42 protein-coding genes (2 of these 42 cut by a window edge) are annotated in these 57,671 nt (G+C 41.5%); 22 read left to right on the top strand and 20 right to left on the bottom strand.

Annotation, left to right across the window (positions count from 1 at the left end; all coding sequences use genetic code 11):
* Nucleotides 1–104 carry the 3' portion of an XdhC family protein gene (locus CSQ79_RS06615; RefSeq protein ID WP_099700397.1) on the top strand. It extends 868 nt beyond the left edge of the window, so the window shows 104 of its 972 coding nt (coding positions 869–972); its start codon lies beyond the left edge, outside the window; its stop codon occupies nucleotides 102–104.
* Between the two features lie 215 nt (nucleotides 105–319).
* Here the strand turns inward: CSQ79_RS06615 and hisC are convergent, their stop codons facing one another.
* The 3 genes from hisC to CSQ79_RS06630 all read right to left on the bottom strand — a co-directional run bounded on the left by hisC (nucleotide 320) and on the right by CSQ79_RS06630 (nucleotide 3,646).
* Complete coding sequence (hisC, locus tag CSQ79_RS06620) at nucleotides 320–1,369, bottom strand: histidinol-phosphate transaminase (protein ID WP_099700398.1); 1,050 nt, start codon at nucleotides 1,367–1,369, stop codon at nucleotides 320–322.
* A gap of 93 nt (nucleotides 1,370–1,462) precedes the next feature.
* Complete coding sequence (locus tag CSQ79_RS06625; protein WP_099700399.1) at nucleotides 1,463–2,728, bottom strand: bifunctional sterol desaturase/short chain dehydrogenase; 1,266 nt, start codon at nucleotides 2,726–2,728, stop codon at nucleotides 1,463–1,465.
* A gap of 135 nt (nucleotides 2,729–2,863) precedes the next feature.
* Nucleotides 2,864–3,646, bottom strand: coding sequence for a Uma2 family endonuclease (locus CSQ79_RS06630; protein ID WP_099700400.1), 783 nt, complete (start codon nucleotides 3,644–3,646; stop codon nucleotides 2,864–2,866).
* A gap of 32 nt (nucleotides 3,647–3,678) precedes the next feature.
* Here CSQ79_RS06630 and CSQ79_RS06635 point away from each other — a divergent pair, with 32 nt between their 5' ends.
* Nucleotides 3,679–4,278: a nucleotidyltransferase family protein gene (locus tag CSQ79_RS06635; protein ID WP_099700401.1), complete on the top strand. Its 600-nt coding sequence runs from the start codon at nucleotides 3,679–3,681 to the stop codon at nucleotides 4,276–4,278.
* Here the strand turns inward: CSQ79_RS06635 and CSQ79_RS06640 are convergent.
* The gene (locus tag CSQ79_RS06640) at nucleotides 4,264–6,039 is read right to left on the bottom strand and encodes an ABC transporter ATP-binding protein (RefSeq protein WP_099700402.1); all 1,776 of its coding nucleotides are present in this window, start codon (nucleotides 6,037–6,039) and stop codon (nucleotides 4,264–4,266) included. The genes CSQ79_RS06635 and CSQ79_RS06640 overlap by 15 nt on opposite strands.
* A gap of 667 nt (nucleotides 6,040–6,706) precedes the next feature.
* Between CSQ79_RS06640 and CSQ79_RS06645 the strand changes: the two genes are divergently transcribed.
* Nucleotides 6,707–7,327, top strand: a complete 621-nt coding sequence (locus CSQ79_RS06645; RefSeq protein ID WP_099700403.1) for an SET domain-containing protein — start codon at nucleotides 6,707–6,709, stop codon at nucleotides 7,325–7,327.
* Nucleotides 7,328–7,332: 5 nt separating this feature from the next.
* On the opposite strand, the gene CSQ79_RS06650 is transcribed toward CSQ79_RS06645, so the two are convergent.
* Nucleotides 7,333–9,345 (bottom strand): ATP-binding protein, encoded by a 2,013-nt coding sequence (locus CSQ79_RS06650; RefSeq protein ID WP_099700404.1) that lies wholly within the window; start codon nucleotides 9,343–9,345, stop codon nucleotides 7,333–7,335.
* 154 nt (nucleotides 9,346–9,499) lie between these two features.
* Nucleotides 9,500–10,405 carry an Hsp33 family molecular chaperone HslO gene (gene hslO, locus CSQ79_RS06655; RefSeq protein WP_099700405.1) on the bottom strand — a complete coding sequence of 302 codons (906 nt, stop codon included), beginning with the start codon at nucleotides 10,403–10,405 and terminating at the stop codon, nucleotides 9,500–9,502.
* 269 nt (nucleotides 10,406–10,674) lie between these two features.
* On the opposite strand from hslO, the gene CSQ79_RS06660 reads away from it, so the two are divergent.
* From CSQ79_RS06660 to CSQ79_RS06680, 5 genes are all read left to right on the top strand, one after another.
* A complete protein-coding gene (locus CSQ79_RS06660) occupies nucleotides 10,675–11,061 on the top strand; it encodes a hypothetical protein (RefSeq protein WP_099700406.1) in 387 nt (128 codons plus the stop codon).
* Between the two features lie 1,295 nt (nucleotides 11,062–12,356).
* Entirely contained in the window at nucleotides 12,357–12,998 is a 642-nt protein-coding gene (locus tag CSQ79_RS06665) for a helix-turn-helix domain-containing protein (RefSeq protein ID WP_502693915.1), read from the top strand.
* A gap of 27 nt (nucleotides 12,999–13,025) precedes the next feature.
* The gene (locus tag CSQ79_RS06670) at nucleotides 13,026–16,055 is read left to right on the top strand and encodes a peptidase domain-containing ABC transporter (RefSeq protein ID WP_099700407.1); all 3,030 of its coding nucleotides are present in this window, start codon (nucleotides 13,026–13,028) and stop codon (nucleotides 16,053–16,055) included.
* 220 nt (nucleotides 16,056–16,275) lie between these two features.
* Complete coding sequence (locus CSQ79_RS06675; protein WP_099700408.1) at nucleotides 16,276–17,568, top strand: beta-barrel domain-containing protein; 1,293 nt, start codon at nucleotides 16,276–16,278, stop codon at nucleotides 17,566–17,568.
* A gap of 275 nt (nucleotides 17,569–17,843) precedes the next feature.
* Nucleotides 17,844–18,596: a peptidylprolyl isomerase gene (locus CSQ79_RS06680; RefSeq protein ID WP_099700409.1), complete on the top strand. Its 753-nt coding sequence runs from the start codon at nucleotides 17,844–17,846 to the stop codon at nucleotides 18,594–18,596.
* Between the two features lie 21 nt (nucleotides 18,597–18,617).
* Here CSQ79_RS06680 and CSQ79_RS06685 read toward each other — a convergent pair whose 3' ends face one another.
* The 8 genes from CSQ79_RS06685 to CSQ79_RS06720 form a co-directional block, all read right to left on the bottom strand.
* A complete protein-coding gene (locus tag CSQ79_RS06685) occupies nucleotides 18,618–18,908 on the bottom strand; it encodes a hypothetical protein (RefSeq protein ID WP_099700410.1) in 291 nt (96 codons plus the stop codon).
* Between the two features lie 165 nt (nucleotides 18,909–19,073).
* The gene (locus CSQ79_RS06690) at nucleotides 19,074–19,832 is read right to left on the bottom strand and encodes a peptidylprolyl isomerase (RefSeq protein ID WP_099700411.1); all 759 of its coding nucleotides are present in this window, start codon (nucleotides 19,830–19,832) and stop codon (nucleotides 19,074–19,076) included.
* Between the two features lie 18 nt (nucleotides 19,833–19,850).
* Nucleotides 19,851–20,864 carry an aldo/keto reductase gene (locus CSQ79_RS06695; protein ID WP_099700412.1) on the bottom strand — a complete coding sequence of 338 codons (1,014 nt, stop codon included), beginning with the start codon at nucleotides 20,862–20,864 and terminating at the stop codon, nucleotides 19,851–19,853.
* Nucleotides 20,861–21,937 carry a T3SS effector HopA1 family protein gene (locus CSQ79_RS06700; RefSeq protein WP_099700413.1) on the bottom strand — a complete coding sequence of 359 codons (1,077 nt, stop codon included), beginning with the start codon at nucleotides 21,935–21,937 and terminating at the stop codon, nucleotides 20,861–20,863. The genes CSQ79_RS06695 and CSQ79_RS06700 overlap by 4 nt, the downstream gene beginning before the upstream one ends.
* A 20-nt stretch (nucleotides 21,938–21,957) precedes the next feature.
* Nucleotides 21,958–23,103, bottom strand: a complete 1,146-nt coding sequence (locus tag CSQ79_RS06705; protein WP_099700677.1) for a phosphotransferase — start codon at nucleotides 23,101–23,103, stop codon at nucleotides 21,958–21,960.
* A gap of 75 nt (nucleotides 23,104–23,178) precedes the next feature.
* Complete coding sequence (locus tag CSQ79_RS06710; RefSeq protein WP_099700414.1) at nucleotides 23,179–23,418, bottom strand: hypothetical protein; 240 nt, start codon at nucleotides 23,416–23,418, stop codon at nucleotides 23,179–23,181.
* A gap of 434 nt (nucleotides 23,419–23,852) precedes the next feature.
* Nucleotides 23,853–24,095 carry a hypothetical protein gene (locus tag CSQ79_RS06715; protein ID WP_099700415.1) on the bottom strand — a complete coding sequence of 81 codons (243 nt, stop codon included), beginning with the start codon at nucleotides 24,093–24,095 and terminating at the stop codon, nucleotides 23,853–23,855.
* A gap of 849 nt (nucleotides 24,096–24,944) precedes the next feature.
* Nucleotides 24,945–25,175, bottom strand: a complete 231-nt coding sequence (locus CSQ79_RS06720; protein ID WP_099700416.1) for a hypothetical protein — start codon at nucleotides 25,173–25,175, stop codon at nucleotides 24,945–24,947.
* 495 nt (nucleotides 25,176–25,670) lie between these two features.
* Between CSQ79_RS06720 and CSQ79_RS06725 the strand changes: the two genes are divergently transcribed.
* Nucleotides 25,671–26,264: a calcium-binding protein gene (locus CSQ79_RS06725; protein ID WP_099700417.1), complete on the top strand. Its 594-nt coding sequence runs from the start codon at nucleotides 25,671–25,673 to the stop codon at nucleotides 26,262–26,264.
* 69 nt (nucleotides 26,265–26,333) lie between these two features.
* Here CSQ79_RS06725 and CSQ79_RS06730 read toward each other — a convergent pair whose 3' ends face one another.
* Both CSQ79_RS06730 and hisD read right to left on the bottom strand, forming a co-directional pair.
* Complete coding sequence (locus CSQ79_RS06730) at nucleotides 26,334–26,759, bottom strand: universal stress protein (protein WP_099700678.1); 426 nt, start codon at nucleotides 26,757–26,759, stop codon at nucleotides 26,334–26,336.
* A gap of 29 nt (nucleotides 26,760–26,788) precedes the next feature.
* Complete coding sequence (hisD, locus tag CSQ79_RS06735; RefSeq protein ID WP_099700418.1) at nucleotides 26,789–28,126, bottom strand: histidinol dehydrogenase; 1,338 nt, start codon at nucleotides 28,124–28,126, stop codon at nucleotides 26,789–26,791.
* Between the two features lie 210 nt (nucleotides 28,127–28,336).
* Between hisD and rpsT the strand changes: the two genes are divergently transcribed.
* The 5 genes from rpsT to CSQ79_RS06760 all read left to right on the top strand — a co-directional run bounded on the left by rpsT (nucleotide 28,337) and on the right by CSQ79_RS06760 (nucleotide 39,575).
* Nucleotides 28,337–28,642 carry a 30S ribosomal protein S20 gene (gene rpsT, locus CSQ79_RS06740; protein WP_099700419.1) on the top strand — a complete coding sequence of 102 codons (306 nt, stop codon included), beginning with the start codon at nucleotides 28,337–28,339 and terminating at the stop codon, nucleotides 28,640–28,642.
* A gap of 58 nt (nucleotides 28,643–28,700) precedes the next feature.
* Nucleotides 28,701–29,483: a TatD family hydrolase gene (locus CSQ79_RS06745; protein ID WP_099700420.1), complete on the top strand. Its 783-nt coding sequence runs from the start codon at nucleotides 28,701–28,703 to the stop codon at nucleotides 29,481–29,483.
* Between the two features lie 696 nt (nucleotides 29,484–30,179).
* Nucleotides 30,180–33,476 (top strand): DNA-directed RNA polymerase subunit beta, encoded by a 3,297-nt coding sequence (gene rpoB, locus CSQ79_RS06750; RefSeq protein ID WP_099700421.1) that lies wholly within the window; start codon nucleotides 30,180–30,182, stop codon nucleotides 33,474–33,476.
* Between the two features lie 92 nt (nucleotides 33,477–33,568).
* Nucleotides 33,569–35,443: a DNA-directed RNA polymerase subunit gamma gene (locus CSQ79_RS06755; RefSeq protein ID WP_099700422.1), complete on the top strand. Its 1,875-nt coding sequence runs from the start codon at nucleotides 33,569–33,571 to the stop codon at nucleotides 35,441–35,443.
* Nucleotides 35,444–35,519: 76 nt separating this feature from the next.
* The gene (locus tag CSQ79_RS06760) at nucleotides 35,520–39,575 is read left to right on the top strand and encodes a DNA-directed RNA polymerase subunit beta' (protein ID WP_099700423.1); all 4,056 of its coding nucleotides are present in this window, start codon (nucleotides 35,520–35,522) and stop codon (nucleotides 39,573–39,575) included.
* A 326-nt stretch (nucleotides 39,576–39,901) separates the two neighbouring features.
* Here the strand turns inward: CSQ79_RS06760 and CSQ79_RS28600 are convergent, their stop codons facing one another.
* Both CSQ79_RS28600 and CSQ79_RS06770 read right to left on the bottom strand, forming a co-directional pair.
* Entirely contained in the window at nucleotides 39,902–40,081 is a 180-nt protein-coding gene (locus tag CSQ79_RS28600; protein ID WP_099700424.1) for a cellulose binding domain-containing protein, read from the bottom strand.
* A gap of 107 nt (nucleotides 40,082–40,188) precedes the next feature.
* Nucleotides 40,189–41,331, bottom strand: a complete 1,143-nt coding sequence (locus CSQ79_RS06770) for a glycoside hydrolase family 5 protein (RefSeq protein ID WP_289500737.1) — start codon at nucleotides 41,329–41,331, stop codon at nucleotides 40,189–40,191.
* Between the two features lie 333 nt (nucleotides 41,332–41,664).
* Here CSQ79_RS06770 and CSQ79_RS27030 point away from each other — a divergent pair, with 333 nt between their 5' ends.
* Nucleotides 41,665–41,895 (top strand): hypothetical protein, encoded by a 231-nt coding sequence (locus CSQ79_RS27030; RefSeq protein ID WP_143755430.1) that lies wholly within the window; start codon nucleotides 41,665–41,667, stop codon nucleotides 41,893–41,895.
* Between the two features lie 135 nt (nucleotides 41,896–42,030).
* Nucleotides 42,031–42,801 carry a hypothetical protein gene (locus CSQ79_RS06775; protein WP_099700425.1) on the top strand — a complete coding sequence of 257 codons (771 nt, stop codon included), beginning with the start codon at nucleotides 42,031–42,033 and terminating at the stop codon, nucleotides 42,799–42,801.
* A 246-nt stretch (nucleotides 42,802–43,047) separates the two neighbouring features.
* Here the strand turns inward: CSQ79_RS06775 and CSQ79_RS06780 are convergent, their stop codons facing one another.
* Nucleotides 43,048–43,785: a hypothetical protein gene (locus CSQ79_RS06780; RefSeq protein ID WP_143755431.1), complete on the bottom strand. Its 738-nt coding sequence runs from the start codon at nucleotides 43,783–43,785 to the stop codon at nucleotides 43,048–43,050.
* Nucleotides 43,786–44,167: 382 nt separating this feature from the next.
* Between CSQ79_RS06780 and CSQ79_RS06785 the strand changes: the two genes are divergently transcribed.
* From CSQ79_RS06785 to CSQ79_RS06805, 5 genes are all read left to right on the top strand, one after another.
* On the top strand, nucleotides 44,168–46,327 hold the full coding sequence (locus CSQ79_RS06785; RefSeq protein WP_289500739.1) for a carbohydrate porin: 2,160 nt from the start codon (nucleotides 44,168–44,170) through the stop codon (nucleotides 46,325–46,327).
* Entirely contained in the window at nucleotides 46,324–48,654 is a 2,331-nt protein-coding gene (locus tag CSQ79_RS06790; protein ID WP_289500740.1) for a tetratricopeptide repeat protein, read from the top strand. The genes CSQ79_RS06785 and CSQ79_RS06790 overlap by 4 nt, the downstream gene beginning before the upstream one ends.
* Nucleotides 48,655–49,102: 448 nt before the next feature.
* Nucleotides 49,103–50,365, top strand: a complete 1,263-nt coding sequence (locus tag CSQ79_RS06795) for a family 8 glycosyl hydrolase (RefSeq protein WP_099700428.1) — start codon at nucleotides 49,103–49,105, stop codon at nucleotides 50,363–50,365.
* Nucleotides 50,366–50,389: 24 nt separating this feature from the next.
* Nucleotides 50,390–52,966, top strand: coding sequence for a cellulose biosynthesis cyclic di-GMP-binding regulatory protein BcsB (locus CSQ79_RS06800; protein ID WP_099700429.1), 2,577 nt, complete (start codon nucleotides 50,390–50,392; stop codon nucleotides 52,964–52,966).
* Nucleotides 52,967–52,969: 3 nt separating this feature from the next.
* Complete coding sequence (locus CSQ79_RS06805) at nucleotides 52,970–55,531, top strand: glycosyltransferase (protein ID WP_099700430.1); 2,562 nt, start codon at nucleotides 52,970–52,972, stop codon at nucleotides 55,529–55,531.
* Between the two features lie 103 nt (nucleotides 55,532–55,634).
* Here CSQ79_RS06805 and CSQ79_RS06810 read toward each other — a convergent pair whose 3' ends face one another.
* A complete protein-coding gene (locus tag CSQ79_RS06810) occupies nucleotides 55,635–56,816 on the bottom strand; it encodes an HhoA/HhoB/HtrA family serine endopeptidase (RefSeq protein ID WP_099700431.1) in 1,182 nt (393 codons plus the stop codon).
* A 506-nt stretch (nucleotides 56,817–57,322) separates the two neighbouring features.
* Between CSQ79_RS06810 and CSQ79_RS06815 the strand changes: the two genes are divergently transcribed.
* Nucleotides 57,323–57,671, top strand: the start of a protein-coding gene (locus tag CSQ79_RS06815; RefSeq protein WP_289500742.1) for a carbohydrate ABC transporter permease. The gene runs 491 nt beyond the window's last position; the window shows 349 of its 840 coding nt (coding positions 1–349); the start codon lies at nucleotides 57,323–57,325; its stop codon lies off the right edge, out of view.

Raw genomic sequence — 57,671 nt, forward strand, 5'->3', positions numbered from 1 at the left:
CAGAAGAAATTGCAGTAAGTATTTGTGCCGAATTAATCAAAGTGCGGCGTGGTGGTACAGGTAAATCTTTATCCAATGCAGTCAATACAAACGTTCTCACTTAATTCACGAAAATCTCTCTCCAACTCTTCTTCTGTGAACTCTGCGTACGCCAGTTTGACGCCACTTGCTACAACGGGGGACACCCCCGCAACGCAGTGGCTCACGCGGAGTTCTACAACGGAGGGAACCTCCGCAACGAATCCGCTCCTCAACGGAGGACACCTCCGCACAGGACTGGCTCCTCTGTGGTTCGTTCCCTCAAAAAATCTCAAAATTGCTACATCAAACTCACTAACGCCTCAATCAAAGTTTGATTTTGTTCATCTGTCCCAACAGTAATTCGCAACTTATTTTCTAATCCAACTTGCTTGAAATATCGTACTAAAATTCCCCGCGCCTTCAGTGCTAAATACAACTGTTCAGCATTTCCTTGCGGTGGAGTTACTAAAACAAAATTTGCCTGCGAATCAAAAACCTGGAAGCCTAAATTCTTAAGTTCTACTGCGAGTTTAGTGCGCGACTTTTTCACTTTTTCGGCACAAGCATTTTTGTAAACTTGATCGCGCATAGCCGCAGTACCAACAGCAGTTGCGATCGCATCAATGTTGTAACTATCTTTGATCTTAAATAATCCCGCAAGTAACTGCGGATTAGCAATCCCAAAACCCATCCGCAACCCTGCTAGCGAATACCCCTTCGATAGTGTCCTCAGAATAATGACATTTTCAAATTCTTGCACCAGCGGTAAAGCCGAGTACTCCGCAAAGTCAGTATAAGCCTCGTCAACGACTAATATACCTGCAAGTTGTTGTGCTAATACGCGCAAATCTGCCAAAGAAACCAAATGACCTGAAGGACTATTTGGTGATGCTATAAATGTCACTGCACCCCTAGCCTCTACAAGTTCATCAATTGGTAACTGAAAATCTGCGGGATAATCAATTTCGACAACCTTTGCAGGTTGCATCGCGGCTAACGTGCGATATAACACATACGTCGGCATCGGATAAACAACTTTGCGATCGCTTCCTTCAGCACTTGCCCGTATAATGACATTCAGTAACTCATCACTACCGTTACCGACAATCACCCAATCTGCAGGTACACTCAAAGCCTCACTCACAGCACAACAGAAATCTTTCGCAAATGGATCGGGGTAGCGACGCAACCATTCACTGTCAAGATTTCGCAACACCTCCATCGCTTGCGGTGACGGTGGGTAAGGGTTTTCATTGGTGTTGAGCTTAATAATCGGCGTTCCTGGTTTAGGCTGTTCTCCAGGAATGTAACCTGTCATTGCATCAACAGCAGCACGAAAGTAACTCATAAGTGATAGCAACTTCGGTTGAATAACCAGACTATCGCTGGTAATTGGTAACTGGTAATTGGTGACTGGTAATTGGAAGAAAACTATTACCCATTACCTATTACCAAGAAGATCATTCTGCGTTCCTACTTCTGTAATCCTAGTTTCTGCACGACTGAAGAATCTGAAATATATTGATGTGCAGAATTCTTTGATAGGGAATAAGAGATAAGTTAGTGGATTAACAGTAACAATGATATTGCGGACATCGCGCTTTGCTAAAGCAATAATTTGCCGCGCGACGCGATCGCCTGACATCACTCCAATCGGATTAAGATTACTCTTAAATGGTCCCAAAATCAGTTTTCTCACAACACACGGCGCATCTAAACGGCGTAATGTCACTAAATCGCCCAAAGCACGCTTAGAAAGTTCATACAATGGACTAAAAGCTGGACTCACCTCCGCTTCAGATGTATTTACCCATACTTCTTTCAACGCAGTGTCTTCATTTGTGCGGACGGTAGTAAAAAACAATTCCATCAACCGCAAACTCGAAAAGGTATTCACCTCGTAAGACTGGGAAATTGCCTCTGGAGTTCTTTCACCGTGGACATTAATGCCATGATTCAGCACAAGGATATCTATCTTCTTGAGTAATTCTGTAAGTTCAGCCTCTTGTCCTGTTTTCCAGGTAATTGTCTTGACGGCGAAAGATTCATCGTTGAGTGTCATAGTAATCGGTTCAGAATGCGAACTAAGAGCAAAAACCTTCGCACCTGCTTGATGCAAGTGAAGTAATAAAGCTTTCCCCAACGTTCCCGATGCACCAGTAACTGCAATTTTCTTTCCTTTAAGTGAGAGTGCTGTGCCCATCAACTTATCCACCAAAGTGAAAGTACCACAATAATAAGCTTGGTCATCATCAAAATGATGTCGCCAGTGATAAGGACGATTCACAAACCATGTTGCAGGAGGCGATAGAAAACGTCCTGGTTTATGCGTGACATCAGTAACTTCTCGCGCCCATTCACTTCCGCTACCACGGGCTACACAACTAATGAGAAATCCTAATGTGTAAATTGTCCCTGCCAAAGCTGCCCATTGGTAAGTAGGTGTCCATACGAAACACACCCACCACAATGCTAGGCTGAGTGTTAACATGACAAGGCATTCAGGAAAATCATTGCGCCACTGTGCTTGACGATATATTGTTGCACTTGCAAAGGTCAAATCTCGCCGAAAAACGCGATGATGCCATACGTGTTGTCGATACAATACTGGTACGCGATGTGATATTACATGATACAAATCTCGCACGATTTCTGCCCAGAGAATCGAACCTACTCCCCAACCAATTACTGTTATCCAATACACCATAAATTTATTGCGCTAACACTCAATAATCATCTCCGCCGCATCCTTGGGCAAAAGTAGCAACTATCATTATCTTAGAGTGCAGCTAACTTTAGCTATCCAAAATTTACGCGCCAAGTGCGATCGCTTGCTCGACATTCAGTTTAATGCGTCTGGATCAATACCTAATTCCCGCAGTTTAGCTGCCAAAAGTTCGGCACGCTGTCGTTCTTGTTCAGCACGCTGTCGTTCTTGTTCAGCACGCTGTCGTTCTTGTTCGGCGCGTTGTCGTTCTTGTTCGGCTTGTTCAGCACTCCACAACAGAAGATTACCTTCAACATCCCACCAGCGCAGCCAATTGGTCGTTTGGCGCAATCGCTCGCCGTACCAAATTCCTAAAAATAACTCTAACTGCGGAATCCAATAACGTCCGTTGGCATCAGGTCTGTGTAAAACGTACTTTTCTTCTTCTAGATATCGTACCTCTAGATTTCGTTCGTAAGGGTCATAAGTAACATAAGTAGGCACTTGCAAAATTTGTTCGTAGAAATAAAGCTTGCCATAGGGTGGAGTCGAGCGTATCGACAACTCACCGCCATCTTCTTGTGAGAGGAACTCCATGACTAAAGCTACCGAATCGCCTTCAAGATGTGGTGTATAGCTGCGACGAATGACTTCTGACGGTACAGGTTGAACGTGAGCCACATAAAACCAATCAGGTGCTTTCACGACAATCTTTTTATTTACCGTAGCAACTAAACCAAAGTTCGAGCCGATGAGCATATCCGGTTGAATACGTTCTGCGGCTCCTAATGCATCAGTAAGCGCAGCAGCAAGGGGCGGTTGTTGAATGTTCTCCACAGGATCGTCAGGTAATATGAAGTCATCTGGAAGATGTTCCCAGCTGATTGTCAGTTTTTTTGTTGGCTTTTGCAGAATCATACAATGACTGAATAATGATTAATTCGTAATTTATGCCACAACAAACCTTGAATTGCTTGGCATTAATCTTGGCAGCAGGTGCATCGCATCGGATGGGTACTTGTAAAGCTGGCTTACCTTGGCGAAACGATAAAAGTTTATTGTTTTATCAAGTCGAACAATTAGCTCTTGCCAAGATTGTACCTATTGTTGTGTTGGGATTGCATAATTTCAAACAACAGCAAGTTCCTGCAGGCACTACAGTAGTGATTAACCATAATCCCAGCGCTGGAAAGGTAAGTTCGATTCTGACGGGATTAAAGCACATACCGCAATTTGATTGTTTGCTGATTTCAGCAGTCGATCAACCTAGAAGTAGTTGGATCTATCAAAAATTACTTCAAGCACACATATCTTCTTCTAGCGTGCCCATTACGGCACCTCATTATCAAGGCAAGTTAGGTCATCCATTATTGTTTTCCTCATCAGTGCGATCTCATTTAGAAAATGTGAGTGAAGCAAATTTAGGTTTACGCCAAGTTGTCCAAACATTTTCTTCGCAAATTCAGCGCGTAAACTTTGACACTCCAGAAGTTTTGCTGGATCTCAATACTCCTGAAGCCTATCAAGCTGCAAGACTAAGCTGCACCTAATTGTAATGCGTAAAGATTTGCATAAACTCCGCCTTGAGCAATTAATTCTGTATGCGTACCACCTTCAATAATTTGACCTTGTTGAATTACCAATACTTGATCTGCTTTGGTAACAGTACTGAGGCGGTGGGCAATCACAAAGCTAGTCCGTTCAGTCAATAATCGATCAATCGCATCTTGAACTAAAGCTTCGGTGCGCGTGTCAATACTGCTAGTTGCTTCATCTAAAATCAGAATTCGCGGATTAACTAAAACAGCACGAGCAATACTCATCAGTTGTCGCTGTCCTTTACTGAGGTTTGCGCCTCTCGCACCTAATAGCGTCGCGTAGCCTTGCGGCAAACTAGTAATAAACTCATGAACATTGGCAACTTGAGCAGCTGCTTCAATTTCGGCTTGAGTAGCATTAGGACGACCAAAAGCAATATTTTCAGCAACTGTGCCACTGAATAAAATATTGTCTTGCAAAACTAATCCAATTTGTCTCCGTAAGCTTGCCTGCGTGACTTTACGGATATCAATACCATCAATTTTGACAGCTCCACTCGTAACATCATAGTACCGCAGAATCAAGTTAATAATTGTACTTTTGCCTGCTCCTGTAGGACCCACTAAAGCGATCGTTTGTCCTGGTTTCGCATGAAGGTTGACTTCTTTAAGCACAAGCTGATTTGGTTTGTAACCAAAGGAAACTTGCTCGAATGTCACCTCGCCCCGAATTAGTGGCATTGCGATCGCATCGGGTGCATCTTTGAGTTGAGCCGGTTCATCAAGTAGCATAAAAATGCGCTCGACTGCGGCTAACGCTGACTGGGCTTGCGTATAAAACTGACTCAAAATCTGAATTGGGCGGAAAAATTGCTGTACGTAAAGTAAAAATGCAGTTACGGTTCCTATTGTGGCGGCTCCTGTCACTGCCAAATAACCGCCATAAGCGAGAACTCCAGCAGTTGCTAGTGTGTTGAGAAAATCAATTGATGGTAGAAACGCGGCTGTAATTGCCACTGCATCAACATTAGCATCACGGTTTGCTGCGTTGAGGGCTTTGAACTCTGCAATATTCAATCGGACGCGATTAAAGGCTTGGGCTTCGCGTACACTGCTAATATCTTCCTCAATCTTGGTAGAAAGTTCCCCAATTGTTTGTCTCGTTACGCGAAATCGTTTTCTTGCCCAGCGCGAAAATAAGCTGGTGGTAACAAGCATCAATGGAACAACTAAGTTACTGACTAAACCTAGCCGCAGGTTGATCAAGAACATGGCAATGACAATTCCTGCTAAGCTGAATAAGTTGCCCAACATCTGAGCGATCGTTTGTCCAAATGCCTGATTCACAACACTGACATCGTTGAGCAAGCGGCTCATTAAGTCCCCAGATTCACTTTGATCGAAAAAGCTAATCGGTAAACTTTGAACTTTTATAAAAATATCTTGACGTAGTTGTGCTAACAAGCGTTGTACAATCCAGCCAACACGAATGATTTGGGCGCGGATAGCTGTAATGCCGCCTACATAGACACCTACTAGTAGTACGAGCATTAAAAGTAAACCTTGTAAGTTGCCCTGGGCAATCAGATTATCAATTGACCAACCAACTAAAAAAGGACCAAGTGACTGTGAAGCCGCACCAATTGCAACTAAGCTGAGGGCAACAGGGACTTCTTTGCGGTAGGGTTGCAGATATCCTAAAAAGCGTCGCAGTGTCGGTAACTGTTGACTAGCTTTTTGCTCTGATGCAACGAGTGGACTAGGGCTTCTCATGCAAGTTTGAATTGTGAAATTATGCCGTAGCCGGAGGGCAACTTTATGAATCTTAACCTGTTAGGAGGATTCTAGAGAGCATTACAACTTTTAATCAACATATTATATTTAATGTAATATAGTGCTTCTACATAGTTACCGAGCGCTACAATCTGTTAGCTAATCGCTAATCAAAGGTAGGCTAAGGGCAATAAACAATTAGCAATCATAACCAGATGCTCATCACTTAAATAGAAACACTATAGCAATGTGTCAAAAGACAAGCTGGTATTCTTTGAGAACCAGGTGACAATTTTATCTTGAACGACAAACGTTGTATTTCTCAAGTTATAAAATCTGCCGAATCCTGATTTAATTAAAAATATCTTTGCTGAGGTTAATTAAGTCAACTCAGTTAATTGTGAGATGGCTAGCTCGTCTCAGTATGAGTAAGTAAGATATATACTTTACGTTTGATATAGTATGGTTTACCTACTAAGTGGGTGAACACAACTGTTGAGCATTAATACAGCACTCATGTGTAAAGATAACTTAGCTAAAGTTACTATTAACTCAAAAGAGCAGATTTAATGAACTATTTAGCTAGTAACTTTACTCAATTTTTACCATAGTATTTATTAAACCGATTATAAAGGAGTTATACCACTTTAAAAAATCTTTAAAACGTATGATACATCCTGATACTCAACTTGGTTTTGTGAGTCCATCAATAGGTTATGGTGTATTTGCAACTAAATTCATTCCTCAAGGAACAATTACCTGGGTATTAGACAAACTAGATCAAGAGATTGACGAATCTTATATTTTGGCAATTGATGATATTTACCGAGACCAGTTGTTGAAATATTCTTTTCGTAATGCTCAAGGCAAATATATCTTATGCTGGGATATTGCGCGGTATATAAACCATAGCTTTGATGCTAACTGTATTCTTACACCGTATGATCTTGTGATAGCTGCTAGAGATATCCATCCAGGAGAAGAGCTGACTGAGGATTATGGATTATTAAATCTAGACGAACCGTTTGATTGCTTACCTGAAACTGGTAGCGATCGCGTACAGGTAACACCCCATGATATTTTGCATTTTTATCATGAATGGGATCAAAAGGCAGTTGATGCTATAAGACTTTTTAAAAAAGTTGACCAACCACTAGCAAAATTTATCAATAGTAAATTCTTGCCTAAAGTCAACGCAGTAGCAGCAGAACAAGACCAAATGGATTCAGTTGTTTCTTGTTACTATAAACGTTCTATTATTCCATCAAGTCAGGTCAATTACTCCTAATGCAATTACTGTTGGGGAGTAGACACTGGTGTTGGGGTTGGTAGTGTTGGTACTACAACAGGTTCGGGATTCAAAAACTTTTCCCAAGCAGTAATTTGCTGCTGGGCTGCTCGATAAGCATCTGTTCCAGGAGGAATTCTGCGGGCGATCGCAATGCCACCAGGAATATCATACTGACCTCGATTCAAAGCAAGATTAAATAGCTGTTGACTCCATTGAGCGATCGCAGGATTAATATCTGCACGTAGTGGACTAGTGCGTGGCACTCGGTTTGCTAGTCGAATTGCTTGTGCTAATGCTTCTGGTGTACCTTGTAGGGCTGTTTGACGTGCTTCTTGCCAATTTTGTCTAGCACGAATTTGTCCTTGCCAGTCGTTTACTGCGGCTTGGGCTTCTCCTGAAAGCGCTCTTCCTGGGGCTATTCTTTGTGCGGTTGCGATCGCTGCTGGAAGATTACCATTTCTGGCAAGAAATCTTGCCTCATCTAGAATTGGTTGATCTTGAGTTCGCTCAATTGTATTTGTCCAAGTCCTGATTCTACTGCGGGCTTCACGATACAAAGCACGTCCACTACTGATTTGACTCGCCTCATTAATTGCGGCTTGCAAGGAAGCTATATCTCCTCCTACCGCTAAATCTTCTGCACGGTTGAGTAGTGGTCTATCCTCAATAGTCTCAACTTGTCCTCGCCAGCGGTTGATTTCTGTTCGTACTTCCGAAGCACGGGGATTGCTATCAGAAATTAATTGTGCTTCGGTAATTGCCGCTGTCAAATCCCCAATAGTTCCACCTCGGGCAAGTTGTCGAGCACGATCTAGCCGCGCTACTGCTTCAATTTCTAGTTGCCACTGGGCAATTAACTCTTGTGCCCTACTATACAGTGGTCTATCTGTAGCAATTTTCTGTGCGGTAGCGATCGCTGTTTCAATATCTGGGATTTGTCCCATCCACGCGCTCTGCTGAGCAGATGCTAAAGTTGTAAAATCTTGAGCCTCCGCACGCAAGCCTGTACTTGCTGGAATACGATTAGCAATATTGATGGCTTCATCAGCATCTCGTCTTTCTAAAGCTGCTTGCGCGAGTTCCAGCATTTGCCGTCCCAAATCAGGAATGAGATTTCGCGCTTCTTGGTAAATATAGCTATTGACTCCAATTGATTGTGCAATCTTAATGGCTTCCAATAAGTTGTCTGCACCACCTCTTTTTGCCAAGCTTTCCGCTTTTGCCAACTTGCTGGCATCTTCGCGGGCAATTTCAATTTTTTGATTGAGTTCTGTGTACTTCGTCGTTGCCCAATATTCGTTACCAATACTGAGTAAGCGTACCGTTCCCATAAATGCTTGATGCCACTCACGCGCGCGTAAGCGATCTTCGACTTCGGCATATATTGCTTCTGCTTCTGACCAAATTGACTGCCAATTGGCAATCTTACTATCTACATTTTGGTAGGCAGGTACATTTCTGGAGATTTTTTGTGCCGTAGCGATCGCTTGTTCTAATCTTCCTGCTTGAAAATCTTGCTCAGCTAGAGCCAAAATATCAAGCGACCATTGTTCTAGTAAACGATTGATTTCTGGGCGGAGTGGGTGATCGTCTGGGAGTGCTTCAACGAGGGCGATCGCTTGCAGTAAGTCTTGCACTGTCTGCTTGTTTGCTGCTACTTGTGCGCAATGTAGTCGCACTGAAGCTGAAGCTAGAGGCCAAAAAATAGCTGGACAGTTGGGTGCTGCTGGTGACTTCAATAGCATTGCCAACGCGATCATACCAACTCCACTTGTCACCAAGCCTCCTAATCCCATCCAGAAAATCCAATTTTTCGACCAGAGGAGTACCTTGCGCTTTGGATTCAATCTTTTTGGGGATTTTGGCTGCGGTGCTGAGGTGTTACCGCTCTTTTTGGCTGCGTGTCCTACTTCAGTAGAGCCAATTCCTGCAACGGGAGTTAAAGATTGGCTAGCATCTTCTGGGCTAGAAGCCTTGACAACAGACCAATCTTCTGGAATACTTCTCTCTCTCATTGCTGACACCCAAATATCTTTACCTGGCTTTGATTCTGTTTATAAGCAGCCTTGTTTGTCAACCCACTTTATTATGTATAAAGACGTGTATTTTAGCACAAAAAAGTTGGCTATTAGCATTTTTTGACCTCTGGCTCCTGCCCTTTGCTCCCTATCACTTGGCTGAAGCTTCAGACTGCAAATCTACAATCAGCTGATTCAACTGGGCACTGCTTGCCTGATAAACTGTTCCACAAAAATGACAAGTTGCTTCAGCACCATCATCTTTTTCAATCATGTCTTGAAGTTCGGCTTCGCCGAGCATTTTTAATGCTCCCAACATCCGATTAAATGTACAACCACAATGGAAGCGTACCAACTGCGTTTCTGGTAGAATCTCTAAACCCATATCTCCAAGCAATTCCTCAAAGATTTCGGGTAAAGTTTTTCCAGCCTGCAGTAGAGGAGTAAACCCTGATAAGGCTGTGACCCGAGATTCTAATGTTTGAACAAGTGTTTCGTCTGTTGCAGCTTTTGGTAAGACTTGTATCAATATTCCTCCAGCAGCTTGTACTCCCTCGCTTCCTACAAATACACCTAGAACCAATGCTGATGGAGTCTGTTCAGAAGTCACTAAGTAGTGAGAAATATCATCTCCAATTTCACCTGAAACTAGCTCTACTGTACTGGTGTAAGGATATCCATAACCAACATCACGTACAACATACAAATAGCCGTCATTACCAACAGCACCACCGACATCTAATTTACCTCGAGAATTTGGCGGTAGCTCTACACTAGGATTATCCACATAACCGCGTACAGTGCCATCCAAGCCAGCATCGACAAGAATGCCATCTAATGGACCGTTTCCCTTAATCCGAATGTTGACTCGCGATTCGGCACGCTTCATACTGGATGCTAGAAGAAGTCCTGCTGACATGGTACGACCCAAAGCTGCTGTGGCGACATATGAAAGCTGATGCCGCTGCCTTGCTTCTTCTGTGAGGCGAGTGGTGATGACACCTACCGCACGAATTCCACCCTCAGCTGCCGTGGCACGAATTAACTGATCTGCCATAACCCTTACATTTCTTTACATACGCTTTCTTTTTTATTTTAAGGCGGAGATACAACTAACGGCTTGGGAAGTTGGATACTAGGGTAGTAGGGTAGGCGGGTAAGAGGGAAAACTATCATTTCGTCTCTCCTACTCTCCCACACTCCTACTCTCTTACTCTCCCACTCGCCAACTCTACAACGCTCCCACACTCCTACTCTCTCTCACCACTTGCTTTTAAGTTCAGTCATACTAAAAATAGTATTAATAGGGCGATCGCAACGATTATCATGCTGGGTACTTTTCAACAAAGCCAACTGAGAATAGAAGTAGAAGCGTCAGCAACTGCAATTCGCGACAGTTTATTGCATCCAGAACAGCTACGAAAATGGCTGTGGTTTCAACGCTTAACAGAGGGAATGCCTGAACAGCTACATTCAGGACTTTCTTTCACAAGTTGGGCAGGACCTATTGCCATCCGCAATCAAGTTGAAATAGCAACACCTGTTTGCTTACGCTTTTTACTCAGTCAAGGCATTGATGGCTACCACGAATGGTATTGGGGGGAAGGCTGGGTGCAATCATCTTTGGCAGGAGTTTCACTTTTGCCGCTAAACTTGGCACAAACAATGAGTTTGCTCAGTCTACGTCAGTTTTTAGCAACTAAATCAGCATAGATATTTACTCTAACTTTTAACGACGACTGCTTAAGTCTGAGCTAAGCAATATCAACTGCCTTAATAGGGAACTGTGTAAAAGCCTTAGTACAGACTTATTTCTAGATATATTGTCTATTGCAAAATTCACAATTACCAGAGTGCTTTGAAGTAATTTCTCAAAGTAGAGAAAATAAATTTATACATTTATATTGTTGAATAATACTGGTATAGACTAAACTCTAATTTGTAATGGTATGCAACTTAAATGCACGAAGCAGACTTTGAAATTCAAAGTTCTTTGGAACTGCAGGTAAAATGTGACTTTTTTCTGGAAATATTGTCTGTTTTCCTCAGAGCTTTGATAAGATGATGAGTGAAATTAATATTTAAGTTGCTTAGAGCTAAGCAATAGGCTGTAGGTTCTATACAATAAACTCTTTCAATAGAAATTACTTATGTACTTTTTGTTACTAGTAGAACTGCATCAGTATTGACGTACAAAGATAACTTATTCCTAGCGTTGAAATTTTTATATATCAATTTCTTATTTAAATAAACCTACTTCTTAATTATTTAAGGTATAAAAATATACTTAATCTTATTTAGCTGTGATAAAGTCTGCATTATTATCTTCAATAGATCATAATTCGCATAAGTACTTACTTAGATATTTAAGTATAAAAACATACTAATTAGTTACATTTGGTAACAAAATTTACACAAATTACTTAACTTAATTAGAGCTTGCATTGAGTAACAAAAATCTTGATAATCTAATTACATGAAATACATAAAAAATAATTTGAAATAATTTATTAAGCAATGATGCAACCTTGGCATAAACGTAGCTTAGTTCTAATACTAGATTGAGTTCTAGCGACTTTATTTACTATTAAAAATTCGGTTAAAAGGCTTAGATTTAATGAATCAAAAAAAACAATATTTTTTGAGGCACTTAATTTACTTTAATTAAAAAAATGCTTGATAAGAGAGGAAATTCATGAAAATAGTTGTGTGTTCAAAGGAAAGTTTAAAAAGTATTTTTTTGATTCAATATGGTAGATGAATTGCTATTTACCAATTAAATATCACTAAAAGTAAATGCTTTGATGAAAAAGCAGGTTAACTTATAAAAAATAATGTTGTTAAGTAACAACTATATCTTCTTCCATTTTTTAGAAAAAAATAATTTTACTGCTTAGAAAAGTACTACATCTGTAAATATTATTAATTCAATCATCACTAATTATGGTTTGAACACCTCTGTTAGGCATCTAATTTAAAATTTTCAAAAATACTGAGATAAAATTATGATGAGGACAGAATCTAATCTAAACACAACGAACTTGACTGATGGCGATCAAATTCAAAGTAGTAGTTTTTCAAAACTATATATAGAAGAAAGCCAGTTTTTAACAATTTTTCAACGAGAGTTTTTATTAAAAAGTAGGCAAAGTAATCTACGTCCCGAATATCATCGTCGGATTGAAATCATGCTGTTAGCAGACATGGGGTACTCACAAGCAGAAATTTGCACAGCATTAGGATGTTCCCAAGAGATGGCGCGGTATTGGATTGCAATGGCAAAAGCAGGTTTAGCGCATAAGTGGAACGATCGCCCAATTGGTCGCCCTAGAGTAATTGATGCACATCATATTGCTCGCTTGCAAGAACTAGTGAGTCATAGTCCACGAGAATATGGTTATTCATTTCGGTGTTGGACAGCAGAATGGTTGAGTAAACAACTAGCAAAAGAATTTGGTGTTGAAGTCAGCGATCGCCACATTAGCCGGATATTACAAAAATTGGGACTTTCCTTAAGGCAAATTCGCGTACAGACAGAAACCAAAAGTTTTTCTCAAACTAAAGCTTCAGGTATCAAGATTAGTAATTTGCAATCTTCTGCACAAGCAAATCCACTTTGGACTTTTAACGCAGTCAAGCCAAGTAAATAACTGATTTCAGCATCATATCTGCAAATCATGGGACAAAAATTATCAGAGTTTTCCTTAGCACAGCTAAGTCAACTCTTTACCCAAATAGGGCTAACGCTTTCTGAGGCGGAAATCTTTAGCTGTTATCAGCAAGCTGAAATTATCCAACCAAATGCAGGTAAGAAATTTTGGTGTACCGCAGATGCAGATCGCGGAATTTATTTAATTATTGCAGGCAAAGCTCGACTTCTCGATAGCAGCGATAATCTGATAACTTCTTTGGAGACAGGCTCAATATTTGGTGAAGTAACGCTATTTACTTCAGAACAATTTCAACCTTATGCTGTCAGAGCATCTGTGAATTTAAAGCTTTGCTATCTCAATGATGAATGCTTGCAAACCTTAATCGCAAGTCATCCAGAAATTCGCGATCGCCTATATCAGCAAGCAGTACTCCGAGACTTACTTTTGTTGTGTCAGCAAAGTAGCTTTTTTAACAATGGTTCTGTAGATGGGTTAATGCAGATATTACCGCTGCTAAAGCAACATATCTGTAGTCATTACGTTCCTGCTCGTGTAGCAGAATCACGGTTATGGTTAATACGGCGCGGAGAACTCCTACATTCTTCAGGAGACAAGCTGACTGCAGGTGATATATATGTCCCGAAATCGTCTAAAGATAAAAACTGGCAAGCAACTGCATCAACTGAGTTGTATGTTCTCCCCAATGCACATTGGCAAACTGCAATCCAGTACGTACCACAATTAGCGAGTACCGCAGATATACCACAAGTTACTGCTGCTGTAGAACCAGAAAGCCCCTCGTTTACAGAAGCAGTTGATCGCAAAAATCAGGTCAAAATCAACCAAGCTTACTTTCCTCGTCCTACCGTAAAAGTTGGTCAATGGTGGCAGCAATTTACACGACGTTATCCCTTTTTTGCGCAACAAAGTACTGCTGATTGTGCTGCAGCTTGTTTAGTGATGATTGGGCGTTATTGGGGGAAACGCTTTAGTGTAAATCGCTTACGTGATATTGCTAATGTTGACCGTAATGGTGCATCTTTACGGGGATTAGCAGCAGCAGCAGAAAGCATTGGATTCACGACTCGACCAGTAAAAGCTAGCCTCAATAAACTAGCCGAACAAACTTTACCTGCGATCGCACATTGGGAAGGAAGACACTATGTTGTTGTCTACGAAATTACTCCCAAGCGAGTTGTGATTGCTGATCCAGCCACAGGTCAAAAAACTCTAAGTCCGGCAGCATTTAAGGCAAGTTGGACAGGTTACACATTATTATTGCAGCCTACCGCACTCCTTAACAAGACAAAAGATACAACGCAAACGTGGTGGCAATTTATTGAGTTAATCAAACCACACACTTTAGTTTTGCTAGAGGTTCTGATTGCTTCACTCCTATTGCAGCTTTTTGGGCTAATTACGCCTCTTTTAACGCAACTACTACTCGACCGAGTGGTAGTGCAACGCAGTACTCTCACTTTAACTGCTGTAGGACTAGGTTTACTGATCTTTGGTTTATTTCGAGTGGCGATGATTGGTCTGCGGCAATATTTATTAGACCACACGGCTCACAGAATTGATTTAGCGTTAATTGTTGGTTTTATTAAACATACTTTTCGCTTACCACTCAGTTTTTTTGAGTCTCGCTATGTTGGCGATATCATCTCGCGCGTTCAAGAAAATTATAAAATTCAGCAATTTCTTACAGGCGAAGCACTTTCTATATTTCTCGATCTGCTCACAGTATTTGTTTATGCAGGATTAATGTTTTGGTACAGCTGGCAAATGGCACTCCTTGTCTTAGTTGTTGTACCACCATTTTTCTTATTAGCATTAATTGCTACACCTTTCTTTCGCCGTATTTCCAAAGAGATTTTTAACTCTCTTGCTGAGCAAAATAGTTACTTAATTGAAGCGCTCACAGGTATTCGGACAATTAAATCAATGGCAGTTGAGCAGACAGTGCGTTGGCATTGGGAAGAACTTTTAAATAAGTCTGTACGAACTTCTTTTTCTGGACAAGTTATTGATAATAGCTTCTTAGTTTTTAGTTCAACAATCGAAGCACTCGCCACTACAGCATTACTTTGGTTTGGAGCGTGGCAGGTAATTCAAAATCAACTGACTATTGGGCAATTAGTTGCTTTCAATATGCTGTTGAGTAATGTTATTAATCCTTTTCAACGTTTAACAGTTTTGTGGAATCAACTACAAGAAGTGATTATTGCGGTTGAGAGAATTAATGATGTCATTGAAACTCAACCAGAAGAAGATTTTCAAAATCAGCCACGGCAATTGTTACCACCATTACAAGGCTACATCCGCTTTGAGCAAGTGACATTTCGTTACCATCCCGAAAGCGAGGTCAACACCTTAGAAAATGTTAGTTTTGAGATAAAACCAGGAGAAACTGTTGCGCTGGTTGGTCGCAGTGGCTCTGGAAAAACGACAATCTCTAAGTTAGTTTTAGGGCTTTATCCACCTACAGAAGGCAAGATTTTGATCGATGGTTATGATATTACAACCATAGCTTTGCGATCGCTCCGTCAACAGATTGGTGTTGTCGATCAAGATACTTTTCTCTTTGGCGGGACTATTTGGGAAAATATTAGCCTTGGTCATCCTGAAGCGTCTTCAGATGACGTTCGCCAAGCAGCTAAACTTGCAGGTGCCGATCAGTTTATTCAACAACTACCGATGGGTTATGAAACCCAAATTGGTGAAGGTGGTGGCATGCTATCAGGAGGACAACGCCAAAGAATCGCGATCGCCCGTGCTTTTCTTGGTAATCCTCACTTACTTGTTCTTGATGAAGCAACTAGCCATCTTGATGCCGAATCTGAGCGAATTATTCAAAACAACCTGAGTACACTTCTACAAGGACGCACAACGCTGATTATTGCTCATCGTCTTTCTACTGTGCGCCAAGCCAACAAGATTTTAGTCTTAGATCGAGGAGTATTAGTTGAAAGTGGTACGCACGAAGAATTAATGGCAAAACGCGGTCAATATTTCTATCTCAACCAGCAACAAATTACAGGAATTCCTTCTTGATTTGAAATTGAATTTTTCTATAAAAATAACTTATTTGATATTGAATTCTATTTATTATTTACAACGTAGAAAGATCGTCGATTGAATAAAATGATTACCCATTACTGTTGTGTAAAGTAAGCAATTTTAAATGAAAAAAGATGAGAGATAAATAGAACTAACTCAAAACGTGCTAACGCACCGCTACGCTAACAAAAATTAAAACTATTAATCCTTACCAATGCCTACTCAAAGTGAAAATTGGTCTTATCCCACTCAAGAATTACTCGATACCCTACCAAGAGTTTGGACGCGAGGTTTACTTTATTTCTTGTTGGTTTTTGCTATTGTTCTTTTACCTTGGGCAATGCTAGCTAGAGTTGATGAAACTGGTAGTGCTAGAGGACGACTAGAACCTAAAGGAAAAATGGTAAGACTTGATGTCCCCGTTAGTGGTACAGTAGCAGCAATTAATGTTGAAGAAGGTCAAATAGTTAAAGCTGGGCAAAGTTTATTAGTCTTAGAATCTGAGGTAATTTTAACCGAACTCCAACAAACAAGAGCAAAATTAGAAGGGCAGCAAAATCGTTTACCGCAGTTGGAACTGATAAAAAATCAACTAGCCATTAGTATCCGTACACAACGATTACAAAATCAAGCGCAAGCCTCAGCACAACTTGCACAAACTCATCAAATTCGCCAACAGCAAAGCTTTAATCAAGTAGCTGCAGAAGCCGCACAACAACTGTTGAGTAAAGATCAAGACACAGTACAACGCTATCGGCGACTCCAAAAAGAAGGCATTGTTTCTGGGGTACAAGTAGATATGGCTGAACGTACCATGATTGAAAACGAGCAGCGTTTAAAAAAAGCAGAATCAGACATCCAACAAGCTAAAGCTGAACTTGAAAAGCAACAGAGTACTTACGAAAGTAATTTACGTGCTGGTGAATTAGCAATTTTAGATAGTGAGAGGCAAATTAAGGAAATCCAAACCCAAATTATCGATTTGCAAGCCGATATTGCCCAAACAAAAAATCAAATTTCATCTTTACTGTTACGACTACAACAACACATCTTACATGCACCGATTAATGGCATCATTTTTCAATTACCTATTCAACGGGCAGGTGCTGTAGTACAAACAGGTCAAACGATCGCTCAAATTGCACCTAGTGGTACTGCCCTTGTTCTTAAAGCTGAAATGTCTAGTCAACAAAGTGGTTTTCTTCGCCCTGGATTGCCTGTCAAAATTAAATTTGATGCTTATCCTTTTCAAGATTATGGGATAGTATATGGCTTTTTAAGTTGGGTATCACCTGATTCTCAAAGTAAAGAAACAATTCAAGGTCAGGTAGATACATATAAACTAGAAATTACAATATCTCAGCCTTATATTCAAACAGCGCATAAACGTATTCCTCTAATTCCAGGTCAGACAGCAACAGCTGAAGTCATAATTAGACAGCGCCGAATTATAGACTTTATTCTCGATCCTTTCAAGAAATTACAAGTAGGTGGTTTAGAACTATAAAATAAGCCGTTTTATGCAATCTAAAACGACACTATTATGTAATGCAATCTAAAACTTAAGTTATTAATATTAAATTGAGATTACTAAATATTAAATCTATTGCTAAAATCTCACATTTTACTCTGGCTAGGCAACATGCCTAACCCAAAAAAGCTGAATAAATCTAAATTTTTAGAGTGATTTTTCTCACCTATCCATGATTACAAGATATTCTATTTAACTAAAGTTTTTATTCGATTGCAATCAACCTTTTACTCACTTTCAAGGTCTTAACCATGTTAAACGTCATTAAGATTGCTCCTAGTAACATCATTCATGAAATCAATCTTACGTGTCAACTTCCTTCAATAATTGAAGGAATTTTGAATCGAAAAATTATTGCTATCATTGCGTCAGAAAAAGGACTTACAGCTACACAAGAAGAACTACAGCAAGGAGCAGATAACTTGCGGATTATAAATCACCTTCATCATGCAGAAGATACTTGGAAATGGCTAGAAAAACATCATTTATCTGTCGATGATTTTGAAGAAATAGTTTATGCAAATGTTATTTCTGCAAAACTAGCTCAACATTTATTTGCAGATAGTGTTGAACCTTTTTTTGTTGAACATCAACTTGATTATGCTGGTGTTGTATTCTATGAAGTTATATTAAACGATCAGGATTTAGCATTAGAACTGTTTTATGCAATTACTGAAAAAGAGATCAGTTTTAGTGAAGTTGCCAGCCAGTATATAGAAGAACCTGAACTACGGCGCTGCGGTGGATATCGCGGAATTCTACATAGGAAAGATCTCAAACCAGAAATTTCTGCTGCAGTATTTGCCGCAACTCCACCACAACTTCTCAAGCCAATTGTCACCTCAAAAGGGATTCATCTGCTCTTCGTTGAGGAAATCATTCAACCTCAGTTGGACAACGATCTACGTTATCAAATTCTTTCTGATTTATTTGCTGAGTGGCTCAAGCAACAGATTGCCAATGTAGAAGTTAAAATCCAGTTAGAAAGTGCTGTGTCTGTGTAGTCATAATTGTTTTGATGTGCTTCAGCGTCTAACACTAATGATAGTTTTGTGAGTATGCGAGACCCCATAATTTTTCACACCTTTCGTTTTTACCCAAACTGATCTAGTGACCACAGAAACAACTCGCGTTTTTACTACGGTTTCTACTACTAAGTTACTTGTGGTTGGCATGAAGTCATCTGTGAGAAAACTGAACCAGCCACCTGTAATATTTTCTATTTCGCGATCGCTTAATTCATTCATAAAACTTTCAGCGTCCTGGAATAGCTCTAAACCAGTAACAGATAAATCAGAGATGTTTAAACAAGACATTTGACGCACTCCTTGTCAATGATTCAGAACGAACATAAAGTCCGGCTAACGTTGGGATTATCTAAGCAAAGTGTATCTTCGTACACTAAGATAAGACTTTTGAGAGGGTAAGAGTTGCCTTACCCTGAGTCCACAGAAGTAGACTTTGTTTGCATAGCAGCAAATTCATTGATCAAGCATTTTTGCTTGACTATTTTCCTGTATCCAGAATTCAAATAAAGTATCTAAAATTTGCTCTCTTACGGTTTCGCTGAGTTCTGGAGGAAATCTTTTTTCAACTCGGAGAATGTGATAGCCGAGTTTTGTATGAATTGGTCCGATAATTTCGCCTTCTATGGCTGTAGCGATCGCCTGCGCAATTTCTGGTAGTAATTCACTCAAAAAGCGCACCCCAGTAAAACCACCGTTTTCTTGCGACTGTTTACCCTTCGAGTGTTCCAACGCCAAAGCGCAGAAAGAAGCTTGTTCCTCGCGTAGTGCTTTTGCTAGTTTCATCGCATCAGTAACATTGAGCACGAGAATTTGGGAAAGCGCAACTCGCTGATATTCTTCTCTATTTTGAAAGTAATAACTATCAACAGCTTCTCCAAAAAGCTCCGCTTTTAACTTCTTCCCTAAGAACCTAACTTTGATTCCCTCAGACCAATCTTCGACACTGATCCGTTGGCGTGTCAACCATGCATAAGTTTCTGCAACTCCAAGTATTTTGTGTTCAGTGCGAAAAGCATCACCAGCAGCTTGCCATTCTTCATCCGATACGGTAACTTCGTACTGTTCGCAAAGCTGTAAAATTAAAGCATCGCGTTCGGTCAAATCAGCAATTTCAGCAAATTTACATGAACGCCGGAGATAAGTCACAATCTCTGCATCGGTTGCAGGAGAAATTTTTGGTAAAACTGGTTGTTCGATTACTAAATCCGACATAGCACTTACCCAATAAATTTACAAAGCTGCTGCTAGTGGTTGATACCAGCGTTCAGCAGGAACATCTTGCACATTGACTCGTTGACGATGCAAATCTCCATATAGGGCGAGATAGTCGAGTTCTGCATCTGAAAGCTTACCTTGTTGCACACTGGCGATCGCCGCATCAACTTCTTCGCGCCGAGTTAACCCTGTCAAGCAAACATCAACACAGTTTTGACTCAGCGAATAGCGATACAAATCAGGAACTGTTGGTCGCCAGCATCCTTTCGGGAGATTGACAGGGGGATCTCCAAGAAAATTGTGCATTCCAGCCGACTTAAAAGTGACGATTCCTGAACGCTGCGAGTCTTGAGGATCTAGCTGGGCAAAAACCTCTTCTTGGGCGGTACGATGCGCGACATTATGCCGTACCATGACCACATCTAACAACGAATTATTTAACCATTGACGCGCTAGATGATGATCGTGGAAAGAAGCACCAATATAACGAACCGCACCCATTTTCTTGAGGCGCTCTGAGGTACTAAAGATTCTTTCCATCGTCCGCTGACATACAGTGTTGGGACCGCGAATGTCATTAGAAGCACTCAAGCAGTTTTGCAAATCACCCGCATTATCTGCACCAATCCAACCCCAGAAAAAGATATCAATATAATCAATCCCCAAATCGACAAACTGATCGTAAAGTGAAGAGAAAATAGCATCTGGGGTTTTCACAATGTAAGATACTGTTGCCAATACTACTTGCTCGCGCACTCTAGATTTGCGTCCGCACAGTTGACGTAGCGCCCCTGCCATCGAACTGTAAAGATAGTGGTGGAGATCGCTAGAGTAAAAAAAGAAATTGATTCCCTGGTCAAACGCATAAAGCGTATCTTCGCTCGAAATCTGTCCACCACCTCCTAATCCCAGACAACTGACACTTAAGTTTGTGCGACCAAGGGGGCGATAAAAAGGTAGATCAGAATGAGAATGCTTCCTGATAGGAATCGCTTCCTCTGTAGGTGAGGTGAGATCGGTAATCTTCATAACTGCAGCGGAATATAAATGTCTTCGGAATTCGCATTAAGATAAGAACGATTTAGATCAAGCTCTAACGAGGAAAACTGGTGCAAAATTGCTACCATCCGCTTTTGTGGAGACTCATCATTGTCTTCTCTTGCTTCTAGCAAGCCACTTGCAACAATTTGGCACCGATTCATGCCAAAACTTTCTTGTTCGGCAAATTTGAGATCGGGTTCTTCGGCGATCGCGAGTCCTGGTGCAAGAAACTTAGTAAACAGTGGCACTTGGGTGCGAAAATGTGCTTGATGTTCAGCATAGACCTGCTGTAACGCCTTTCGGATAGCTGCGTAGTGACTTTTGGCAAAATACAGCACTCCTGAGTCATAGCGCTTGTAGTACGCAGGATCGTAGAGAACCTTAAATAGAAAAGGTAGGGCAATTTTATTGAGTTGATGCGTCAAGCTACTCATGACAGCAACCGCACCTTCTGGGCTGAGATTGAAATAGATCCGTGTCAGTTGCTCTTCATCGCTAGGAGAACCTGCATCACCCACCGCCATGTAGAAACCGTTTTGTACTCGATTACGAGGTAAACGAATGGCAATTTCTTCACCAACTAAAGGCACAACTTCGGGTTGCAGATGGCGATCGCTGATCCACAAAGTTAATCCACCTTTGGCGACAACAAAGTTATCATCCTCTTGTCTGACTACCAACCAACCAGAATCAAAATAGCCTTCACCGTTGTTGCTATCGTGCAATCGCTCATAAAATGCGAGGTCTACACCAAGAAAAGTATTGTTTTCGTGGTGTTGTGGTGTTTTACTATCCTCTGTCGGTGCTAGTGCTGCTTGCAAAAAGCCATTGTAATAAATGCCATAGAGAAAATTTTGTAGCTGCAAATTGAGATATTTCACCTGCAGGCTATACGGTAATCGCTCAAACCTCTCTACTGCTTCAGTAGGAAGTTGTAAGGGTTTGTAGTTTGGGTGGCGAATACAAAAGTTAGATTCGATCTGAATATTGTTAACAATATCTTGTAAGGAAGTTTGTAATCGCTCGTCTACTAGTTGATGTAGCGAATCCAACAACAGCATAATGTGCCTACAATTAATAATTAAGCGGAACGAACAAGGCGAGTCAGTTCTAATTCTTCAATGCCAAAAATAGTCCGGATTGAGGCTTCAGGACGACACAGTAAAGACTTGGCTACCTGCAGTAAGCAAATTCCTGTATTACCAAAAGATTTCTGATACTGCAGCATCGATTGAATTGCTTTGATCAAATTCAAGCCAGTAAATTGCATCACGCGTGGGAGAAAGTCAGGGCGCAGTTCAAAAATTTCTGGAAAGCGCTCGCAGTAACTACGCATCAATGCAACAAGCGAAGGCTGTAAGTCTTCCAGGGGTGTCATCGCTAAACGCAAAGCTTCTTCGATGCCAATTGATTTACTCACAACCAAGCTTGTGAGCCATACTAAAAGATAACTTGCTATCAGCGACCCTAAATCAAATGCCGGATCGCCCCAGTCAGAACGTTCCCAATCAATCAGACGAATCTGAAGATGATTTTCCCAATCTAAAGGTAAAAGAATGTTATTGAGTTTAAGGTCATTGTGTGTTAAGCAGCAAGGTTTGTATGCATGACTGAGTTGGGCGATCGCTTGTCCTAAACTGTCATAGCGTTGGTAAAGTGCAAAGAACTTTAACCCATCATCAGGAACTTGACCAAAGATCTCTGGACCAATTTTGTCTAAGCCTTCAGTTAACTGCAGTTCTCGTTCCGTTTCGCTTGCTGTATCTTGAACAAAAAATTCTTGGTACTCTTGGCAATTTAGAGTTGCACCGTGAATTGTTGCTAACGCTGAGCCAATTGCACCTGCAATATCAGGTGCAAAGTTATTTTCTTGAGCGTAAAATTCAGCTAGGTCGCGATAATTCGTTAAATAGTTGATAACAATGAGAGAATTCTCTGCATCAAAATGAATTACCTCTGGCAACCATGCACTAATGTATCCTAATTCAGAAAATCTCTGAATAAACTCGTGAATTCGCCATTCTCGCAGAAACTCATTAGCCACTTCTTGTTGTCCAGTGAAAGGTTCCTGCTTGACTAAAAGTTTACGCCCTGCTGATAAGCTAACAAGTAAGTTGAAATTTTTCGCACTTTTTCGCTCAACTTTACTGTTTGCTTCTTCCTGAGTACACAGGTCTCTACTCACTAAATAGGCAAAAACATTTGCGTTACTTAAAATAAACTCCATATTTGCAGTTTCCAAAAAAATGTAGAAATACATACTGGAAATATGCTTAAAAACTCATCCTCAGGTTAAATACTATTAATATTTGATTTTTATCTTTATTTTCTTAACTTGCGTCACAACACTAAATGTTTGTAAGGAGATACCTATACTTTCAGTATAAACTGTCAATACAGATATATCTAAATCTCCTCCTTTCTTCTTACCACCTATAATAAATAGCGTTTCTTTTTCATTCAGTTCATCTAAATAACTTTCTTTGTCTTGAAATAGCTCGTTGCCTGCAGGTTGTAATTCAGAAATTTTTATGCAAGCCATTAGTTTTCTCCAATTTTTTAAGTCTTATCTAATCTCACATACTCTTTATAATTAGAGAGTGTATTTTATTAGTCAAGTTGTTTTAGTTCTTTTAAAAGACATAAGGACTATCTTTATGTCGTAAACTTAACATCAATTAACATTTTTCTAGATAAATCTAGATAGCTTTTTTATATTTTAAGAAGTAGCTTTCAATGCTTTTTATCCTACAGAACACTCTATTATTTATGATATACAAGAATTGTTAGTAGTACAAATGAGATATTTATGTCTTAAATTAGCAGCTTATTTAATTTAACTTCACTTTGAGTAGTAGTATTTTTATCAGATAAATAATAGGTCGAAGCTAATTTGGCTCCGACCCGTATAGAGTACTCGCAATAATTATAACTAGATGTAAAGCATCCGATATCGGTTAGTTTGGCATGTTTAGCCTACCTTCTATTTCTCTTACCAAAATAAATGTTACCTTTTACTTGAGACACTACAGAAACTGATTTGATTGAAATACCAACAGAAACAGTCACTTGACTAATATTGCTAATATTTAAATCGCTACCATTACCACCAGATATCATTAAAGATTCCTGATCATTTAACTCGTTGAGGAAGCTTTCAGTATCCTGAAATAGTTCAGCACCAGCAGGAGTTAATTCAAAAATTTTGATGCTAGCCATTTGATTTTCCTTGTGTTTAATAACTAGTTTTTTGTTGGTTCAGGCTTTTGTGTTGCCTGCTTTTAATCATTCAATACAAAACCTATTACGTCAATACTTTTGAGTTGATTGTCGAGACCCAAACTAAGCATTTATGTCTTACCAAAAAAACTAACATTATTTAATAAATAATAGCAGTTTAAATAGAAGCCTAGAGGTTTAAAATCATAGAGATAGTAGCAATCTCGGTTTTAAAAAAATATTGAAAATAGTAGTATAAAAAAAGCATTTTTCTTATTGTTTCTTTATGAAACAAGTTTGTGTTTTCTGTTTTTCAGACATTACTACACTATTTCTTTCCAAAAGATGAATCATCATATATTTTACTTATCTATCTTGATAATTAAATTTTAAACTATAAATTCTAAAGTTAATTTTATTCTACCGATCAGAGCCTTACGCAAGCTATATAATTAGCTACAAGGGTCAACTAGCAATTTATTGATGGAAATAAAGTTTTTGTTAGCGATAATGATTTTATATTTTTCTCTCAATAAAAAAGCTCTTGTGTAAATTGCATATATCATTCAACTAAGGTATAGCTATTCAAGTCGAGTGTAATCACCACAATCAGCAATAGTTTTATTGGTAATTTCACGAAGGTGCAAAAAATCTCTCCAGCAACGAATTAATTTACTAAGCATTTATACAGTAGGTTTACTAATATCATCTTTTGTTATGTTTAATAAATAATGGTCGTAGCTAAGATAGCTACGACCCCTATAGAGTAATCACAATAATTATGACTAGATGTAAAGCAGCCGATACCGGTTTGGCTAAAACATGACAAGCTAAATCAAAATATTCAGCTTATCTTCCTCTTCGATTATCAAACTTGACTTGAGACACAACAGAAAAAGTTTTAATTGAAATACCAACAGAAATAGTGACTTGACTAATATTGCTAATATTTACATTGCTACCGTCACCACCAGATATCATTAAAGATTCCTGGTCATTTAACTCATTAAGGAAGCTTTCAGTATCCTGAAATAGTTCAGTACCAGCAGGAGTTAATTCAAAAATTTTGATGCTAGCCATTTTGTTTTCCTGGTAATTAATAACTACTTGTTTGTTGAAATAGGCTTTTATGTTGCCTGCTTTTAAGCATTCAACATAAAAGTTGCTACGTCAATACTTTGAGAGCTGTTTATTGAGACGCAAAATAAGTATTTATGTCTCACAATTTAGGAAGCTAATAATGAGCCTCATATCAAGAAGGGATAAAAGTTTCATGAGTATGCAAGATAGATTATTTCAGGATTTACTTGAGCTGTCTGAAAAGAAGATTACAAATAAAGTTTTCAACCTTTTTATTTACTAGTTCAGTTTAAATATTGTTTGTTGGGTTTAGACATTACTATCGTATTTCTTTCCAATAAACTATGGAATAAGTTAATTAATATTATTTTAAGCTTGAATTTAAATAAACCTTTTTGGAATATATTTAAATTATGGATTAAAGTTTTGGATAAATTACATGTTTACTCTTTAGAGGATTAGTTCATAGAATTCGATTCAAGGTAGTAAATTATTATGGCAACAATTGTTGGTAGCAACGGCAGCGATATTCTCATAGGTACTGAATTTAATGACTTGATGTTGGGATTAGCTGGTGCAGATATCCTTATTGGTGATGCTGGTAACGACACAATCCGTGGTGGTGCGGGTGCAGATATTCTTTATGGTGATTTTGGTAAAGACTTATTGATTGGTGGAATAGGAAACGACATCTTGGCAGGAGGTTATGGTAGAGATACGCTAACTGGTGGGCCTGGTGCAGATCGCTTTGAATTTAGTGCTCCAAATGAAGGAATTGATGTCATTACTGACTTTGTTGTTGCTGATGATACGATAGTTGTCTCTCCACGCTATTTTGGGGGTGGGCTACAACCAGGCGCAGTTATCAGACCTCACCAGTTTCGTCGCGGTACAGCCGCTGGTGATGCGAGCGATCGCTTCATCTATGACAGAAATTCTGGAGCTTTATACTTTGATCGCGATGGTATAGGTCCCAGCAAGCAAGTCCAAATAGCAACACTGACCAATAAACCATTGCTTAGCCATGCAGACATTTTTGTCTCAAACCAATTTGGATTTATTGCTAATGAAGGCATTGTGCCAATGTAGAACAGGTTGAAGGAAATGGTTACGATTTATTACCTGACCTCTTAGCCACTACCTATTACCGAGTAAAGCCTACTGTGGCTTGACTACAAGCACCGAACAATGGGCACTCTCTACAACCTGACTACTCACCGATCCTTGAATAATTCGCTTAACACCTTGTAAACCGCGACTACCGATCGCAATCAAATCAGCATGGTAAATATTCGCAATCCGCACAATTTCTTCAGCCGGATCGCCACTAACAATTTCTACTTGACTTTCTCCTGGTAGCTGCTCTTGATAAGCTTCTATCTGTTTTTCAACGTTCCGATAAGGAACCTCTGCTGCATAGGCATGAGGTAAGTCAGCCACCATCTCTAGGTCAGATATTGGTGGCGGGATAACGTGACAAAGGATGAATTGGCTATCAGGTTGCAGTTGTAGTTCTTGTACAGTTTGAATTACATATTCTGAGAGGTCTGAACCATCAAGAGCTACCACAATTGTTTTTAACACAGGCTGATCTCCTTTGTGCTGCACTGAGGTTAAGATGGCTTATCCCCGTCTTCCATTCCCCATGTATCACCTTTAGGCTGCATTCTCAACCGTACTGATGCAGCATGAGAGGGTAATCCTTCAGCTTTGGCAAGAACTTCAATTGCACCGGCAACTTTTTGAAGGGCGATTGGAGAATACTGAATCAGGCTTGAGTGTTTTAGAAAAGTTTCTACACCCAAAGCAGACGCATAGCGAGCGGCTCCCGAAGTTGGTAGCGTATGGTTAGGTCCTGCTAAATAATCTCCCACAGCTTCCGGTGTTGAGGAACCTAAGAAAATTGCCCCTGCATGACGAATTTTCTCTACCAATTCCCAAGGTTCTGCGACCTCTAGCTCTAAGTGTTCTGGCGCAAACTCATTTGAGAGTTCAGCTGCTTGCTCTAGTGAATCTACAATCACAATTAAACCATAATGCGCGATCGCTTTTTCAGTTAAAGTTCGGCGGGGATGATTTTCTAATTGCTGCTCAACTTCAGCTTGTACTTTCTTTGCTAACTCCGCATCTGTTGTCAGCAAAATAGCTGCAGCCATAGGATCGTGCTCAGCTTGAGCTAACAAGTCAGCTGCTACATAAGTCGCATTAGCTGTTTCATCAGCAATCACCAAAACTTCTGAAGGACCTGCTAGCGAGTCAATACCTACAGTTCCATACACTAGTTTTTTTGCCAAGGTGACATATATATTACCTGGACCTGTAATGACATTAACTTTAGGAATTGTTTCTGTGCCGTATGCTAACGCAGCGATCGCCTGCGCTCCTCCTACACGATAAATTTCTTCTATACCAGCTTCTTGTGCGGCAACTAGCACTGCTGGGTGAATTGATTTTTCCCCCCCTGGTGGTGTTACCATGACTCGCCGTGGTACTCCAGCTACTTTAGCAGGCACCGCGTTCATTAACACAGTGCTTGGATATGCAGCTCTGCCACCAGGTACGTATAACCCTGCTCTGTCTACAGGCGTGTAGCGTTTGCCCAAGACAATTTCATCTTCACCAAAGTGAACCCACGATTTGGGCACTCGTTGACGGTGAAATGCTTCAATTTGACGACAAGCGAGCCTGATGGCGTCAAGCAGCTCTTTTGACACCTGCTGATAAGCCGCGTCTAGTTCTGAACCGCTAACACGTAACTCTTCTTGTTTCAGGTTTTGGTGGTCAAATTCTGCTGTATAGTGCAGTAAGGCTCGATCGCCTTGGCGCTTCACCGCTTGAAGCACCTCCCGCACCGTCGCTTCTTTATGAACCACTTGGTCATCGTGGGTGCGATCGCAGATGCGTTGTAGCTCTGCTCGTACCTCGGCTTGCTGAGTAATAATTCGCAGCATGAAGTTCGGACTTGTGGCTTTCTAAGAATTACCAAACCGAGCACAGGTTCTTTATATTGCTTTGCCCTAAAAGAGTGCAAAGTTGAGCCATACTCGTTTCTCTAGCTTAACCTGGATTTTCCGGATAATCGCAATATTGCTAAATTGAATGCTATATTAGTACATCTAGGATTTTGTCTTTATAATTTTATCGTTTTCCTGGGTTTAACTGTGGCGAATACAAAATCTGCTATCAAGCGTATCAAAATTGCAGAACGGAACCGACTGCGTAACAAAGCTTACAAATCGGCAGTCAAAACTTTAATGAAAAAATACTTGACTGCTGTAGATACTTATGCTGCTGATCCTACACCAGAAGCAAAGCAAGAAGTCCTTTCGCGGATGGCAGCAGCATACAGCAAAATTGACAAAGCTGTAAAACGCGGTGTCCTACACCCAAACAATGGAGCTAGAAAAAAATCACGTCTAGTCAAGCGACTCAAACAGCACGAGCAAGCAGAAGCAACCGGCAACTAAATCGTTAGGGATTATTAGGAAGTATGAATTTTCTTCTCTAACATCTAGCATCGTTAAAATGCAACTCATAGATTCCCACGTTCATCTCAACTTTGATGTGTTTGAACCGGACTTGCCAGCCGTACGATCGCGCTGGCAAGAAGCTGGCGTTGTTCGCTTGGTACACTCCTGCGTAGAACCAGCAGAATTTGCTAGTATTCAGTTACTAGCAACAAAAATCCCTGAACTGAGTTTTGCAGTCGGCTTACATCCGCTAGATGCAGACAAATGGTTAGCAAACACTGCTGAACAAATCGTTTCATTTGCTCGCTCAGACAATAAAGTAGTGGCAATAGGAGAGATTGGGCTGGATTTCTACAAAGCAGAGAACCAAACAAAGCAAAAAAATGTATTTGTTGCACAACTTAAGATCGCACGCGAACTTGACTTACCAGTGATTATCCATTGCCGAGACGCGGCTAACATCATGCGCGATGTCATTCATGATTTTCAGCAGCAGCACGGTCAAGTCAAAGGAGTCATGCATTGTTGGACAGGAAATGCAGAAGAAACAGAGTGGTTTCTTGATTTGGGGTTTTATGTAAGTTTCAGCGGTATAGTGACATTCAAAAATGCCAAGCAAATTCAAGAGTCGGCAAAAATGGTTTGGAGCGATCGCCTGTTAATTGAGACTGACTGCCCATTTTTATCTCCGGTTCCCAAAAGAAGTCAAAAACGCAATGAGCCTGCTTTTGTACGCTATGTAGCCGAAACACTAGCCACTCTCCGCGATGTGACTACAGAGGATATTGCCGCACTAACCACAACTAATGCATGCAAGCTCTTCGGGCTTTCAGTATAAAACTCAAGTTGAAGTCTGAACTTAGCATATCTCAGTTGTAGTTGGCGAAAGCTGTCAGAAAAACGCCATAATAATTAATGAAGCCAATATGAATTTATTTTTCAGGCAGTTGCAAATTTTTTACACTTCTCACTTAACTACCTTGGCGATCGCGAATCAAATACGAAATAAGTTAACCAAAGCAACAGACAATCTGCTACTAATGCTCTGAACCTTCAAGAGGCGAGGTCAAGTCATTATGCAAAATCAACCTCATCTACACATTAACCAATTTCTGGATTGAAAAACTATTTTTTGCTGTGGACAAAGAACCACGTCTTAATGAAAGGAGTGTCATGCGAGTAAAAGCAAAAAATGTACGCAAAACTTGATTTCTACAAATAAGCAGCAACTGTCAGGCTTAAAATATTTAAGCCTATTTATATTATCAGTGACCAGTCACTAAATGGAGATCTCAGTTGTCACAGCGATACCCACATCAGCTATTAGTCAGCAAGTTCCCTCAACTACCGTGAAGCACTGCTACCAGGCTTAAGCTTTAGACCTTTGTGTTTATTGTACAAACAAAGCAACCAAAAAGGCACAATTTCTTCTACCGCGCTTGTCCCTTAACTGTCAAATCTCACCATCAGTATATTGGCAGCGTTACCAACACTCGGCAAGTTTAACTATACAAAGTACGTACGTATAAGAAGCATGACAAACGAAACTTATATCGAACCCGCCTTCCTATTACCCGATCTAATTGAAATTCAGCGCTCCAGCTTCCGGTGGTTTTTAGAAGACGGTCTGATTGAAGAACTCAACAGTTTCTCTCCCATTACAGATTACACAGGCAAATTAGAGCTACACTTTGTTGGTCAAAACTACAAACTCAAAAGACCTAAATATGATGTAGACGAGGCAAAGCGTCGTGACAGCACCTATGCAGTACAAATGTACGTGCCTACACGATTGATCAACAAAGAAACTGGTGAAATTAAAGAGCAAGAAGTCTTTATCGGCGATCTACCTCTAATGACTGATCGCGGGACTTTCATTATCAACGGTGCAGAGCGAGTCATTGTTAATCAAATTGTTCGTTCGCCAGGAGTTTACTATAAGTCTGAAGTTGATAAAAACGGTCGTAGAACTTACTCAGCTAGCCTAATTCCTAACCGAGGAGCATGGCTTAAATTTGAAACTGATCGTAATGACTTGGTATGGGTACGCATTGACAAAACCCGCAAGCTATCTGCCCAAGTACTACTCAAGGCTCTAGGTCTATCTGATAATGAAATTTTTGATGCACTACGCCACCCAGAGTATTTTCAAAAGACAATCGAAAAAGAAGGGCAGTTCTCTGAAGAAGAAGCCTTAATGGAGTTGTACCGCAAGCTACGTCCTGGCGAACCGCCCACAGTGCTTGGCGGTCAGCAGCTGTTAGACTCGCGCTTCTTTGATCCCAAACGATATGACCTGGGGCGTGTAGGACGCTACAAACTCAACAAGAAACTTCGCTTGAGTATCCCTGAAACCACACGAGTCTTAACTTCTAACGATATCTTGGCAGCAGTTGACTATCTGATTAACTTAGAGTTTGATATCGGCAATACTGATGACATCGACCACTTAGGTAATCGCCGAGTACGCAGCGTTGGTGAATTGCTACAAAATCAGGTACGCGTTGGTTTAAATCGCTTAGAGCGGATTATTCGAGAGCGGATGACAGTATCCGATGCTGAAGCTTTAACTCCAGCATCCTTAGTAAACCCCAAACCATTAGTCGCAGCAATCAAAGAATTCTTTGGTTCTAGCCAATTGAGTCAGTTTATGGATCAGACAAATCCATTAGCAGAACTGACACACAAACGCCGCTTGAGTGCTTTAGGTCCTGGAGGATTAACCCGCGAACGTGCAGGCTTTGCTGTGCGAGATATTCATCCTTCACACTATGGGCGAATCTGCCCGATTGAAACACCAGAAGGACCAAACGCAGGTTTGATTGGTTCTTTGGCAACTCATGCTCGTGTTAATCAATATGGCTTTCTAGAAACGCCATTTCGAGCAGTAGAAAACGGGCGTGTCTTGTTTGACAAAGCTCCAGCTTACATGACAGCAGACGAAGAAGACGATTTGCGCGTCGCACCTGGAGATACTCCAATTGATGACAATGGTTATATCCTTGGTTCACAAGTCCCAGTGCGCTATCGTCAAGACTGGACAACAACAACACCAGAACAAGTAGACTACGTTGCAGTATCACCTGTACAAATCGTGTCAGTAGCAACAAGTATGATCCCTTTCCTAGAGCACGACGATGCTAACCGCGCGCTCATGGGATCAAACATGCAACGACAAGCAGTACCTTTGCTGAAACCAGAACGTCCTTTAGTAGGAACAGGGTTAGAAGCACAAGCGGCACGGGACTCTGGAATGGTCATTGTCAGCCGCACGGACGGTGAAATTTCGTATGTAGATGCTAATCGCATTCGCGTCCGTCCTGATGGCAGTAGTTCAGAAATTGAGTATCAAATCTCTAAGTATCAACGTTCTAACCAAGATACGTGTTTAAATCAAAGACCATTAGTGCAAAAAGGCGATCGCGTCGTTGCTGGTCAAGTTATTGCCGATGGTTCAGCCACCGAAGGTGGTGAGTTGGCACTTGGTCAAAATATCATGATCGCCTATATGCCGTGGGAAGGTTATAACTATGAAGACGCGATCTTAATCTCAGAACGACTCGTTCAAGAAGATATTTACACTTCAATTCACATTGAAAAGTATGAAATTGAAGCAAGACAAACAAAACTTGGACCTGAAGAAATTACCAGAGAAATTCCTAATGTCGGAGAAGACGCGCTACGACAGTTAGATGAACAAGGAATCATCCGCATGGGTGCCTGGGTAGAAGCAGGAGATATCCTTGTTGGTAAAGTGACTCCTAAAGGAGAGTCAGATCAACCTCCTGAAGAAAAGTTACTGCGCGCCATCTTCGGAGAAAAAGCGCGTGATGTCCGAGATAACTCTTTAAGAGTACCGAACGGCGAAAAGGGCCGCGTCGTTGATGTGCGTGTATTTACCCGCGAACAAGGTGATGAACTGCCACCAGGAGCAAACATGGTGGTACGCGTCTATGTAGCACAAAAACGCAAGATTCAAGTCGGCGACAAAATGGCAGGACGTCACGGTAACAAAGGTATTATTTCTCGGATTCTGCCGGTAGAAGATATGCCGTACTTGGAAGATGGAACACCTGTAGATATTGTGCTTAATCCTCTGGGAGTTCCTTCACGCATGAACGTCGGTCAAGTTTTCGAGTGCTTACTCGGTTGGGCAGGACACAACTTAGGTATGCGGTACAAGGTAACGCCATTTGACGAAATGTATGGCGAAGAGTCATCACGAACTGTCGTTCATGGCAAACTAAGTGAGGCGGGCGGCAGTGGTCAAGATTGGCTATTCGACCCAGAGACACCTGGCAAAATCAAGGTATTTGATGGTCGGACTGGAGAAGCCTTTGACCGCCCGATTACCGTAGGGATCGCTTACATACTCAAACTCGTACACCTTGTAGATGACAAGATCCACGCGCGTTCTACAGGACCATACTCCTTAGTCACGCAGCAGCCTTTAGGTGGTAAAGCCCAACAAGGTGGTCAACGCTTTGGAGAAATGGAAGTGTGGGCATTAGAAGCCTTCGGTGCAGCATATACTTTACAGGAATTGCTCACCGTTAAATCCGATGATATGCAAGGACGCAATGAGGCACTAAATTCGATTGTGAAAGGTAAAGCCATTCCTAGACCTGGTACACCCGAGTCATTCAAAGTATTGATGCGAGAACTTCAATCACTCGGGTTAGATATTGCCGTACACAAAGTCGAAACTCAAGCAGACGGAAGTACTGCTGATGCTGAAGTCGATTTGATGGCAGATACTGGTAATCGCCGTACTCCTTCACGCCCCACCTATGAATCCTTAACTCGCGAGGCACTCGAAGACGACGCTTAATTAAATGCTAGGGGTTGGAGGTGAACACCTCGCTCCCCCTACTATCTATTGCATCCTGATCCTATTCCCTTCCATTTTTCTATTCTTTATATATGAGACACGCGCAAACAACGCAGTTTGACTATGTCAAGATTGGCTTAGCTTCACCAGAACGAATTCGCCAGTGGGGAGAACGTACCCTCCCTAATGGTCAAGTGGTTGGAGAAGTTACAAAACCGGAGACAATTAACTACCGCACACTCAAACCAGAGATGGATGGGCTATTCTGCGAGCGCATCTTTGGTCCTGCGAAAGATTGGGAATGCCACTGTGGTAAATATAAGCGAGTACGGCATCGCGGTATTGTCTGCGAACGCTGTGGTGTAGAAGTCACAGAATCCCGCGTACGTCGCCATCGGATGGGATATATCAAACTTGCTGCACCTGTTGCGCATGTTTGGTATCTCAAAGGTATACCAAGCTATATCTCAATTTTGCTTGATATGCCGCTACGCGATGTTGAACAAATAGTTTACTTCAATGCTTATGTTGTTTTGTCTCCTGGTAATGCTGAGACTCTAACCTACAAGCAACTCTTAACTGAAGATCAGTGGTTGGAAATTGAAGATCAAATCTACAGTGAGGATTCTCAACTTACTGGCGTAGAAGTTGGTATCGGTGCTGAAGCTTTAGCACGGTTGCTATCTGATATCAATTTAGAGACTGAAGCAGAAAAGCTGCGCGAAGAAATAGCCAACGCTAAAGGGCAAAAACGTGCCAAGTTGATTAAACGACTGCGAGTCATTGATAACTTTGTTGCTACCGGCTCTAAACCAGAGTGGATGGTGATGATGGTTATCCCTGTGATTCCGCCAGACTTGCGCCCGATGGTACAGCTTGATGGTGGTCGTTTTGCAACTTCTGACTTAAACGATCTTTACCGTCGGGTGATTAACCGCAACAACCGCTTAGCAAGATTACAGGAAATTTTAGCTCCTGAAATTATTGTCCGCAATGAAAAACGGATGCTGCAAGAAGCGGTAGACGCATTAATTGATAATGGACGTCGCGGTCGAACTGTAGTAGGCGCAAATAACCGACCACTGAAATCCTTGTCTGACATTATTGAAGGAAAACAAGGACGTTTTCGGCAAAACTTACTAGGGAAAAGAGTAGACTACTCAGGGCGATCGGTCATTGTTGTTGGACCAAAACTTCACATCCACCAATGTGGTTTGCCTAGAGAAATGGCAATTGAGTTGTTTCAGCCCTTTGTCATTCATAGATTGATTCGTTCAGGGTTAGTTAACAATATCAAAGCAGCCAAAAAACTGATTTCCCGAGGCGATCCTAGTGTGTGGGATGTCCTTGAAGAAGTCATTGAAGGTCATCCAGTCCTACTCAACCGCGCTCCTACATTACACCGCTTAGGAATTCAAGCTTTTGAACCGATTCTGGTAGAAGGGCGCGCAATTCAACTCCATCCTCTCGTATGCCCAGCTTTTAACGCTGACTTTGACGGCGATCAAATGGCAGTTCATGTGCCATTGTCTTTAGAATCGCAAGCAGAAGCAAGACTACTGATGCTAGCTTCAAACAATATCTTGTCACCTGCAACAGGTAGACCAATTATTACTCCTAGTCAGGACATGGTTTTGGGCTGCTATTACCTCACAGCAGACAATCCCCATAGCCAAAAAGGTGCTGGACGCTTCTTTGCTTCACTTGATGATGCCATTATGGCTTACGAACAAGAACAAGTTGCGCTTCATGCAAAGGTGTGGGTAAGGTTTGATGGTGAAGTTGAATCAGCAAAGCCAGATACCGAACCTGTCAAGGTAGAAAAAGGCGATGATGGCACTGTAACAAAGCATTATCGCGAACGACGTACCCGTGAAGATGCTAATGGAAACTTGATTTCTCAGTTTATACAAACAACTCCAGGTCGCGTAATTTATAACAAAGTAATTCAGGAAGCCTTGCAGTAAAGCTGTCAGCAATTAGCCGTGAGTGTTTAGTACTGCTCGCTAATTGCTGCTAATCGCTAATAGGAATAGTAGAGAAATGGCAGAAGAAAAGGGAATGATTTTTCGCAATCGGATAGTAGATAAAGGACAGCTTAAGAATTTAATCGCATGGGCTTTCACGAATTATGGAACTGCCCGAACAGCAGCGATCGCCGACCGTTTGAAAGACTTGGGATTTCGCTATGCTACAAAAGCGGGTGTTTCCATTAGTGTTGATGACTTAATGGTTCCTCCTAGCAAGCGTGCTTTATTAGAGGCAGCTGAAGCAGAAATTCGAGCGACTGAAGAACGCTACACGCGAGGCGAAATTACTGAAGTAGAACGCTTCCAGAAAGTCATTGATACCTGGAATAGTACCAGTGAAGCTCTTAAAGATGAAGTTGTCGATCACTTCCGCGCAACCAATCCGTTGAACTCAGTATATATGATGGCATTCTCTGGAGCTAGGGGTAATATTTCTCAAGTGCGCCAGTTGGTGGGAATGCGTGGTTTGATGGCTGATCCCCAAGGTGAGATCATTGACTTACCAATTAAAACAAATTTCCGCGAAGGATTGACAGTTACTGAGTATATTATTTCTTCCTACGGAGCCAGAAAAGGGTTAGTTGATACCGCACTGAGAACAGCTGATTCAGGTTACTTAACACGTCGTTTAGTAGACGTTTCGCAAGATGTGATTATTCGGGAAATTGATTGCGGAACAACAAGAGGGATCTCACTGCGATCAATGATGGAAGGCGATCGCGTAGTTATTCCTCTTAGCTCGCGACTATTGGGCAGAATTGCAGCAATAGATATTGTGCATCCCCAAACAAAAGAAGTCTTGTTCGAGAAAAATCAGCCGATTTCTGACGAAGTAGCCAAGCACATCGAGAAAGCTGGTGTCGAAGAAGTTATTGTGCGATCGCCCTTAACGTGTGAAGCCGCTCGCTCGGTATGTCAACACTGTTACGGTTGGAGTTTAGCGCATGGCAAAATGGTTGATCTTGGCGAGGCTGTGGGAATTATTGCAGCTCAAAGTATCGGTGAACCAGGAACTCAGCTGACAATGCGAACTTTCCATACTGGAGGTGTATTTACTGGTGAAGTTGCTCGACAAGTTCGCAGTGACGTCGAAGGTACGTTACGAATCCCCAGCCGCTTACGGACTCGACCCTTCCGCACTCGTCACGGGGAAGATGCATTGATTGTTGAAGCGAATGGTACCCTAACAGTTGAAGCAAGGTCTGGCGAGAAAGTCACCGTTCCTGTAACCCAAGGTTCTACTCTGTACATTACTGACGGTCAAACGGTAAAAGTTGGAGAACTTCTTGCAGAAGTTGCAATTGGCGGTCGTAACACTAGAGCACATACAGAAAAAGCAACAAAAGATGTTGCCTCAGACTTAGCAGGCGAAGTTAAGTTTGCTGATGTTGTCCCAGAAGAAAAAACAGACCGTCAAGGTAATACGACAACCACTGCAGCAAGAGGTGGTTTGATTTGGATTTTATCTGGAGAAGTGTACAATTTACCCCCAGGAGCAGAACCGTCGGTTGTTAATGGTCAAAAGATTGAAGCAAATAGCGTTCTTGCTGAGACACGACTTAACACTGTCTATGGCGGTACTGTACGGATACCGTCAGGAAGTGTAAACAACGGCAAAGGTGGGCGAGAAATAGAAATCATTACTGCTTCGGTCGTACTAGATACTGCTAGAGTACGAGCAGAACACAGTCAAGGTCGCGATCAATATTTGGTTGAAACAAACAATAACCAAATGTTCTCGCTACTCGCTACCCCTGGAACAAAAGTACAAAATAACCAAGTTGTAGCTGAGTTGATTTCTGATGAATATCGCACTACGACTGGCGGTTTAATTAAGTATTCTGGGATAGAGCTGGCAAAGAAAGGTAAAGCTAAGCAGGGCTACGAAATTGTCCAAGGTGGAACGATTTTGTGGATTCCAGAAGAAACCCACGAGGTTAATAAAGATATCTCGCTACTGATGGTAGAAGATGCTCAGTATGTTGAAGCTGGAACTGAAGTAGTTAAAGATATCTTCTGCCAAAACAATGGTGTAGTGGAAGTTACTCAGAAAAATGACATTCTGCGCGAGCTAGTGATCAAGCCTGGTGAGTTGCTGATGGTAGACGATCCTGAAGCAGTTATGAATCGCGATGGTACATTTGGTCAACCAGGTGAGGAAATTCTGCCAGGACATACCCTCTCAGATTTACGCTATATCGAGTACGTCGAATCGCCAGAAGGACCTGCTTTGCTGCTGCGTCCAGTGACTGAATTCGCAGTACCAGATGAACCCTCAGTTCCCAGTACACAATCGAGCGCAGGAGCGGGTCGTTCAATTACTCTTAGAGCAGTGCAACGCGTTCCGTACAAAGATTCAGAGCGCGTTCGTTCTGTCGAGGGAGTAGAGTTATTACGTACTCAGTTGGTGCTAGAAATTGAGCAAATGCAGTCACCTGAACACACAGGCTCACCAATGCTCGCTGACATTGAGTTAGTTCCAGATGAGGACGATTCAAACGTTCAGCGCTTGCAGTTAGTGATTCTTGAATCATTAGTGATTCGTCGTGACATTGCTGCTGATGCAACCCAAGGGAGTACTCAAACAAGGCTTCTTGTCGAAGACGGACAAACTATTGAAGCCGGTGCTGTTGTGGCTCGCACAGAAATCCAGGGCAAAGAAGCAGGGGAAATTCGCGGTATTCGTGAGGGGGCAGAGGCAATTCGCCGGATCTTAGTAGTCAGAACGACAGATCAATTCACCGTTACAACTAAAGAGAAACCTCACGTCAAAACAGGTGACTTACTAATTGCTGGTCGTGAAATCGCTCCAGGAGTTGTGATTGAGGAATCCGGTCAAGTCCTGGAAATTAGATCTCAAACCGCAAGGCAAGAAGACGCAGCAAACACAGCTCTAGCTAGTAACAATTATGAAATTGTTCTACGAATTGCTCGTCCTTATCGCGTTTCACCAGGAGCTGTCTTACAAGTTGAAGATGGCGGTTTAGTTCAACGCGGTGACAACTTAGTATTACTTGTGTTCGAGCGAGCCAAGACTGGAGATATTATTCAAGGTTTACCGCGAATTGAAGAACTGTTGGAAGCTCGTAAACCTAAGGAAGCTTGTGTTCTTGCTCGTAGACCAGGAACTGTTGAAGTTGGCAGGTTAGAAGATGAAGCAGTTGCAATTAGAGTTGTTGAAGACTCTGGCGCAGTCATTGAATATCCTATTGGACCTGGTCAGAATGCCGTAGTACCAGATGGAGCAACAGTAGAAGTTGGAATGCCGCTGACAGAAGGACCTGCCAATCCTCACGAAATCTTGGAAATTTTCTTTGAGTATGGTACGCAAAATGGTGCTTATGCTGATGCTTTAGAAGCATTGCAGCAAGTACAAACTTTCTTGGTGAATGAAGTCCAAACAGTGTACCAATCTCAAGGAATTGATATTGCTGACAAGCACATTGAAGTTATTGTGCGGCAAATGACTTCTAAGGTACGTGTTGATGATGGTGGCGACACCACAATGCTACCTGGTGAATTGGTCGAGCTGCGGCAAATTGAGCAGGTCAACGAAGCAATGAGTATTACTGGAGGTGCTAGAGCGCAGTATACACCAATGCTACTCGGTATCACTAAGGCATCACTCAATACAGATAGCTTTATTTCAGCAGCTTCTTTCCAAGAAACTACAAGAGTCCTAACCGAAGCCGCAATTGAAGGTAAATCAGACTGGCTACGCGGCTTGAAAGAAAACGTCATTATTGGGCGCTTGATTCCTGCTGGAACTGGCTTTAATGCCTATGAGGAACTTGCAAGTCCGATGAGCGAAGATCTCTCGCTTGACTCGGGAAGTGTCTTTGATGATGGAGAAGATTCACTCGATGTCGTACTCGATGACCGTACAGCTCGCGCTTACAATTTAGACGGTGGTTTAGGAGATAATTTTAGCTTTGATCGTAATTCCTTCATTCAAGATGATGAAGACTTGATGATCAGTGATGAGGTCGAGGACTTTGCAGTTGATGAAGATGAAGATGATGATTACGACGAAGATGAAGATGAAGACGGTGATGATGACGAGCTCTAACTTGTTGAGCTAATCTTGAGCTGAAATAGGAAAGAGAAAGACCCTCTATGCCACTTTGGTTTAGAGGGTTTACTTTAACAGGTGGGATATGTGCAAAATTTAGCAACTGAGGATAGATATAGCAGAGGTAGCTCTTCGCAAATCTTCGGTTCAGAGAGCATGTTTAAAAGTTAGTTAAAGCGATGATTCTGGGTTCCTCAATAATGCTCTTATTATATTTACTATTGCTGTATTTGCCGCATCTGATAGTTTTGACCTGGCTTTGTAGCACAACAACCAAATCGCACTTGATTATGTTCGAGGTTTCTTCTCTACATCTTAAGGAGTCAGTAAGTACTTTGTCCCTGGTTGCTTAAATGTTGGCTTCCAAATATTATCAATTGTTGCTTCATGTATTTGAAAGCTAAGCTTACTTGCCAATTTGAGATATGGCTGGTTGTTTTATTGCTGGTATGGAAACTAAAATAAAACCCTGTTTTCCAATTACATTGCAGCTGTATTGTCACTTTTAACCCCTGAGAATGTAAAGTTGGAACATTAGAATTTTGTCAGTTATGGTTGGGATTGTTGTAGAGAGCGATCGCTTTACTCGCTATAGTATGGGTAGAGGTAATTAGTGAGTGAAGGAAATACCTTCTAATAGCCGACTCAATAGATTATGTTTAGGTACATTTACACTTTGCCAGTCATCTTGTAAAATTCCGCCTGTATCATCACTGTTAGGATTCCAACTCCAGTAGGTAAAGCTCAGATTATGCTTTTGAATGTAATTGATAAATTGCTGCTGCCAAATACCTTCTTTAGATATCGTATCTACATAACGACCGCCAAATTCTCCAACTAGAACAGGGGCGATATTTTGACCAGCAATGTAGTGAAATCCAATCTCCCAACGGTGATAGAGATTGTAAGGAAAAGTTCGTTCAGCAAACCAAGGCTGATTGTAGACTCCAGGACCATATTCGTGCGGAGAATAAATTAACTTATCAGAGTGAGATAAACGTACTGGATATCGTCTGACCCCTTCAAGATTACCTCCTTGCCAATGTCCTGATAATCTTTGTCCTGGAACATTATTTTCTACTCCTTCCACAATAATTAACCAATGAGGATTCAACGCAAGAATTGCATTTCCTGCTCGTTCTGCAGCAAGTCGCCAATCAGTTGCTAAGTCGTTAGTTCCCCAACTCGCACGACCGTGGGGTTCATTTTTTAAATCTGCTCCAATCACATTGTCTTGATTTTGGTAACGAATCGCTAACATTAGCCATGTATCAATCCAGTCTTGTTCTGTAAACCCATCTCCGTACCACAACTCAGGAATACGTTTGTCATTTAATCGATGACTATCTAACACAATAAGCAAGCCTTGATGCTGAGCTTCTTGAATGATATAGTCCATGACTTCTAAGGGAGTTTTTCCCTGCAGTTCTTGATTTGCACCAAGTTTGTAGTCAATTCCGCTGACTTCTAAAGATCTCAGTGATTGTACGGAATAAGGTAGCCGGATGGTGTTATATCCTAAACTCTTGATTTGTGCTAACATTTCCCGATAATCTCGACGCCATAAACCGTGAGGAGCATGTAACTCTGTCTCCATACCAAACCAGTTAACGCCTCTGAGCAAAACTTGATTTCCTTTAGCATCAACTATTTTTGCTCCTTGAGTAGATAAGGGAAATTGAATAGTTGTAGTGGCATAGGTTGTAGTGTTGATTCCTTTCAATAACCAAGGCGTCACCAATACTATTGTCACTGCTAATGTAAATAAGCAGAGCATCTGTAAAATCACGGTCTTATTTCGTCGTTGAGAGCACTTTCTCTCTGGTAGAAGCGGTGATGTTTTCTGTATCTGGTAAGAACAAATGTTTAAAAGTAGCATTTGAACTAAAATCCTCAGTACAAACACTGCCATAGACGCAATACGCGTCCCATAGGAGAAAAAAATAACCATATTTGTATGCCGTTAAAGTGTGCAGTTTAAATCACACAGTTATATGAGAGTTTTCTATAAATACGTATCTTCTAGAATCTATTTATTAGCAGGCTGGCTGCTCATATTGAGCATGATACGTATCAGTATTAAGAAGTGCCTTCACTTATTGGGGCGATCGCCTATTCACTCTATTTTTATCACAGTCTAAATTACCGCAAAATCAGTATTTGTAAGAATTTAGTAGAAGAAGCACTGCCAATTTTACTGAAAAACCTTACAACAAATTTAAGTATTTACACGCAACTTTATATTTTCTATATAGACAATTACGATCTCAAAGTTAAACTAAGTACAGACAACGAGTTAATTACATTCCAGAAATAAAAGCAAATTGTGGCAATGACTTGTTACTAAATATTAATAATTACCTCTACAAAACTAAAGTACACCTTTAGCTTTGGTTTAGAAAAAGCTTCTGATTGACATATTTCCTCATAAAAAAACTCACAAGTATAAATTATGACTACATCTATCTTCAAAAAATTTGTTCTACCACCTGTACTTCTTTCTACTGGAATCTTTGCAACATTAACTTTACCTTTAGCTTTACTTGGCTCTAAGCCTGTAGCAATTCAACTCCAAGAAGAACCAGTGTTTCATGGTAAACTAAGGGATATTTCTACTCCTTATCTTGGCTTAGCAAGCTTACTAAGTTTGGGAACAGGAGTTGCTAGTGTTGCAGTTGCAGGATGGCAACAGTCTTCTCGTAAATCAGCACAAGTAGAGCAGCAGCTATCTGGTTTACAACAACGTTTGCAAGAAAAAGAAGAGCAATTGGAACAACTTAAACTTTCTGAATCTCGTTTAGCAACTGTTGGATTAAATTCATTCTTAGAAGGCGAAGTATCTACTACAGCCTCGGATCCTGCTACAACTGCAATGCAGCCTGTTGTTATCACTACACCTGTACAAGCTATTGAGCCTTTAGTTGTAATTGCAGAGCACAAAGCAGAGCCTATCTTAACAGTTCAAGCAGCTACATCACAGTTTTCTTTAGCGCAAAACTATATATCGTATACACAAGCTATTCCTACTCAAAAACCGCAAAATTTGAGAGATTTTCAGCAAGAACCTGCGCTAGATCCACCTTCAGTAGAAGAACTGCAAGATCAATTACAACAAATCATGGTTCAGATGGAGAACTTACACAAAACATTACAAATAAATACTTCGGTAAAATCAGAGCAAGAAGCATTAGCTAGTGCTTCTCTGCTTGTTTCTCACTCATAAAAACATATGTGTAGAACGTAGCCGTCAACAAAGTAAAAACTAAAAGCAAAATACTGTTAACGTCTACGTTACGAATTATAAATTCAGGTCTATTATCTTCACTTGAATGACTGTCCTAAGTAAGTGAGTAACAATAAACGTGATCTAAGGGCTGTTCTATGTCTAATGGGTAGTGGAGCTATTAAGCAGCACATAGCATCTGATTAATAACTACACCCACTTACTTGATTAGAAACGCAGTAGTGATTAACGTAAGAATTCAGCCAGAGAAAGTGGAGCATTAGTTTGGTTTGTCTTAATTGGTTTTGGACGAGTTGCGGTGGTATTAGAAGTATTCAAATCAAGATCTGAACGGTTTCCCCAACCTCCGTTTGTTTCTTCTGGTAGAACTTTAGGAGGAGCTGTTTTTCCAGAAGCTAGGGTAACAGGCAATGTTTGACTAGCTTGCACATACTCTTCACCATCAGCACTAAATCGAACTAATCTTCCTTGTAATTCTGGGATTGTTTGCTGTTCAGTTAGTAACTGAGCTGAAGGTTCATAGGTAGCAATAAAAGTTACAGATGTGGCTGGTTGTAGTGAGTTTTGCAGTGCTGCTTCTGTTTGCCAAGCTTCTTGATAACTTCCATCTGTAGAAACTTGCCAAAAATTAAGTGTAGTTTGCCATTTTCCTGCCGATACTGGCACAATTTGCCTAGCCAAGATAGAGTACGTATTATGCTGAGAAGTAAGCGATCGCTCGTGTGCTGGACTGAGATAACGTAACGCTGTTATTGCAATTCGACTATCATCAGGTAAATTTGTACTGCCGGCGATATTGTAGACTCCTTGACGACTTGCTGCTTTAATCTCGTTAATTTTGAGTTCTACACCTTGTTGAGGTGGAGGCGAGCAGCTAATGCACAGCAATGACAGTAAACTACAAGCCGTAACCTGAGAAAATTTAATCTTTTGTAGAGCAAACTGATATAAATGGGTAAGCATAGAGCGATCGCAATAAATAAGCATTAAATTTTAAGTATTTTGGTTATAAAGTTGCAAAATCGAACAAAAATCATTAGACACCAGTAAGCAAAAAAGCTTGTTCCTTAAGATTCATAAAGCTACTGCTCTAGGATAATCTTGGTTTTTGAGTTCAACAAGAGACTTTTACAAAGAATTCTTGAAAAATTTAACTGCGCCAATTTTGTAGTTTTATTTACACTTATTAGGCTACTCACCCCACAGAATTTACGGCTACTCACTGGAAGTTAAAACCTTTTTCACAAGAATATTAAGTTACTAGATCTCGTCGATCGGAATAAGGTTTGTTAAAGTGGCGTCAGTCTGCCTATGAAGAATTAATTAGCCAAGCAACCAGGGTGTGATGAGCCAAACCGTACCTGATTGTCCTATATCCATATTTTTGAATCAATTTAAGCTATTTAGCTTACTTGGTGTGAGTGCGATCGCTGTTTGCCTGCTTGAAGTTGGTATTAATCAACCTGCTCAAGCAAACTCTGAACAGCATCAACACATTGACTCTCAATTAATAGCGCAACTTCCGAGCTTGCCAAATCAAAATACAACTCCACCAAATTTTAATCATATTCAAAGTCCACAAGTAGCTCCAGGAATACTTCCCAACTACAATCAGTATTTGGCAGTTCCTAGTGGTATTCCTTATGGATCTCCCCCGCCAGCAGTAGCTCCTGCGAGAACGTGGCAAGAAGAACTTACCCAGAGAAGCAATTACCCAAACCAAGGGATGGTATCACCTTCCCTACCACCAATGGCACCACCACAACCTAATATGCTTGGTAGTGGAAGCGTTGCACCTGGAGTGATGACTCCTTACGGTGTTGTACAACCCTATTATGTGCCGCAAGCTCCAGCCAATATTTACCCTGGAGCGATCGCATCACCTTATCCTTACGGTGTCGTTGGATCTCCAACGTACGTTCAACCACCAGTAACACCACTGCCAGTTCCTGCAAACCCTGGAATTCCTCAGCCAAATTCTTCAAACAGCGATGTGCTACCGCCAGCACCAGGGATTCCTGTCAATGGAATGATGGTTCCTTATAGTGTTCCAGTTCCCCAGTCTTACTTACCACCCATGCCACAACCTAACGCACTCGGCATGATGATGGTTCCTTATGGTGTTCCAACTCAACAGCCTTATCTAGCGCCACCTAATGCGATCGGTGGCAATGCTGTACCTTTAGCACCAGGGTATATGATTCCTTATGGTGTTCCAGTTCCCCAGTCTTACTTACCACCTATGTCACAACCTAATGCGGGTGGTATGGGCATGATGTACCCAGGCGGTGTGACATCATATGCTCCAGTTGTCAACCAAAATGCAGCTGTTGGACAGCAAGTATTTCCAGCACCTGTTGGATCTTATTTGGCACCAGTTACAACACAATTGCCTCCTCCACTCAATACAGCCTCTCCTACCGCTCCTAGCCCGAATTTAGCTCCACTACCTCCAACTCCTATTCCTAATCAAGGTACGCTCCAAACACCTACAGTACCTGCGTTGGATAGTCAACCTGTGAGTAGTTCTGCTTTGCAGTTGCAAGGTGTTTATTCTTATCAGGGAGACGAGTCTTCAGCGCGAGCGCGAGTAGGTGCAGTGTATCCTCTGACGCCTCGAATTTTAGTAGGTGCTACAGTTGATTTAACCGATGGCAACGCTTTTGCCGATTCTCGAACTCAAGGGTTGAGTCTCAATGAATTTTATCTAGCAACTTCTTTAGAAAATGTGCCGAACTTGCGGTTTGTGATTGGTCAACTTGATTTGACTTCTTACTTCGACCGTAATAGCTTTGCTAAAGATGGAGCATCGCAGTTTTTTAATCCTGTGTTTCAGACAAATCCAGCTCTAGTCAGTACTGGTGTTAACTCGCGTCCTGGTGCTTTAGTGAATTGGACCGTAACCGATAACATTGAAGCTAAAGCGGCAATCTTTTCTTCTTCACGGGCAATTGGAGACTTTGCGCTCGATGGATTTGCTACAGAAGTAGGAATTCGCTACGGCAATGCAATCATTCGCGGAACTTATGCTACAGATCGCGATGCTGGAACTCAAGATGGCTTCCAAGAAGCTTTTCAAGTCGCCCGAAGTGATGGAGAAACTGGCATTTTACGTTCGGATCGCGAGGAATCATACGGGGTCAACGCAGAAGTTTATATTCCTAATCTTAAAATGGGGCTATTTGGTCGCTATGGTCGCTATGAAAACCGCGATTTAGAACTAGGAGGAGATACATATAGTTTAGGTGTGAGCTTTTTAGATGTGTTTTCACCTGACGATAGACTTGGCTTAGCTTATGGTAGAACTTTGTCTAATGATAGATTGCGTCAGCAAGCAGGGAATGATAGACCTGATGTCTTAGAGTTGTATTATGATTTCCGCTTTCTGTCTAACTTACGGTTGGGCTTTACGTTTCAAGAACGTAACAATTTCTCCGAAACAATTTTTGGATTTCGGCTTAAAACAGAGTTTAATGTGACTCCTATCGAGAGTATTATCCGATGAGTCAGCCGCAAAAGAGCGTGAACAAAATGGAAACTGGCAAAAGGCAAATTTCTTACTTAGTTCCTTTTGTACTAATGATGGGATTGATTGGAACTCCAGTACTAGAGGTTGTTATGAGAGTTCCTGTTGCTCAAGCACAAGCACTACCAAACGAAGTGCGTCGAGGCTATACGCTTTTAGAGCAAGGACGAGTTAAAGATGCGATCGCTGCTTTTCAACAAGCCGTTCGTCGCTATCCGCAGTCGATTCCTGCGAAACTCGGCTTAGCAATTGCCTACAGGCGACAAGGAGAAATTTCTGAGGCGTGGGATACTTACCAACAAGTTTTGGCACAAGAACCCAACAATCAACTAGCACTTCAAAGTGTAGGTGCTCTTGGCAGTTTTCGCCCTGAGTGGCAAGCACGTGGTATAGAAGCACTAACAACGCTACTCAGTCTTAACCCGAATGACACCGAAGCTCGTGCCCAACGTGCATTACTCTATGGTTATCAAGGTCGGTTCGCGGAAGCTTTAGCAGACTATCAGATTGTTTTAGCCAATAATCCATCTTCAGAAATCTTACTTGGTGCAGCAGAAACTTATACTAATAGCGGTAACTATCAACAGGGGTTAGAGCTGTTTAATCGCTACCGTGCAACAGGACAGTCGATCTCTGGCTATGCAGCGATCGCCTATGCAAGAGCTTTGCGTCAGACGGGTAATGTAGCAGCAGCGATACAAGTCCTCGAACCTCAAGTACAAGCTGCTCAAATTGACGGCGCGATTCAAGCACGTGCGGAGTTATCTTTAGCCTACTTAGCAAATCAGCAGTTTACTGAAGCACTAGCAATTTTAGATCCTTTACAAGGTAGAGTCGATGCGATTTTACCTTTGGCGCGATCGCTCAATGAAATTCGTTTACGTGCGAATGTAGCTGGACTGGCTGAACGAGTTAGCAACCTCTATACTCAAGCACTAGCTCAAGCAGTAACTCCCGATCCGCAATTATTACGCGAGGCGGCTGATGTTTTTAGTGGTCTACCTCAAGGGCAACAAACTGCATTACAGTTGTATCGTCAATTAGCAACTAGCCAACCAAACGATCTCAGTGTTCAAGTACAACTCCTCGCCCTCGAACGCCAACTAGGGTTAATCTCTCCAGCCGATCTCAAGGGAAGACTGTCTCAAGTTTTACAAATCTTGCCCACAGATCCCACTCAGCAGCAACAGTTAGCACAAGCCCTAGCACAAATTGAACCCCCAGGACCAGAATTTCTGCCTGTTTATCAGAATTTACTACTGGCTGGTGTCAATCAACCGTTTCTTAACTTCCGCATCGCACAGCTATTACTGCAAAGTAATGATTTAGAAGGTGCCAAACGCGCTTTGGCAGCTTACGCCGCAACTCCAGCAGGAGCAACAGATCTCGCGCCACAATTACTTGCAGCAGAAATCGAGCGGCGGGAAGGAAATTTAACAGCTGCACAAGCACGTTATCAAGCATTGATTGCCGCTAATATTCAAGACGGTGATGTTCTCAATGCTGCACTGCAAGGGCTTGCTGGAATTTACCTCAGCCAAAATCAACCGGATAATGCTCTTATTCTTTACGATCAGCTTTTGGCACGAAATCCTCAAGATGCAAATATCCAATTAGGACGCGCTAGTATCGCTTATCAAGCAAACAGAATCTCAGAAGCTCAAGCAGACGCAGTACTCAGCAGTTGGTTGCAAACTCAACCTACGACTAATGCACCTGCTGAGTTGTTTAGTTTAGTTGCTGCATTGCCTGCAAATCCTCAGCGGGAGAGTCTTTATAATGCGCTTTTGGCGATTGATCCAAATAATATTCCTGTACAAACACGCTCTTTGCAATTAATTGCATCGCGAGATCCAGCACTAGCACGCGCGCGAGTTGCTCAAATCGTCGCGAGTAATCCAAATAACGTTGGTGTTTATTTCTTGCAAGGACAATTGGCACAAGCAATTGGCGATCTAAGTCTTGCCGATCGCGCTTATCAAACAATCTTGAGTGCACAACCTTACAACGCAGATGCTTTATCTGCTCTAGGTGGTATTCGGTTTCAGCAGCGGCGCTTTAACTCTGCAGAACAGTTATATTCTCAAGTTTTAGCAGTTAATCCAAATGATTTATCTATTCGGCGGACGCTAGCAAGTTTGAGTGCTGCACAAGATAAACCTTTGACTGCGCTAGAACAACTTGAGCGGTTGCAAGTAAACCAACCCAATGGACAATCGGATAGCGATTTATCGCGCCAAAGACAACAATTACAAGAAGATTTTCTGCGACGGCGCGGTTTTCAACCTTCTTGGGAGCGCTACTAAATTTGTGGTAGATAGGTGTGCGAGAAACAACTAAAGCTATCGTTTTGGTTGGTAATAGGTAAATGGTAATAGATAATTACTATTCTTTTATCTACGCAATTACGTTTCATAATTTGTTAATTTCTTAATTAAATACTATTACCGCATAATTACTGAGATCAAGTTTCATACATCAGAAACTATAGCGAAACTCTCAGTAGATTTGCGCTTGGTTATTGCTCAATCGCAAGGCTAGATTTCATCTATAGGTTTATAGGCAAAATTCTAAAACTTATTTAGAGCTAATCAGCTCTTAGATTGTTGATAGTTTTCAAAGGAGGATAAATTCGTTTTTTTATTATCCAACATTTCATTAGTTAAATGTCAATTTTATTACGAACTAGTAGCTTACAAAAAATATAGTTTAAATTCAAGTTTTGTATTTATATAACCATAGGTAATCAGCAAGATGCAGCAATTAGCTCAAGGTAAAAATCGTAAATATCAGACAAACTTTTTACCTTTAAGTTCTTTTGCTGTGACAATCGCTGTACTCGGTTTAAGTGGTTGTTTATCTAATTCGCCACCTCGCAGCCTAGCAGTTGCAACACAATCTCCTTCACCTGTTGCAGTACCGACAACAGAAATTGACTTAGAATTGCTGCAAGAAAGCTGGAATGCATATCGGCAAAGATTTATTCAAGCCGATGGGCGGGTCATTGATCGGGAAGATAGCGATCGCTCAACCTCGGAAGCTCAAGCCTATGCAATGCTGCGGGCGGTGTTTGCGGACGATCCAACAACATTTGCCCGAACGCTGAATTGGAGCGAAAACAATCTCCAGCGGACAGTAGCAGGTAAACGTACGGATCAGTTATGGGCATGGGAATGGGGTCGTGATATCCAAGGTAATTGGAAAATTCGCGATGCCAATTTTGCGAGTGATGCTGACATTGATGCAATTACTGCACTCATTTTTGCGTCACGCCGTTGGCAGCATCCAGAGTATCTACAGCTAGCCCAAAGCAAACTAGAGGATTTATGGAATCTGTCTACAGTCGCCATGCCAGATGGTCATCGTTATCTTATTCCTGGTCCGACAGCAGCCTTTCAAGTGCGATCGCACGTTTTGATTCTCAATCCTTCTTATTTTGCACCTTATGCCTTTCGGATTTTTGCTCAGGTTGATCCTACCCGCGATTGGCTATCGTTGGTGGATAGTAGTTACCAAGTGCTTAAAAGTTCTGCCCAGCTATCGAAAGTTAATTTACCGAGTGACTGGGTAAATCTTGATACGCAAACAGGTAACTATCAAGCATTACCGGCGTCACATTCCTTACGAACCGAGTACAGTTTCAACGCTTATCGAGTTTGGTGGCGTTTAGCTTTGGATGCAGTGTGGTTTCAAGAACCACGAGCAACTCAGTTTTTGCAGCGTCATTTAAAGCATTTGCAACAAACGTGGTCTTCCACAAAACGAATTCCAGCACAAATCAATTTGCAAGGAAACCCGTTAGTCAACTATGAGGCAACATCACAGTATGCCATGCTATTTGCTGCTTTTCGCTTAATTGAGCCTGCAATTGCTAACCAAATTCTGCAACAAAAACTCTTACCCCAATACCGCGATGGAATTTGGGAGCAAGATTCAGCTTACTACACTCAAAATCTCGTGGGATTGGGATTATTTCCACCCACTGAGTTCAGACAACTTTTACATCCTACTAACTAGAGTCGCACTTAATCTTAACCGCTCATGCATAGCTTTCGTCGCGATCGACCTACTCACTCTAAGACTAAAACAAAGTCTCAAACCCATAATGTCCTATCGCCATATCTTTGGCTCGTGGTATTAGGCTGCACCACAGCAGTTCTTGCTTCCACAACAACTTCAATTCAAGCTCAAAGTGAAAACAGATTGCGCCAAGAGGAACAGCAATTAATTCAAGAGTATGCGCTGCCTAAAGCACCTTCAAGACCGCCAGTATATCGACCGCAACAGCGGGTAACTGCACCTGCAACCGCACCACGGCGATCGCGCTCTTCTCAGCCCCAAAGGGGAGCGCAACAACCTGCACCTCAAGCACCAAGCAGACCTCCAGCAACTGCGCGATCAGTACCACCTCGTCCTCAACCAGCTGCTACGGCTACAACTCCTCGTTCACGTCCAGAATCAAGCCCTAAGGCGACTACAGTGGCTGCTAATGCTGTACCTCCGAGTCAATATGTTATGGAGTTTAACCGCAGTCCTGTTGTTGGTAATCGCTTTCGTTTACAAGGTATTTATTCTGAAGGACGACTTGGGTTTACCCGCCCGCGTGGTTGGCAAGTGCAATCAGTGAAGGCATTAATTCGCTTCCAACATTCACCAGCATTATTTGCCAATCGCTCTAATTTAACACTAAGAGTCAATGGAACAAGCGTTGGTAGCGTTCCCTTAAATCGCAAGCAGTCACAGATTGGCAGTGTATTGTTTGATATTCCACCAAATTTGATTCAGAATTTCAATGAATTGACCGTGGTGGCACAACAGCATAACTCGGCAACTTGTAGCGAAGCCGATCAAACACTATGGACAGAGATCCTACCAGATTCTAAATTAATTTTTAACTACACTCCGCAGCCAGTTCCGATCAACTTAAGTCGTTATCCTTATCCTTTCTTTGATGAGTTGAGTTTGGAGCCAAATCAGATTGCTTATTTGCTACCTCAACAAATGAGTGAGACTTGGCTCACAGCAGCAGCTCGTTTTCAAACATCTTTGGGTAGATTAGCAGAGTTTCGCCCGATTGATACAAGTTTAGTTGAAAGTGTTGATGCCGTTGGAGGGCAACGGCTAGTTATTATTGGTACGCCAGAAGAACAACCAGCTTTAAGAGAACTCGATTTACCTTTTGCGATCGCTGGTAATCAAGTACTCGATGGTAATCAAGATCCGTTACCTGAAGATGTCGGTGTTTTGATGGTGACAACAACCAAAGAAAGCGGTGTTCCTGTACTGGTTGCGACAGGAAATGGCTCTGATGGAGTCACAAAAGCCGTTCAAGCCCTCGTGCAGTCGCAGAACCGTAAGATTGCCACAGGACAGGGCATGATTGTTTCTCAAGTAACAGAAGCACCAACACCAGGGTTGCGTCAATGGCCGCGTTATCTTCCTGAAAATAATTCCTTTGCCCTCAAAGACTTAGCAACTAGTAACAATCAACCGTTTGAAGATGTGACGGTACGGGGTTCGGCTGCGCCACCAATTGAATTTGACTTTCGCGCGTTACCAAGCGATCGCTTTAACCGAGGTAATTCAATGACCTTGCGTTATAGCTATGGTCCGCAAGTGAATCCGAGAACTTCAGCAGTAGAAGTTTTACTTGATGGCGTATTTATTGGTGGAGAACGTTTGACTTCAGAACAAGGAGAAGTCAGAAAAACACTCAATGTCAACTTACCAGAAAATTTAATTACACCTACTTCCAAAATTCAAGTAGCATTCCGCTTGCATTCTAAAGAAGCACCAGATAGGTGTGGCGGAGTTGTTGCCGATCAACAACTTTCTGGCACAGTCCACGCGGATACTAGCTTTCGTCTCAATCGCGAAACATCTGTACAAATTCCTGACTTGAAACTCTTGCAAGCTGGTTTTCCTTTTACGGCACCACAGGATCTTTCCAGTACCGCGATTGTTTTACCAGATGCGCCTTCACAAACCGATTTACTCACGATGTTGGAGTTTAGCGAACGCATGGGGCGTTTGAGTCAAGCTGAGTCGGTAGCCTTACAAGTGTACACTGCGGAAAGTTTTCCTATGCAAGAACAAGGGAATCATCACTTGGTGGGAATTGGAACTCGCGAACAGTTTCCTTTTCCTGAAGTTTTTCAAGCTGGTAGCTTTTTCCTGAGTGATGTCTTTTCCCGTAGTTGGGGCGGCGGTACAGTACAAGCGTTACCCGACGAAGACGGGGTGATTAAGCAAATTATTTCACCTTGGAACCGCGATCGCGTTGTTTTGGCACTGAGTGCTCAAACTGACAATGGTTTAGAACGAGTTCGTCAAATTCTCGATAAAGATCCTTGGTTTTTCCAACTCCAAAAAGATACTGTACTGATTTCCAGCAATCAGCAAGATCCTGCGGCTTACGATCCTGAAGGTTATGAACTGAAGTTTCTGCAAAGTTCTCCTCAACGACGCATTGAAAATACAAGTTTGTTGAGTAAAGCATCGCGCCTATTGCAAGAACATTGGTACTTATTACCCTTGGGTATTTTAGGGATTGCTGTTGTGCTTTACGGCATTACGCAAGCGTATCTGAAGCGGATTACTGTGGAGGATAAGAAGTAGAGTATGACTTTATTCAATTTAAAGCGACAACGCCACAAATTTTCATTGGCAAATTGGCTAGTTGAAGATCTACCACAGCAGTTTGATCGAGCATTAGAAAAGCTAGAAATTCGCCATCTTAAGTGGCTTATTCTACCACTTTTGCTGCTGTCTGTACCATTGATTACGACACCATTAGCAGTTTGGCAGCAAGGTGTTGTTACGGTAATTTTGATTGCAGTTGGTCAAATTATTGTTCGTGCCGAGCAAAATAACCCCTCAAAATCTCGTAGCGAGTACTTGCACTTATTTATGGTGTGGCTAAGTCTGGTGACAACGCTGCGCTATCTGTTCTATCGAACTTCTTATACGCTCAATTTTAATAACTGGATTAATGGTATCAGTTGTGTTCTGCTCTATGGAGCCGAGTTGTACGCAGTTTTGACACTGGTACTGGCTTATTTTCAAACACTGAAAATTAAAGATCGCGAACCAGTAGATCTTAAGACAATTCCACAAATACAGTGGTTCACAGTTGATATTTATATTCCTACCTATAACGAAAGCGTTGATATTGTCCGTAAAACGGCATTAGGTGCATTAGCTACCGATTATCCAGCAGATAAGAAACGGGTATATATTTTAGATGATGGTCGTAAATTTCCGGAACGTCGAGAAGAGTTACGCTTGATGTGCGATGAAATCGGCTGTACGCTACTCACGCGAGAGAATAACGATCATGCTAAGGCAGGAAATATTAACACTGCATTTCGCCACACCCAAGGCGATCTAGTACTGATCTTAGACTGCGATCACGTTCCGGCGCGAGATATTCTCCAGAAAACAGTCGGCTTTTTCTATAATCCTAAAGTTTCTTTGGTGCAGACACCACACTGGTTTTACAACCCCGATCCATTTGAACGTAACTTATTGACAGGAGGTAAAGTTCCAGTAGGAAATGAACTGTTTTACAAGGTATTGCAAAAAGGTAATGATTTTTGGAATGCTGCCTTTTTCTGCGGTTCAGCGGCGGTGATTCGCAAAGAACACGTCATGCAAATTGGTGGAATTGCAGTAGAAACTGTGACTGAAGACTGTCACACGTCCTTACGCTTGCATTCTTTGGGGTATGAGACAGTTTACTACGACAAAATTATGGTGGCGGGTTTAGCACCAGAGAAGTTGGCAGCTTATGTTGGGCAACAGGTGCGCTGGGCGCGGGGAATGGCGCAGATTCTGCGGTTGGAAAACCCGATGTTTAACCCAAAATTGAAGTTGACGTTACCACAACGAATTTGTTACTTTTCGGCAACATCGCACTTTTTCTATGGCTTTCCGCGATTGATGTATGCGATCGCTCCTACGCTATTTTTACTATTTAGCATCAATCCCATTCGCGGTTTAGGTTTAGAAACTCTCGCCTATGCTTTACCGCACATTCTTCTCGGTTTAAATACCAACCACCTGACTTACAAACACGTCCGCTTTTCTTTCTGGAATGAAATCTTTGAATTTGTCATGTCTTACCAAGCGGGACTTGTCACACTTTTAGCGCTGATTAACCCGAAACTTGGTTCTTTCAACGTTACAGATAAAGGACAAACTGTTGATAAGCGCACTTTTGATTGGCAATCGGCACGTCCGTTATTGTTTGTCACTGCACTTGTTGTAATATCACTGCTTGCTGTTCCTTTCTGGTTATTACTTCGCCCTGAAGATAGTGAAGCTGTTTTAGTTAACGCTTTGTGGTGTGTGTTTAACTTGATTTTATTAGTAGCTGCTTGTCTTGTTGCTTTTGAACAACCACAATTACGTTCTTCACACCGTTTACAGCGTCATCTGGGTGCAGTGATTTACAGTGCAGATCAAAGCGTTCCTGGAATTACCGTAAATATCTCGGAAACTGGGGCATTAATTGCGCTAGATTCTTGGGCTAACTTACCGGATGAGGTGGAAGTTGAAGTGATTGGCGATTATGGTGCTAGGGCATTTCTCAATGGCAGAATTGTTCGCTGGACACCAGTTAATGATACTCAAATTCATGTAGTCATTGATTTCATTAATCCTACCCGCACTCAGTTGGATAATTTAGTATTAGTTATCTATTCTGATGTAAAAGAGTGGTACGGGCAAAAGCGAGAAATTGTCGATCAACCTTTCAATTCGTTTAAGTTTCTCGCTACAAGTCTCACGCGTTCCTTCCGAGATTTCAAACCAGAACGGAGTGTGCAAAAGGTACGCAAACAAGTTCAAACGACAGCACAAATATATTGGGAAGGGCAATTTTATGCAGGAGAAGCAACTGAATTGGGAACTAGCAGTTTAAAACTTGAGTTAGTTTGTAATTCTGCCTCTTCAGAAAAGCAGCTACAACAGCAGGATATTGAAAAGATGAGGCAACAGAAACCCGTAGTAGGCTTGCTCTTAGAGAGTACTAATTCGGCAAATCGTTTCTTGGCTCAGATTACTCATGTAGAAGTTAGCTCCAAAAACAGCGGCTCATCTGTCATCATTGAGTTACAGTTTCCTGAGCAGTTCAAACAAAAGCAAGGCGAAAAAATCAAGGAGTTGTTACAAATTTTATAACAAAGTATGGGGCAGGCAAGAGACCTACCCCACTCGTTTTTTATGTGTAATGACTCACTCTGTTATCCCAATTCAAGTTCTGCATTTCAATTACGAATTGGTATTAGTATTTGTCTTCTAGTTCGCCAGTGCGCACTGAGAGTTGTTGAGTCTTGTTATTCCGCTGAACTTTGATTTGCAGGGTTTGACCTACTTGGCTGTTATCTACAATGCTTTGCAGTTCCTCAGCAGTAGCTACGGGTTGACGGTCAACTTGTACAATAACATCTCCGCGACGTATTCCTCCAGCGGCGGCAGGAGAATTAGGAACAACTCGGACTACGAGTACGCCGCTGATTTCTGGGACATCAATTGGAGAATTAGGATCGCTGTTATTTTGCTTAGCTAGCTGTGGAGTAACAGTAACCATTTGCACTCCCAAAAAAGGATGAGCAATTTTTTCTCCACGCATGAGTTGATCTTTAATTGCTTTGGCTTTATCTATAGGAATAGCAAAACCAATACCCATTGCATCTGCACGAATTGCGGTATTAATTCCGATGACTTCACCGCGTTCATTTAACAACGGTCCCCCAGAATTACCAGGGTTGATCGCAGCATCTGTTTGAATAAACTCTAGGCGTTTATTAAAAATGCCAACTTCACGACTGGAACGTTTTAAGGTACTAACGATTCCTAAGGTGACTGTATTATCTAATCCCAATGGATTACCAACGGCGATCGCCCAATCTCCTACTTGTACTGTACTCGAATCTCCTAATGGTGCGACTGGTACGTCACCTCCAGCATCAATCTTCACTACAGCTAAATCTGAAACTTCATCAACACCTTGTACTGTGCCTTCAAAGGTGCGTCCGTCTTTAAGTTGTACTGTAACTCGATCTGCTTGGTTGACAACGTGGGCGTTGGTTAAAATTTCACCGCTAGGATCTATAATGACGCCTGAACCCAATCCTCGTAAAGTTTCTGAGGGCATTTGTTGCGAAAAACCATCGCCAAAGAAGCGGCGAAAGAAAGGATCTTCCAAAAATGGTTCAGGAACCTGACGTGTCACCGTACGTTCAGTATCGATGCGTACTACTGCAGAACCAACACGATTGACTGCTGCTGTGACAAAGCTATTTGATGTAATTGGGGCTTTTGCTTGAATGCTAGGGTTATCTTCAGCGATTGGTGCTGCCTGGCATGGTAACACTCTTACGGTGCTGACTGCCAAAATGACTCCTAGTGCGATCGCTAGTATATAAGTACTAGCTTGACGCATTAACGATGATTTCGCGTGCATACTTGTATCGTTTCTACTAGCTTTCTATTTTATGACTACTATGTTTTGATTTTGGCTCAAACTTGAGCCTTTGTGGTGCTTTGCTACTTTTGATTCACATGACTTTGGACTCTAAGCCCAAACTTACAGAAGTTTAAGCTTCAGAGCATAGTTATTATTCCCACTTTTTGGCAGAATTTAATAACCAGACTGCAGGTGTTTGGGTTGTGAGTGTTTTATTAACAAACCTTACTAGGTATAGAGAAGCCACTTCTGTGCGGAGGTTTCCTCCGTTAAAACAAGTGGTGTTTCACAGAGAACAAATAAGGAGGAATACAGTTTATTTTAAATTACTGCGGGTTGATTTAATTTGAACATAATTATTAGATGCAAAGCAGTTAAATACTTCTTCCTAATCTAATCTTGTTTTATAGTTTTTAGCTTAAATTTATTTTAAAGATATGACTGTTTTTAGTAAAAAAAGCTTTTTAAACACGAATAGTGAAGCTGTTAGTGGATATATGTTTATGACTCCTACTTTTTTAATTATGGGAGTTTTCTTAATTTTACCTATTGTGTTGGCAATGGTTTTTGCATTTTACAGAATTCAACCATTAGGAGATGTCATTTATACCTTTAGAGGTTGGCGTAACTTTTTACGAGCATTTAGTGATGAACGTGTCAGAATTGCTTTGAAAAATACAGCGGAGTATGTAGCGATCGTTGTTCCTACACAAACTCTACTAGCTTTAATTTTAGCATTAATTCTCAATACTAAAATTAAAGGAAAAAACTTTTTCAGAATTCTATTTTTTCTTCCAACTGTAACTTCATCAGCTGTTTTAACACTTATTTTTATGTGGATTTGTAACTCAA

The sequence above is a fragment of the Gloeocapsopsis sp. IPPAS B-1203 genome (assembly GCF_002749975.1).
Classification (GTDB): Bacteria; Cyanobacteriota; Cyanobacteriia; order Cyanobacteriales; family Chroococcidiopsidaceae; genus Gloeocapsopsis.

Bases quoted from the DNA above. Each gene is read 5' to 3' on its own strand.
- CSQ79_RS06640 (WP_099700402.1), bottom strand. From the start codon at position 6,039: ATGAGAAGCCCTAGTCCACTCGTTGCATCAGAGCAAAAAGCTAGTCAA.
- CSQ79_RS06665 (WP_502693915.1), top strand. From the start codon at position 12,357: ATGAGGACAGAATCTAATCTAAACACAACGAACTTGACTGATGGCGAT.
- CSQ79_RS06630 (WP_099700400.1), bottom strand. From the start codon at position 3,646: ATGATTCTGCAAAAGCCAACAAAAAAACTGACAATCAGCTGGGAACAT.
- CSQ79_RS06670 (WP_099700407.1), top strand. From the start codon at position 13,026: ATGGGACAAAAATTATCAGAGTTTTCCTTAGCACAGCTAAGTCAACTC.
- CSQ79_RS06635 (WP_099700401.1), top strand. From the start codon at position 3,679: ATGCCACAACAAACCTTGAATTGCTTGGCATTAATCTTGGCAGCAGGT.
- CSQ79_RS06675 (WP_099700408.1), top strand. From the start codon at position 16,276: ATGCCTACTCAAAGTGAAAATTGGTCTTATCCCACTCAAGAATTACTC.
- CSQ79_RS06680 (WP_099700409.1), top strand. From the start codon at position 17,844: ATGTTAAACGTCATTAAGATTGCTCCTAGTAACATCATTCATGAAATC.
- hisC (WP_099700398.1), bottom strand. From the start codon at position 1,369: ATGAGTTACTTTCGTGCTGCTGTTGATGCAATGACAGGTTACATTCCT.
- CSQ79_RS06660 (WP_099700406.1), top strand. From the start codon at position 10,675: ATGCTGGGTACTTTTCAACAAAGCCAACTGAGAATAGAAGTAGAAGCG.
- CSQ79_RS06625 (WP_099700399.1), bottom strand. From the start codon at position 2,728: ATGGTGTATTGGATAACAGTAATTGGTTGGGGAGTAGGTTCGATTCTC.
- CSQ79_RS06800 (WP_099700429.1), top strand. From the start codon at position 50,390: ATGCATAGCTTTCGTCGCGATCGACCTACTCACTCTAAGACTAAAACA.
- CSQ79_RS06720 (WP_099700416.1), bottom strand. From the start codon at position 25,175: ATGGCTAGCATCAAAATTTTTGAATTAACTCCTGCTGGTACTGAACTA.
- CSQ79_RS06810 (WP_099700431.1), bottom strand. From the start codon at position 56,816: ATGCACGCGAAATCATCGTTAATGCGTCAAGCTAGTACTTATATACTA.
- CSQ79_RS06725 (WP_099700417.1), top strand. From the start codon at position 25,671: ATGGCAACAATTGTTGGTAGCAACGGCAGCGATATTCTCATAGGTACT.
- CSQ79_RS06755 (WP_099700422.1), top strand. From the start codon at position 33,569: ATGAGACACGCGCAAACAACGCAGTTTGACTATGTCAAGATTGGCTTA.
- hisD (WP_099700418.1), bottom strand. From the start codon at position 28,126: ATGCTGCGAATTATTACTCAGCAAGCCGAGGTACGAGCAGAGCTACAA.
- CSQ79_RS06685 (WP_099700410.1), bottom strand. From the start codon at position 18,908: ATGTCTTGTTTAAACATCTCTGATTTATCTGTTACTGGTTTAGAGCTA.
- hslO (WP_099700405.1), bottom strand. From the start codon at position 10,405: ATGGCAGATCAGTTAATTCGTGCCACGGCAGCTGAGGGTGGAATTCGT.
- rpoB (WP_099700421.1), top strand. From the start codon at position 30,180: ATGACAAACGAAACTTATATCGAACCCGCCTTCCTATTACCCGATCTA.
- CSQ79_RS06700 (WP_099700413.1), bottom strand. From the start codon at position 21,937: ATGCTGTTGTTGGATTCGCTACATCAACTAGTAGACGAGCGATTACAA.
- CSQ79_RS06705 (WP_099700677.1), bottom strand. From the start codon at position 23,103: ATGGAGTTTATTTTAAGTAACGCAAATGTTTTTGCCTATTTAGTGAGT.
- CSQ79_RS06785 (WP_289500739.1), top strand. From the start codon at position 44,168: ATGAGCCAAACCGTACCTGATTGTCCTATATCCATATTTTTGAATCAA.
- CSQ79_RS06715 (WP_099700415.1), bottom strand. From the start codon at position 24,095: ATGGCTAGCATCAAAATTTTTGAATTAACTCCTGCTGGTGCTGAACTA.
- CSQ79_RS06690 (WP_099700411.1), bottom strand. From the start codon at position 19,832: ATGTCGGATTTAGTAATCGAACAACCAGTTTTACCAAAAATTTCTCCT.
- CSQ79_RS06780 (WP_143755431.1), bottom strand. From the start codon at position 43,785: ATGCTTACCCATTTATATCAGTTTGCTCTACAAAAGATTAAATTTTCT.
- CSQ79_RS06760 (WP_099700423.1), top strand. From the start codon at position 35,520: ATGGCAGAAGAAAAGGGAATGATTTTTCGCAATCGGATAGTAGATAAA.
- CSQ79_RS06710 (WP_099700414.1), bottom strand. From the start codon at position 23,418: ATGGCTTGCATAAAAATTTCTGAATTACAACCTGCAGGCAACGAGCTA.
- CSQ79_RS06775 (WP_099700425.1), top strand. From the start codon at position 42,031: ATGACTACATCTATCTTCAAAAAATTTGTTCTACCACCTGTACTTCTT.
- CSQ79_RS06805 (WP_099700430.1), top strand. From the start codon at position 52,970: ATGACTTTATTCAATTTAAAGCGACAACGCCACAAATTTTCATTGGCA.
- CSQ79_RS06645 (WP_099700403.1), top strand. From the start codon at position 6,707: ATGATACATCCTGATACTCAACTTGGTTTTGTGAGTCCATCAATAGGT.
- CSQ79_RS06795 (WP_099700428.1), top strand. From the start codon at position 49,103: ATGCAGCAATTAGCTCAAGGTAAAAATCGTAAATATCAGACAAACTTT.
- CSQ79_RS06790 (WP_289500740.1), top strand. From the start codon at position 46,324: ATGAGTCAGCCGCAAAAGAGCGTGAACAAAATGGAAACTGGCAAAAGG.
- CSQ79_RS06650 (WP_099700404.1), bottom strand. From the start codon at position 9,345: ATGAGAGAGAGAAGTATTCCAGAAGATTGGTCTGTTGTCAAGGCTTCT.
- CSQ79_RS06745 (WP_099700420.1), top strand. From the start codon at position 28,701: ATGCAACTCATAGATTCCCACGTTCATCTCAACTTTGATGTGTTTGAA.
- CSQ79_RS06695 (WP_099700412.1), bottom strand. From the start codon at position 20,864: ATGAAGATTACCGATCTCACCTCACCTACAGAGGAAGCGATTCCTATC.